The 48,777-nt window shown below is 70.7% G+C and carries 41 protein-coding genes and 1 pseudogene; 11 read left to right on the top strand and 31 right to left on the bottom strand.

The features are described from left to right. The first annotated feature begins 309 nt into the window (after positions 1 to 309). On the top strand, positions 310 to 1,041 hold the full coding sequence (locus H504_RS32725; protein ID WP_035302912.1) for a homocysteine S-methyltransferase family protein: 732 nt from the start codon (positions 310 to 312) through the stop codon (positions 1,039 to 1,041). Here the strand turns inward: H504_RS32725 and H504_RS32720 are convergent. The 7 genes from H504_RS32720 to H504_RS0101035 all read right to left on the bottom strand — a co-directional run bounded on the left by H504_RS32720 (position 1,016) and on the right by H504_RS0101035 (position 8,825). Further along, entirely contained in the window at positions 1,016 to 2,668 is a 1,653-nt protein-coding gene (locus H504_RS32720) for an ABC transporter substrate-binding protein (RefSeq protein ID WP_035302911.1), read from the bottom strand. The genes H504_RS32725 and H504_RS32720 overlap by 26 nt on opposite strands. Before the next feature lie 10 nt (positions 2,669 to 2,678). Then, positions 2,679 to 3,935: an ABC1 kinase family protein gene (locus H504_RS0101060; protein ID WP_084467264.1), complete on the bottom strand. Its 1,257-nt coding sequence runs from the start codon at positions 3,933 to 3,935 to the stop codon at positions 2,679 to 2,681. A 14-nt stretch (positions 3,936 to 3,949) separates the two neighbouring features. Further along, complete coding sequence (locus H504_RS0101055) at positions 3,950 to 4,588, bottom strand: NHL repeat-containing protein (protein ID WP_026421241.1); 639 nt, start codon at positions 4,586 to 4,588, stop codon at positions 3,950 to 3,952. Further along, a complete protein-coding gene (locus H504_RS0101050) occupies positions 4,585 to 5,475 on the bottom strand; it encodes a class I SAM-dependent methyltransferase (RefSeq protein WP_026421240.1) in 891 nt (296 codons plus the stop codon). The genes H504_RS0101055 and H504_RS0101050 overlap by 4 nt, the downstream gene beginning before the upstream one ends. A gap of 73 nt (positions 5,476 to 5,548) precedes the next feature. Further along, positions 5,549 to 6,745, bottom strand: a complete 1,197-nt coding sequence (locus H504_RS0101045) for a DUF6004 family protein (RefSeq protein ID WP_026421239.1) — start codon at positions 6,743 to 6,745, stop codon at positions 5,549 to 5,551. A gap of 144 nt (positions 6,746 to 6,889) precedes the next feature. Further along, positions 6,890 to 8,113 carry an ATP-grasp domain-containing protein gene (locus H504_RS32715; RefSeq protein WP_035302909.1) on the bottom strand — a complete coding sequence of 408 codons (1,224 nt, stop codon included), beginning with the start codon at positions 8,111 to 8,113 and terminating at the stop codon, positions 6,890 to 6,892. A gap of 73 nt (positions 8,114 to 8,186) precedes the next feature. Continuing rightward, complete coding sequence (locus tag H504_RS0101035) at positions 8,187 to 8,825, bottom strand: crotonobetainyl-CoA--carnitine CoA-transferase (RefSeq protein ID WP_026421238.1); 639 nt, start codon at positions 8,823 to 8,825, stop codon at positions 8,187 to 8,189. A gap of 143 nt (positions 8,826 to 8,968) precedes the next feature. On the opposite strand from H504_RS0101035, the gene H504_RS38245 reads away from it, so the two are divergent. Then, positions 8,969 to 9,829 (top strand): class I SAM-dependent methyltransferase, encoded by an 861-nt coding sequence (locus tag H504_RS38245; protein ID WP_051385361.1) that lies wholly within the window; start codon positions 8,969 to 8,971, stop codon positions 9,827 to 9,829. A gap of 85 nt (positions 9,830 to 9,914) precedes the next feature. On the opposite strand, the gene H504_RS0101025 is transcribed toward H504_RS38245, so the two are convergent. The 8 genes from H504_RS0101025 to H504_RS0100990 all read right to left on the bottom strand — a co-directional run bounded on the left by H504_RS0101025 (position 9,915) and on the right by H504_RS0100990 (position 18,381). Continuing rightward, positions 9,915 to 10,451: an EF-hand domain-containing protein gene (locus H504_RS0101025; protein ID WP_026421237.1), complete on the bottom strand. Its 537-nt coding sequence runs from the start codon at positions 10,449 to 10,451 to the stop codon at positions 9,915 to 9,917. 45 nt (positions 10,452 to 10,496) lie between these two features. Then, positions 10,497 to 11,042 carry an EF-hand domain-containing protein gene (locus H504_RS38240; protein WP_051385360.1) on the bottom strand — a complete coding sequence of 182 codons (546 nt, stop codon included), beginning with the start codon at positions 11,040 to 11,042 and terminating at the stop codon, positions 10,497 to 10,499. Further along, positions 11,039 to 11,956: a homocysteine S-methyltransferase family protein gene (locus tag H504_RS32700; RefSeq protein WP_035302907.1), complete on the bottom strand. Its 918-nt coding sequence runs from the start codon at positions 11,954 to 11,956 to the stop codon at positions 11,039 to 11,041. Before H504_RS32700 ends, H504_RS38240 begins: the two co-directional genes overlap by 4 nt. A gap of 3 nt (positions 11,957 to 11,959) precedes the next feature. Further along, positions 11,960 to 12,856, bottom strand: coding sequence for a class I SAM-dependent methyltransferase (locus tag H504_RS0101010; RefSeq protein WP_026421236.1), 897 nt, complete (start codon positions 12,854 to 12,856; stop codon positions 11,960 to 11,962). Between the two features lie 281 nt (positions 12,857 to 13,137). Beyond that, a complete protein-coding gene (locus tag H504_RS0101005; protein WP_026421235.1) occupies positions 13,138 to 14,874 on the bottom strand; it encodes an ABC transporter substrate-binding protein in 1,737 nt (578 codons plus the stop codon). Beyond that, positions 14,871 to 16,400 carry an ABC transporter substrate-binding protein gene (locus H504_RS32695; protein WP_051385359.1) on the bottom strand — a complete coding sequence of 510 codons (1,530 nt, stop codon included), beginning with the start codon at positions 16,398 to 16,400 and terminating at the stop codon, positions 14,871 to 14,873. The genes H504_RS0101005 and H504_RS32695 overlap by 4 nt, the downstream gene beginning before the upstream one ends. Before the next feature lie 8 nt (positions 16,401 to 16,408). Next, the gene (locus tag H504_RS0100995; RefSeq protein ID WP_245614019.1) at positions 16,409 to 17,689 is read right to left on the bottom strand and encodes an aminotransferase class V-fold PLP-dependent enzyme; all 1,281 of its coding nucleotides are present in this window, start codon (positions 17,687 to 17,689) and stop codon (positions 16,409 to 16,411) included. A gap of 38 nt (positions 17,690 to 17,727) precedes the next feature. Next, the gene (locus tag H504_RS0100990) at positions 17,728 to 18,381 is read right to left on the bottom strand and encodes an NHL repeat-containing protein (RefSeq protein WP_026421233.1); all 654 of its coding nucleotides are present in this window, start codon (positions 18,379 to 18,381) and stop codon (positions 17,728 to 17,730) included. Between the two features lie 130 nt (positions 18,382 to 18,511). On the opposite strand from H504_RS0100990, the gene H504_RS0100985 reads away from it, so the two are divergent. After that, complete coding sequence (locus H504_RS0100985; RefSeq protein WP_157440136.1) at positions 18,512 to 19,330, top strand: SAM-dependent methyltransferase; 819 nt, start codon at positions 18,512 to 18,514, stop codon at positions 19,328 to 19,330. A 3-nt stretch (positions 19,331 to 19,333) separates the two neighbouring features. Here the strand turns inward: H504_RS0100985 and H504_RS0100980 are convergent, their stop codons facing one another. From H504_RS0100980 to H504_RS32690, 3 genes are all read right to left on the bottom strand, one after another. Next, positions 19,334 to 20,323 (bottom strand): YdcF family protein, encoded by a 990-nt coding sequence (locus H504_RS0100980; protein ID WP_026421231.1) that lies wholly within the window; start codon positions 20,321 to 20,323, stop codon positions 19,334 to 19,336. A 123-nt stretch (positions 20,324 to 20,446) separates the two neighbouring features. Next, positions 20,447 to 22,087 carry a thiamine pyrophosphate-binding protein gene (locus tag H504_RS0100975; protein WP_026421230.1) on the bottom strand — a complete coding sequence of 547 codons (1,641 nt, stop codon included), beginning with the start codon at positions 22,085 to 22,087 and terminating at the stop codon, positions 20,447 to 20,449. Between the two features lie 574 nt (positions 22,088 to 22,661). Continuing rightward, positions 22,662 to 23,060, bottom strand: a complete 399-nt coding sequence (locus H504_RS32690; RefSeq protein ID WP_051385358.1) for a MarR family winged helix-turn-helix transcriptional regulator — start codon at positions 23,058 to 23,060, stop codon at positions 22,662 to 22,664. A 173-nt stretch (positions 23,061 to 23,233) separates the two neighbouring features. Here H504_RS32690 and H504_RS0100965 point away from each other — a divergent pair, with 173 nt between their 5' ends. After that, on the top strand, positions 23,234 to 24,610 hold the full coding sequence (locus tag H504_RS0100965; RefSeq protein WP_157440140.1) for an MFS transporter: 1,377 nt from the start codon (positions 23,234 to 23,236) through the stop codon (positions 24,608 to 24,610). A gap of 56 nt (positions 24,611 to 24,666) precedes the next feature. Here the strand turns inward: H504_RS0100965 and H504_RS0100960 are convergent, their stop codons facing one another. Then, the gene (locus H504_RS0100960; RefSeq protein ID WP_211239226.1) at positions 24,667 to 26,010 is read right to left on the bottom strand and encodes a cytochrome P450; all 1,344 of its coding nucleotides are present in this window, start codon (positions 26,008 to 26,010) and stop codon (positions 24,667 to 24,669) included. Positions 26,011 to 26,212: 202 nt separating this feature from the next. Between H504_RS0100960 and H504_RS0100955 the strand changes: the two genes are divergently transcribed. From H504_RS0100955 to H504_RS32680, 3 genes are all read left to right on the top strand, one after another. Next, positions 26,213 to 26,869 (top strand): crotonobetainyl-CoA--carnitine CoA-transferase, encoded by a 657-nt coding sequence (locus tag H504_RS0100955; RefSeq protein WP_026421227.1) that lies wholly within the window; start codon positions 26,213 to 26,215, stop codon positions 26,867 to 26,869. Positions 26,870 to 26,947: 78 nt separating this feature from the next. Next, positions 26,948 to 27,640, top strand: coding sequence for a hypothetical protein (locus tag H504_RS32685; protein ID WP_051385357.1), 693 nt, complete (start codon positions 26,948 to 26,950; stop codon positions 27,638 to 27,640). 97 nt (positions 27,641 to 27,737) lie between these two features. After that, positions 27,738 to 28,457, top strand: coding sequence for a DUF899 family protein (locus H504_RS32680; protein WP_211239225.1), 720 nt, complete (start codon positions 27,738 to 27,740; stop codon positions 28,455 to 28,457). Between the two features lie 20 nt (positions 28,458 to 28,477). Here H504_RS32680 and H504_RS0100940 read toward each other — a convergent pair whose 3' ends face one another. From H504_RS0100940 to H504_RS32670, 5 genes are read right to left on the bottom strand one after another with little or no spacing between them, the layout of a single operon-like run. After that, positions 28,478 to 28,888 carry an acyl-CoA thioesterase gene (locus H504_RS0100940; RefSeq protein WP_026421226.1) on the bottom strand — a complete coding sequence of 137 codons (411 nt, stop codon included), beginning with the start codon at positions 28,886 to 28,888 and terminating at the stop codon, positions 28,478 to 28,480. A 1-nt stretch (position 28,889) separates the two neighbouring features. Beyond that, positions 28,890 to 34,145 (bottom strand): type I polyketide synthase, encoded by a 5,256-nt coding sequence (locus tag H504_RS32675; RefSeq protein WP_051385356.1) that lies wholly within the window; start codon positions 34,143 to 34,145, stop codon positions 28,890 to 28,892. Further along, complete coding sequence (locus tag H504_RS40735) at positions 34,142 to 35,104, bottom strand: enediyne biosynthesis protein UnbU (RefSeq protein WP_211239224.1); 963 nt, start codon at positions 35,102 to 35,104, stop codon at positions 34,142 to 34,144. The genes H504_RS32675 and H504_RS40735 overlap by 4 nt, the downstream gene beginning before the upstream one ends. Then, on the bottom strand, positions 35,101 to 37,011 hold the full coding sequence (locus tag H504_RS0100925; RefSeq protein ID WP_035302904.1) for an FG-GAP repeat domain-containing protein: 1,911 nt from the start codon (positions 37,009 to 37,011) through the stop codon (positions 35,101 to 35,103). The genes H504_RS40735 and H504_RS0100925 overlap by 4 nt, the downstream gene beginning before the upstream one ends. A gap of 38 nt (positions 37,012 to 37,049) precedes the next feature. Then, positions 37,050 to 38,042 (bottom strand): DUF1702 family protein, encoded by a 993-nt coding sequence (locus H504_RS32670; RefSeq protein WP_051385355.1) that lies wholly within the window; start codon positions 38,040 to 38,042, stop codon positions 37,050 to 37,052. A gap of 297 nt (positions 38,043 to 38,339) precedes the next feature. Here H504_RS32670 and H504_RS0100915 point away from each other — a divergent pair, with 297 nt between their 5' ends. Genes H504_RS0100915 through H504_RS0100905 form a run of 3 tightly spaced genes read left to right on the top strand, consistent with a single transcriptional unit; the run spans position 38,340 to position 41,929 of the window. After that, positions 38,340 to 39,698, top strand: coding sequence for an aminotransferase class V-fold PLP-dependent enzyme (locus H504_RS0100915; RefSeq protein WP_245614018.1), 1,359 nt, complete (start codon positions 38,340 to 38,342; stop codon positions 39,696 to 39,698). Beyond that, entirely contained in the window at positions 39,698 to 40,828 is a 1,131-nt protein-coding gene (locus H504_RS0100910; protein WP_026421222.1) for a trans-sulfuration enzyme family protein, read from the top strand. The genes H504_RS0100915 and H504_RS0100910 overlap by 1 nt, the downstream gene beginning before the upstream one ends. Before the next feature lie 39 nt (positions 40,829 to 40,867). Then, complete coding sequence (locus H504_RS0100905) at positions 40,868 to 41,929, top strand: uroporphyrinogen decarboxylase/cobalamine-independent methonine synthase family protein (RefSeq protein WP_026421221.1); 1,062 nt, start codon at positions 40,868 to 40,870, stop codon at positions 41,927 to 41,929. Between the two features lie 48 nt (positions 41,930 to 41,977). Here the strand turns inward: H504_RS0100905 and H504_RS0100900 are convergent, their stop codons facing one another. The 7 genes and pseudogenes from H504_RS0100900 to H504_RS0100870 all read right to left on the bottom strand — a co-directional run bounded on the left by H504_RS0100900 (position 41,978) and on the right by H504_RS0100870 (position 47,194). Then, positions 41,978 to 42,532, bottom strand: coding sequence for a carboxymuconolactone decarboxylase family protein (locus H504_RS0100900; protein WP_026421220.1), 555 nt, complete (start codon positions 42,530 to 42,532; stop codon positions 41,978 to 41,980). A 20-nt stretch (positions 42,533 to 42,552) separates the two neighbouring features. After that, positions 42,553 to 42,828: pseudogene (locus H504_RS32665) on the bottom strand (helix-turn-helix domain-containing protein); the annotation flags it as partial. A 204-nt stretch (positions 42,829 to 43,032) separates the two neighbouring features. Next, positions 43,033 to 44,328 (bottom strand): copper resistance CopC/CopD family protein, encoded by a 1,296-nt coding sequence (locus H504_RS0100890; RefSeq protein ID WP_026421219.1) that lies wholly within the window; start codon positions 44,326 to 44,328, stop codon positions 43,033 to 43,035. Further along, positions 44,325 to 44,840: a hypothetical protein gene (locus H504_RS32660; protein ID WP_051385353.1), complete on the bottom strand. Its 516-nt coding sequence runs from the start codon at positions 44,838 to 44,840 to the stop codon at positions 44,325 to 44,327. Before H504_RS32660 ends, H504_RS0100890 begins: the two co-directional genes overlap by 4 nt. 83 nt (positions 44,841 to 44,923) lie before the next feature. Then, entirely contained in the window at positions 44,924 to 45,784 is an 861-nt protein-coding gene (locus H504_RS0100880) for an SDR family oxidoreductase (RefSeq protein ID WP_084467260.1), read from the bottom strand. 39 nt (positions 45,785 to 45,823) lie between these two features. Further along, positions 45,824 to 46,264: an adenylyl-sulfate kinase gene (locus H504_RS0100875; RefSeq protein ID WP_035302899.1), complete on the bottom strand. Its 441-nt coding sequence runs from the start codon at positions 46,262 to 46,264 to the stop codon at positions 45,824 to 45,826. Positions 46,265 to 46,357: 93 nt separating this feature from the next. Then, positions 46,358 to 47,194, bottom strand: coding sequence for a class I SAM-dependent methyltransferase (locus H504_RS0100870; protein WP_157440134.1), 837 nt, complete (start codon positions 47,192 to 47,194; stop codon positions 46,358 to 46,360). 290 nt (positions 47,195 to 47,484) lie between these two features. On the opposite strand from H504_RS0100870, the gene H504_RS0100865 reads away from it, so the two are divergent. Next, the gene (locus H504_RS0100865; protein ID WP_026421215.1) at positions 47,485 to 48,636 is read left to right on the top strand and encodes a chymotrypsin family serine protease; all 1,152 of its coding nucleotides are present in this window, start codon (positions 47,485 to 47,487) and stop codon (positions 48,634 to 48,636) included. Positions 48,637 to 48,777 lie beyond the last annotated feature (141 nt).

The following is a 48,777-nucleotide window of genomic DNA, read 5'->3' as shown; positions in this document are numbered from 1 at the left end:
GCTTTAATCTGGCGCCCGAGCGCCGGCGTCGCCGAAGGCGACCAGGCCGACCCCCGAGGCGAAGCTGAGGCCCAGAGACCCCTCACACCAAGATCAACCCGAACAAAAGCCCCCGAATACACACCCTAACCGGACCCACCGACAAGATCGCCAGCCGTCCACAAGCAAGATCAACCGAGAACAAAGCCCCCCAATTCACAGCCTACCCAACCCCACCGACAAGATCGGCCAGTCGCCGACCGGCCAGGCGTTGCCGCCCTGACCCTCGACCACCGCAATGCTTCACTTTCCTGTGGTAACTTCGGTCTCGTGCTCCTAGACGCCAGCTTGCCCGCCGGACTCCAGGCCGCCGGGATCGTGGTCGAGTCGCCGTGGTGGACGAACAAGCCGATGTTGACCGGGGTGGGGCGGGCGGCCATTCGGGCTGTGCACGAAGGTCATGTGGCGGCGGGGGCGGATGTCGTGCGGGCTGCGACGTTCCATTGTTCGGAGGCCGAACTGCTGGATCTGGGGTTGGCGCCGGGGTCGGGGACGGCCTGGATGGTGCACGCCGCGGTCGGGGTGGCGAGGACGGCGGGGGCGCGGACCGTGGTCGGTTCGATCGGTCCGTCGCCGCATCCGCATGACTGGTTGGTCACGGAGCTGACCCGGTGCGGTGTCGATGCGATTCTCGCTGAGTCGATGCCGTCGATCGCGGAGGCGGTGGGCGTCGTCGAGCAGGCTCAGGTAAGAACCTGGGTGAGTTTCCAGGTGCGGCAAGGAAAACTGCTCTCGGGTGAGTCTGTTGTGGACGCTGTCCAGCAGGCCAGGCGTGGTGGTGCCGAGTTGGTGGCGGTGAACTGCGGCACCCCGGACGACCTCGAACCCGTCCTGGCGCAGATCCGCGAGTCCTACGACGGCCCCCTCGGCGCCTACCCGGATGCCACGGATGAGCTGATGCCGACGCTTCGCCGGTGGGAGGCCACCTATGGGCTTCAGCTCGTCGGCGGGTGTTGTGGCACCACCGCCGCTCATCTCAAGGTGCCAGCCACAAGTTCGTGAGGTCTCCGTTCAGCACCGGGTACGGTTCCCACCCCCGCACCCGTGGCGAGTGGAACCAGTACTGGTGCGCGAACAACACCGGTATCACCGCCATGTCCCGCAGTACCTCCACCTCCACCGCCCGGTACGCCGCGTTCGCCGCTGAGCGGTCCTGGGCCTCGCGTCCGGCGGCGAGGAGGCGGTCTACCCGGGGGTTGGTGTAGAAGCCGAGGTTCCACGTGCCCTCTGGGCGGCTCTCGAACAGTGGTTGCAGGTAGGTGCGCGCGTTGTCGCCGTGCCAGTCGGGTTCCCAGCCGGTGAAGGCGAGGTCCCAGTCGCCGCGGACGGCGGGTTCGGCGGAGGCGAAGTAGGTGGTGAAGAGGTCGTTGAGGGAGACGGGGACGGGGACCACCCGGATTCCGGCGCGGGCGAGCGCGGTGGCGATCTCCTGGACGGATTCGGGGTGGATGTCGCGGTCGCGGTGGACGATGCGCAGGGTCAGGCCGTCCGGGTAGCCCGCCGACGCCAGCAGGGAACGGGCCAACAATGGGTCACCAGATGGGGCGCCCTCGGGTACTGGGGGAGTGGGGGTGTGCGCCGAGCAGAGCGGGGGCAGGATCCGCCAGGCCAGGTCGCTGAGCCGGGGGCCGCCCCACACCCGGGACACGGCGGAGCGGTCGAGGGCGGCGGAGACGGCCTGGCGGACCGCGACCTTGCTGGTGGCGCGTTCCGCGTTGGGGCTCAACATGTTCACCGCGAGGTACGGGCTGAACAGGCCCGCCGGGTGGATCTCCAGCCGGGGGTCGCCGAACAGGCGTGGTAGTTCCGCCGTCATCGGTTGGATGTCCCACAGCATGTCGACCTCGCCCGTGTCGACGAGTCGGAACGACTCGGCCTCGTCAACTCCCACGCGCACCGACACCTGGTCGATGTAAGCGGCTCGCACGGGGTCTGAGTGAGTGTCCCACGCGGGGTTGCGTCCGAGCAGGATCTCCTTGCCCGACACGTAGTTCTCCACGCGGTAAGGCCCGTTGGAGCGCAACCGGCGCACGATGTCGTCGCTGCCGGGCAGGAACCCCGAGTACTCGATGGGCGCGGGTGTCGCGCTCGGTAGGGCCAAGATGTTGAGGAAGTCGACAGAGTGACCGATCGTGCGCAGCACAACGGTGTCGGTGCCAACGACTTCGATCCCCTCCACGGTCGAGGTCTCCAGAGCCCGCGCGACGTCGGTCGGGTCAACCGTGTCCAGGTAGTCGCGCAGTTCCGCCATCCCCCGGATGGTGCGCACGAAGTAGCTCAACGCCGGACCGGGCGCGTCGGGGTGTGCTAACCGCTTGAGCCCTCGGGCGAGGTCGGCGGCGGTGACGGGGCGGTAGTCGTCCCAGCGGATACCCGGCCGGAGCGTGAACACGTACTCCTGCCCGGACTCGTCCAGTCGCCCGTTCTCCCGGGTCGGCACCTCGATGGCCATGTCCGCGACGACCGCGCCCGCGGTGCCCTGGTCCCGCCCGGCCCGGTAGGTGACCAACTGCCGGGTGTACGCCCGCAGGACGCCCCGGGCGGCGGTGTGCACCGACAGCGCGGGGTCGAGGTTGTCGGCGTCAGCGGCGCCGACCATGGTGAGCGTGCCGCCGTACCGGGGGTCCATGGGTGTCCTCTCAGCCGGACCGCCGCGCGCCGAACAGGCCGCGGTTGAGCACGGGCTTGGCCGTTTCCTGGAAGTCGACGTCCGGGTCGAGGTCGCGGATGGTGCCCTCGATGACCAGCAGCGACAGCAGCGGGAAGATCAGTTCGGGGGCGGCGTGCACGCCGTGCCGCCGTTGCAGGTCGAACATCTCGGTGGCGAACGCGATGAGGCTGAACTCTCGTGCCGACAATCCGTGACACCGTACCACCAGTTCGGCCATCCTGGTCAGGAACCCGGGCAGGTCCGCGTCCGGCCGCAGCCCGGCCGAGCTCGCCACCACGATCTCCGCGCACCGGTCGCCGCGGCCGACCGCCATGTTCATGAAGAACTCGGCGAACAGCAGCCGCAGCCGGTCCGACAGTTGCACGCTGAACCCGGCGTCGAGGACGACCACGTCGCCGCCGCGGGTGAAGTACAGGTTGCCCGGGTGCAGGTCGCAGTGCACGAACCCGTTGACGAACAGCATGTGGTAGATCGCGCCGAGCGCGGACTCGGCGAACCTGCGCCGCAACGCCACCGGGCAGCGCGCGGCGGTGCGCAGGTCCAGGTCCGGGATGAACTCCATCGCCACGCAGGTCGGCTCGCACAACTCCGGGTACACCTGGGGCACCCACACCCGCCGCACCGCGCTCAGGTCGCGCCGCAGCCGGGCCAGGTTCGCCGCCTCCCGGGGGAAGTCCAACTGGGCCAGCACCGCGTCGCGCATCGACCCGACGACCTCGTTCACCGGTACCCCGCGCAGTATCGGCAGCCTGGCGGCGAGCGCCGCCCCGCGCCGCATGATCCGCAGGTCCGCCTCCAGGATCGGCCGGATCTCCGGCCGCAGGACCTTCAACGCGACCTGCCGCCCCTCGGCGTCCTTCGCGCGATAGACGCAAGCCACGCTGCCGCCCGCTATGGGCTCGAAATCGACCGACAGCGTCGACAGTCGCGCGCCATAGATCGCGGTAAGAACTTCCTCACTGCGCGCGGCGTCCAACGGCGGTACCGAGTCCTGCAGCACTTCCAACTCACGGCACAGCGAGGGCGGCAAGATGTCCCGACGCGTTCCCAGTACCTGCCCGGCCTTGACGAACGCCGGGCCTAACACCATCAGCAACCGCGCGAGCTTCCGGTACAGGACAGGCAAACCGCGCTCGCGTCCCCGTACGAGCAGACTGAGCAAGGATGGCACCAGCGTCACGACGGCGGTGACCACGACCCGCAGCACGCGCAGGACATCACGCATCGAGCACTCCTCGCTCAGAACCGCTGGAAACCGGGTAGCTCCACCGCGCGCAGTTGCAGCGTGGCGTGGTCGCAGTACCAGATGAGGCTGCCGTCCCAGGTCAGCCCGGTCGGGTTCCCCCACACCCGCACCGACACCTGTTCCCGGTGGTCGTCGGGGTTGACGAGCGTGATCATCGACCCGCGGTGGTCGGAGTAGACGACGAACCCGTCCGACACCGTCACCCCGGACGGTGGCCGCCGCACCGGCACGCAGTCGATGAGGTGGAAGTCGCTCGGGTCGCGCAGGTCGAGCACCTTCAGGTCCTGGTAGCCCAGCCACAGCCCGTCCCGGCCCGCCTCCAGCCCGGTCAGCGTGTGCCCGGGGCGCGGGTTGGCGAACTCGGCGACCACGTGCCCGTCGTCGGGGTCGAGCATCCGCAGGTCCCGTCCGGCGCCGACGACCTGCAGCAGCGATCCGTCCAGGGTGGTCAGGTCGGCGCGGATGTCGGCGCAGGCGATCTCCCCGGCCTGGTCGCCGGTGAGCGAGTCGATCGCCGCGATCCGGCCGGTGAACGACTCCGAGTACCACAGGAACTCGCCCGACCAGGTCACCCCGCACAGCTCCAGGGCCTGCAGCGGCAGGTCCCGGACGATCCCGGCGAGGATGGTCACGACAGCTCCCGCCGCGCGATCCCGCAGTCCAGCCGCCAGTCGGTCGCCACCCGTACTCCTTCGGGCAGGTGGACCTGGGCGCGCAGCACGTCACCCACGTCGACCCGGGTGTGCTGCAGGGGCCAGATCCACACGCCCCAGTTGCTGCCGGGGTAAGAGGGGAAGTTCGACAGGGTGATGCCCGGTGCCAGGGTCGCGGTGAACGACCCCATCACCGCGTGCAGCGTGCCCGGCCGGGTGATCCGCAGCTTGCGCGGCGACGTGGACACCCCGTGCGGGGTGACGCCGAGCAGGCTGTCGCCGATCGGGACGGCCGCGCTCAGCTTGGTCGGCAGCCGCTGGAAGAAGTGCAGGTGCGCGGTCGGCTCGGCGTGCTCTTGGACCACGTCGAGCCGGTAGCCGAGGGAGTCGCCGCTCCAGATGCCCCAGCCCTCGTCGTCGAACTCGATCGCGGTCAGCGTCGTGGTCAGCCGCTCCGGCACCACCCGGCCGCCCGGCGCCAGCACCCGCTTGGCGACCGCGGCCAGGATCTCCGGCATCTCCTCCTCGGGGCCGATGTTGCCCATCAGCTCGGCCACGATCACGTTGGCCTGCTCCGGCAGGTCGACCGCGCGGGCGTCGCCCCTGATCACGGTGAGCTTGCCGCTGAGGCCGTTGTCGTCGGCGATGCGGGCGGCCACGGCGGCGGTGACCGGGTCGCCCTCGATCGCGTAGACGTGCCCGGCGCCGTGCCGCAGCGCCATCATCCCCAGCACGAGCAGCCCGGCGCCGACATCCACGACGACGTCCCCTGGCCGCACGACCTTGGCCAGCGCGTCGTCGTAAGCCCGCAACCGGGTCCGGTCGGCGAGCATCGCCTGGTGCATGACGAGCGAGCGACTGTCCATAACAGACTCCACATGCGCCGAACCTCGCCCGGACCGTGGTGGTCCGGGCGAGGTTGGTCGGTTGGGGCTTCGGTCACACGTTGACGGCGGCGTGCTCGCCGACGATGGCCTCGCGCATCGCCAGGGTCAGGCCGGTGATCCGGGCCTTGACCTCGTCGCCGGTGGTGACCAGGGCCGCGTCGGTGCCGGACATGGTCAGCGTGGTGCCATTCGGGTCCAGGTCGCTCAGCTTGCCCGCGAGGTGCACGGAGTTGGTCGAGTAGAGCACCTCGTGCGGCGTGACCAGGTCGAACTCGGCGTCGAAGTGCAGGTCGCCGGGGAACTTGACCCGGGACAGCGAGTCCTCGCCGCCCTCGCCGAGCGAGCCGCCGGACGGCTTCGGCCAGCTCGCCCGCAGCATCACCCGGCCGCCGAGCTCGGCGCACTCGCCGACCAGGGCCACCCGGGCGAGCTGCGCGAGCACGCCGACGCCCTCGTCGTGCTTCTCCGGGCCGAACAGCAGGATCTCCATGCCCGCGGCCAGGTTGTGGCTGCCGGACAGCTCGACCTTGACGGTGCGGCCGCCGACCTCCAGGACCAGCGTCGCCTCGGTGGAGGTCTGGATGATCATCGACGGGTCGACCAGCATGGACATGCAGGCCGCCGGGCTGTCGGCGAAGAACACCGTCGGGACGATCCCGATCGGCTCGTTGCCGTCGGTCGAGGGGTACCAGGCCTCGGGCAGCGTGGTGCCGCGCACCACGTTCGGGGCCTGCACCAGCTCGATCGGCTGGTCGCCGCGCGGCACGCCGAGGTAACCGCCGGTCAGCGGCTTCTTGAACGGCGGGATCGCGTCCACCACGCCGTAGATGTCGATGACGTTGCGGTGCACCAGGCGCAGCGTGCTGGTCTCCAGGATGCCGAACCGCTGGATGTGGAACTCGGCCGGGAAGTTCTTGCCCGGCGCGATCTGCCGCACGTGCCCGGTGTTGGGCAGCAGCGGGTTGGACAGGATCTGGATGCGGTCGTTGAGCTCGTAGCTGAAGCCCTTGATGCCGACCTCGGGGGCGCTGATCAGCTCGGTGTCGAACACCGAACGGCCGCGCTCGTCGACCCGGTGCTCGAAGCCGGGCATCGGCCACTTGTTCATCTGCACGAAGCCGGAGAGGTTGATCGTCTCGCGCCTGCCGTTGTAGTAGTCGTCGCCGTAGACGATGGTGGCGGCGGCCAGGATGTGCGGGCGGATCGGCTTCGGGGCGAGGTTGAGCGACTCGTAGGTTTCCCGTGCCATGGAAGGCCTCCAGTGGGCGGACGGATTCGGGTCATCACCGGTGAGCTGCGCCTGGCGTGCGTGTGGAGAGAGTCTCGAGAAGGACACTATATATTTCAGTAGTAAGAGTCAATGGCCTGGTCGCGCGGTCATCGGACGGCAACGCTATTGGGCGATCAGCCGCACGGCCAGCGCCGCCTTGTCCACTGCGGACAGACAGTCGACCGGGGTCGGCGCGGTCACCGCGACCATCGCGTACCGGCCCCACACGTGCCCGACCGGCGGTGGCTCGACCGCGGTGCCCGGCTCCGCCAACGGACCCGCCAGCAGCGTCCCCGGCGGCAACGCGGACCGCTCCACCTTGACCTCGCCGACGACCACCGCCTCCTCCGGGTACAGGAACCGGATCGCCGCGCAGGTCGACCGGTCGCCGCCGAAGTCCGGGGTCCGCCCGCACGCCACCGCCGCCGCGATCTTCCCCGCGTCCACCCCGGTCGCCCGCAGCCCCAGGTAGGGGATGAGGTCGCCGCCCAGGCGGCAGTTGACCTCGATGACCGACCAGCCGGACCGGGTCAACCGCAACTCGACGTGCGTCATCCCCGAGTCGAACGCCAGGGCCCGGTGCGCGTCGGCGATCACCCGGCGCAGCTCGGGATCGGCGAACAACGGGTCCGCCGCGTCGACGATGTGCCCGATCTCCTCGAAGTACGGCGCGAACCCACTCCGCTTGCGCGCCAAGAACAACGGGGTGGTGACACCGTCCACAACGGCGGAGTCCACACTGAACTCCGGGCCGTCGGCGTACTCCTCGACCAGGACGCCGAGGTCGTAGTAGTGCGCCTGGTCGACGTGCTGGGCCCTGGTGTGCGCGTACGCCTCGGCGAGGTCGGCCGGGTTGTCCACCCTGGTCACGCCCATGCTCGCGCCCAGCGCCCGGGGTTTCAGGATCACCGGGTACCCGATGTCGGCGGCCACCTCGGCGGCTTGCTCCGCCGACGCCACCGCCACCGACCGGGGCTGCGGGACGCCCGCCGCCGCGAGCGCCGTGCGGGTGCGGTGCTTGTCCCGACACCGGTCGATCACGTCCGGCGACACGCCGGGCAGCCCGAGCCGCTCGGCGACCCGGGCCGTGTTCTCCATCTTCAGCTCGTCCCAGCACAGGACGCCGTCCACGGTGCGGCCGCTGGCGACCTCCTCGGCGGCCGCGAGCAGGGCGTCCCCCTTGCGGATGTCGACGGCCGTGCCGCCCACCACGTACGGGGTCTCCCAACTCGGCGGCTCGTGGTCGAGCAGCCACACGTCGGTGGTCTCCGCGATCGACCGCAGCAGGTACCCCCGGTGCGGCTCGTACCCGATTCCCACCAGGATCAGCAGTGGCCGTTCGCCCATGCCGCCGCCCCTCACCGCCCCGCGACCATCCCGACAGCAGCGACTATATAAACCAGTAGCAAGCTTGGGAAGCTCAGCCGAGGCCGAGCATCCGGATGCACCGGCCCGCCGCGGCCGGGTCACCGCTGACCCGCACCGAGCCCGCGGCGATCGCGTCGCCCGGGGTGGCCAGCCGGGCGCCGACCCGGATGAAGGTGTCCGCGTCGCACTCGACGGTCATGTCCGGTTCGGCCGCCGAGCCGCGGGCGAACCGGACGTCGCCCTCGCGGACCTCGATGGTGAACGGCTGCCCGCTCACCTGGAACTCGTAGGTGTCGTCGACCTCCGGGATGGCCTCGCGCACCACCATGGACTGCACGGCGAGGAACCCCCACTCGGCGCGGGTGGTCCCGCAGCGGTCCTCGTCGCGCAGGAAACCCAGGCCCCACTTGGCCAACGCCAGCAGCGGTTGGCGCAACTGCTCGCCGACCTCGGTGAGCCGGTAGCGCGTCCCGCGGCCGTCACCGGGGACCGGGACCTGTTCGACCACGCCGTGTTCGCCGAGCGTGCGCAGCCGGTCGGACAGCAGGTTCGGCCCCATGCCGGGCATGTTCTCCAGCAGCGCGGTGAACCTGGCGGGCCCGATGAGCAACTCCCGGACGATCAGCATGGTCCACCGCTCGCCGACCACCCCGAGTCCCACCGCCAGCCCGCAGCCCCGCCTGGTGGCCATCCGCTCCTCATTCGGTCGCGCTGTTCCCGCCGGACACAACGGTGTAGCTTTCTGAAGTCTATAAGGGCGATCACACCCCCGTCGAGGCGGTGCGCCCCGATTCGACCTCGTCGCGGACCTGACACCCCATATGGAGGACACGGATGAGCGTGGCCACGCTGCGTGCGGAGAAACATCGGGAGTGGGAGCTTTCCGCGGTCGGCTGGGTGCGCTACCGGGCCAACTTCGCCGACGCGGGCGTGCCCAGCGCGCTGCGGATGGTCGAGCTCGCCGAGCCCGCGCCGGGGGAGCGCGCGTTGGACCTCGCCTGCGGTGTCGGTGTTCCCGCACACCAACTGTCCGACGCGCTAGGGCCGAACGGCTACGTGCTCGGGCTCGACATCTCCGCCGACATGGTCGCGGGCGCCCGCGCGTGGGCCGACCGCGAACGTGTGTCCACAGTGGAGTTCCGGGTGATCGCGAGCGAGCGGGACCTGGGGGTCGCGCCGGGCAGTTTCGACATCGGGACCTGCCGCGCGGGGTTGCAGTACATGGTCGAGCCGGGCGCGGCGCTCGCGGCGATGCACGAGGCGCTGCGGCCGGGCGGGCGCATGGTGGCGATGACGGTGGGCTCGCCACACCGGTGCGCCTCCCTGCGCATCCTCGAAGACGTGGTGGCCCGGCACATCGATGTGCCCGCCCTGATCCCCGACCCCGACCCGGAGGTGCCCGGAACGGTCGCGTTGTCCGATCCGGCCGAACTGGAAGCCCTCTTCACCGGCGCGGGCTTCACCCGCGTCGGCACCGAGATCGCCGATCACCCCATCGTGCGAGCCGACAGCGCCGAGGAGTACTGGGACGTGTGCGAGCAGAGCGCGGGCCCGTTCATCCTGCTGCTGCGCGCCATCGACCCCGCTCTGCGCGCCGAGATCCGCGCCGACGCGATCGCCACCCTGCGCGCCGAGTTCCCCGACGGCAAGGTCGTGATGACCGGGGAAACCCTGATCACCCGCGGCGTCCGCTGACTTCGCTGGGGCAGCCGACGCCAGCACCGTCCCCGGTGGACTCCCGGGGCGTCTCGGGAGTCCACCGACGGGCGGCGCCGTCTCCTCAGTCGAGGTTGCCGACCATGAGGTTGCCGACCGCGTTCGGGTCGTCGCTGAGGTAGAACTCGCGGATGGCGTTCGCGTACTCGTCTCGGGAGACCGAGCCGTCGTGGTCGGCGTCGAGGGCCTCGAACATGCGGCGGGTCTCGGCCTCGCTGATGCCGGAGCGGGCCTGCCCGGCGATCATCTCCTCGACGCTGAGGGAGCCGCTGCTGTCCTTGTCGGCCAGGTCGAACACGGCCAGCGCGAACGGCAGGGCCACCTTGTCGATGAACTCCGGGCGCTCCATCGCCGTGGTCCACTCGGCCTTGGAGATGGTGCCGTCCGCGTCCGTGTCGGTGGCGCTGGTGATGTCCTGCCAGAGCTGCGCGGCCAGCGAGTGGATCCGGTTCGCCTCCTCGGTGCCCGAGGACACCGCGAAGGTCTCCTGCCAGATCTTGGCCATGGCGGTGATGTCGTTCTGCTGGAGCACGCCGTCCCGGTCGACGTCGAACCGCTCGAATGCCTTCTCGAACTTGCGCTGCTGGAGCTGGGTGGCCATGTCTTGCACTCCTATCAGGTGGTTGTTGCCGGTCGCCCCGACGCCTCAGTCGGGGCGGACGCCGAAGAACCAGGCTCCGGGGGAGTCCGGGTCGTCGGCGGTGAACGCGTCGCGCACGACCGCGACGAACTCGCCGCGGTCGATGCGGCCGTCGCCGTCGGTGTCGATCTGGTGGAACGCGTCCACCGCGATCTCCCTGGTCAGTCCGGACGCCAGGTAGACCGCCACGTACTCGTCGGTGCTGATCTCGTGGTCGCCGTCGGCGTCCAACACCGAGAACACGGTCTCCGCGATCGGGCCGACGGTGGCGCCGAAGAAGGCGTCGTCGTCGACCAGCTTGTCCGCCATGATCGTCACGCAGTCGGTGGTGGGGATGCGGTTCTCGGCGGCGGTGTGCCGCAGCAGGTGCTCCCACCAGGAGTCGAGCGCGGTGTGGATCGTGGTCCAGTGCGGTGACCCGTCCGCCAACTGGAGCGCGCCGCAGGTCGTCTTGGCGTGCGCGGCGAAGTCATCGGCGGACAGGTAGCCGTCGCCGCCGACGTCGAAGATCTCGAACATGGCCGCGAGGTTGCGGTGCTGTTGGCTGGTCAAGGGCGGACCTCCGTGTCCTCGGCGGTGGCCACCGCCTGGGTGAGCGGGCGGGCGGCGGCGAGGTGGGCGGCGGCGACATGAGCAGGAGTGCTGCCGCAGCACCCGCCGAGGATGGTGGCGCCCTGGTCGGCGTGCCAACGGGCGAGCAGCGCACCGAAGTCCACAGTCGACACATCGGTTGGCACGTGCCGGTCGACGTGGCTCACCAGGCCGGTGCGGTTCTCGATGTTCGGGTACGCGCCGAACGGTCCCGAGCACACCGACCGCAGCACCGCCAGGCACGTCTCGGTGTCCTCCGGTGTCGTGCAGTTGACCAGAACCGCCTGGGCGCCCGCGATTTCGACCGCCTTGGCCGCGGTCGCCAGCGGTTCCCCGGACAACAGCCGCGCGTGGTCGCGGCAGGCGAACGACACCCAGGCGGGACCGGGCACCGACTCGACCGCGATCACGGCCTCGCGCACCGTGTTCATGGTTTCCACCAGCACCAGGTCGACCCCGGCGCGGACCAGCGCGGCGGCCAGGCGGCTGTGTTCGGCGCGCAGCACGTCGTCGGCGGGCACCAGGTCGGGCCGGTAGCAGTCGGCGACCGGCGCGAGCGATCCGGCGATCCGGGCCGGGCGGCCCGCGTCGTCGATCGCCGCCCTGGCCAGCCGGACCGCGGTGTCGACCGCGGTGGCCTGGTCGACGCCGAGGCCGCGCAGCACCCGATCGTGGCACCGGAAGGTGTTGGCGGTGATGACCGCCGCACCCGCCCGGAGGTAGTCCGCGTGGATCCGCCGCAGCACGTGCCCGCCGTGCTCGTCGAGCAGGGCGCCGGTCGTCCAGGCCGGTGCGCGGACCGGGATGCCTGCACGCTGCAGTTCGGTGGCGACGGCCCCGTCGAGCAGGACCGGACCGGTGCGGGGGGCCTGCACGGCTCAGCCCGGCACGACCGCGCGGAGGACCCGGGTGCGGCTCGGCAATCGGATCACGCCGTCGGCCTCGCGGAACGGTTCCACCGAGGCGGCGATGGCGTCCCAGGTGCCCGGGTCGTCCTGGCTGCCGAACTTCTGCTCGATCATGGTCAGCAGTCCCGGCGGCGAGCAGGTGCGGTAGAACTCGACGTACTCGCCAGGGTCGGCCAGCCAGAACGGGGCGACGAAGTCGGTGATCTCGACCTCGGCGAACCCGGCCGCGCGCAGCTCGGCCTCGGTCTTGGTGTTGTCGGCCATGCTGTACGGGCTGGGCTCGCCCGCGGGCGGCTTGGGCAGGTCCAGCCGCTCGGCGAGCACCCGGAACCCGGTGGACACCATCGGCGCGTCCTGCGGCTCGCCCCACACCGAGGCGGCCAGGACACCGCCGGGGCGCAGTGCGCGGGCGATGGCGCCGAACGCGGCCACGTGGTCGACCGCGAACATCAGCCCCCACCGGCTCAGCGCCGCGTCGAACGAGTTCTCCGGCAGTTCCAGGGTCTCCACATCGCCCTGCAGCGCCTCGAGCCCGCCTGCCGACTCGGGCAGCTCGCCCGCACGCCTGCGCACGATCCGGACCATCTCCTCGGACAGGTCGACCGCGGTGACCGCGCCGTCGGCGCCGACCAGCTCGGCGACGCCGAGCGCGGGTTCGCCGACCCCGGTGCCGATGTCCAGGACGCGCTGACCGGGGCGGATCCCGGCGGCGGCGATCAGCCGTTCGCTGACCGGGGTGGCGCCGCGTTCGAACTTCTCCTGCCAGGTCAGCCAGCCGCCGCTCATGGCGTCCCAATTGGCCCGTTGGGTGGCCTTGAACCGGGTGGGGGAGAACTCGCCCGGGGAGGACGACTTGGTGGTGGTCACGCCTGTTCACCAGCTCCTGGATCGGTTGTCGGGTTCGGGCGCACAGCGTGCCAAGGCACGCTGAGAAGCGGAGAAAGGCGAGAAACCGCCGACCCCGCTGAAACCGCACCGGGTTGTCTCGGGTGCGGAAAAAGATGAACTGGTTTTGCCTGCGAGCGGTGTGAAATCGCCGGTCCCCGACCCGTCGAAAGGGATGTTACCGCACGATGAATCGGTGGCAAGTCACCAGATCAAGGAAGACCACTACCCGATCAGTCGAATGCGGCGCTACGCACGGTGGGTCAACCCCGGGTATCCGCGTGGTCCGTTCCGGCCGTCTCCAGCCACAGGTTCGACAGGTCGAACCAGCGGTCGACGGTCGGCATGGCCACCGCGTCGCGGACCCGGGAGCCGCGCAGGTGCGGGATGGTCGGCGCGTGCACCAGGACCGGGACCAGCGCGGCGTCCTGCATGATCAGCTTGTCCACCTCGTGCCAGGCGGCGCTCGCCGCCTCCGGTTCGGCCAGCGACAGCGCGTGGTCGATGCGCCGGTCCACCTCGGGGTTGCTGTAGCAGCCGTAGTTGCCGGTGCCGTGCACGGCGTTGGTCTGGAACATCGGTTGCAGGAACGCGCGGCCGTTGTCGCCGAACCAGTCCGGGGTCCACGCCGCGATCGCGATGTCCCAGGTGCCCGCGCGGGCGTTGGCCGGGTTCTGCAGGTGCGGGTAGTGCTCGGCGTGGCCGAGGCCGACCAGCTTGAGGCTGATGCCGATCTTGCCGAGGTCGATCTCCAGTTGCTGGGCGACCTCGGGGTTGGCGTCCATGTCCCGGTGCGCGACGATCAGTTCCAGCCCGTCGCCGTACCCCGCCTCGACCAGCAGGGCTCTGGCGCGTTCCGGATCGCCCGCGTCGCCCGGGGTGGGGTAGGGGTCGTAGTCGCGGTAGCCGTAGTTGCCCGGCGGGATGGCGGTGTGCGCGGTCCACATGACGGTCCCGGCGGCGAGGTCGTCGAAGATCTTGATCATGGCGGTCTTGTTGACCGCGTAGGCGATGGCCCGGCGCACCCCCAGCTTGGTGACCGCGCCGCCCGCGTTGGGGCTGACCATGTTGAACGCCAGGTACGGGTTGACCGCGTAGCCGAGGTTGTCCGCCGGGTCGTCCGGGTTGGTCTCGTAGGGCTCGGTGACCGGTGACGCCCAGGACAGGTCGGCCTCCCCGGAGCGGATCGCGCGGCCCACGTCGGCGGGGGTGGCGGTGCGGTCCATGGTGACGTGCACGCCGTCGAGGTGTTGGCACCGGACCGGGTCGGTGCTCTTGGACCAGCTCTCGTTGGGTTCCAGGTGCAGCATCTCGCCGTGGACGTACTCGGTGAGCCGGTACGGGCCGCAGGAGCGCACGCCGCGGCGGAACTCGTCGCTGTCGGGCAGGTACGCGTCGTACTCCACCGGCGCCGGTGAGGTGAACGCGGTCGCGAGGATGTGGATGAAGTCGGTCGCCGGGCGCAGCAGTCGGAATTCGAGTGTTCGATCGTCCACCGCGCGCAGGCCCGCGATCTCGTGCGCGTTCTGGAAGCCCGCGAGATCGGCCGGGGTCGGATTCTCGGTGGGGACGGCCGCGGTGTAGTCGGCGCAGAATTCCCGCATCCCGACAATGGTGCTGGTGAAATAGTGGATCGCGCCACTACGCAGTATCGGATTGCACATTCTCTTGAAACCCCGCACGAAATCCGCCGCGGTCACCTCGCGTTCCGGTGTGGTGTCCCACCGCACCCCCGGCCGCAGCCGCACGGTGTAGGTGAGCCGGTCGGCGCTGATCCCGCCGTTCTCCCGCGTCGGGATCACGGTGGCGACGTCGGCGATCGGGTTGAGGTCGCGCCAGTCGCGCAGGCCCTTGATCGGTGGGTAGGCGAACAGTTGCCGGGTGTAGAGCCGGATGATCTGCCCGGAGAGCGCGAAGAACGAACTGGCCGGGTCGACGTGGTCCATGCTGCCGGGTCCGTAGAGCCGCAGCACACCGCCGCGACGCGGGTGGTCGTTCATCGGCTGACCTCGCTGATCTCGCGCGGAGCGGGCAGGGGGGTTGGTTCGGCCCCGGGTTCGGGGCGCAGGTTGGACAGGTCGGCTACGCCGCCCAGTGCGCTGAGCACCGCTACCGGTCGCGATGGCGCGGGCGGCTGTCGGTAGCTGAGCGGGACAACCATCGCCGATGCCAGCGCTCGTCTCTCCGCCTCTTGCAGCGCAGGGATCGATCGTGCCGGGGTGTCTTGTTCGGCGAGGGCCGTGTCGATGAGTTCGTCGATGCGCGGGTCGTCGTGGCCGCCGGGAGCGTGGGCCGAGTGGCACAGCGGCAGCAGGAACGCGCGGGCGTTGCCGTGCGCCCAGTCCGGGAACCACGTGTTGACCAGGATGTCCCACTCGCCCGCCTCGGCCTTGCCGCAGTCGGTCAGCAGGGCGGCGTGCTCGGCGTGCGTCAACGGTCGCAAGTGGACGGTGAGGCCAACCGTGATGAGGTCGGCGGCGACGCTGAGCGCCGTGGTGCGCGCGTCCGGGGAGTCCAGGTGCGCGAGGGTGAGCGGCACCGGTAGCGGCAACGGCGTCGAGACCGGCTCGTCGGCCTGGTCCTGGTGGCCCTCGTTGCCCGGCGGGATGATCGACCGGGCCGACCGGCTGGTCGCCGCCGCCACCGCGAGCCGTGCCGCGCGGTCCCGCAACCGACCGCGGGTGTTGAGGGCCAGGTACTCCAGCCCGAGCAGCGGCGACCGCGGCTCGTCGTCGGTCCGCAGGTCAAGGTCGGCCTGACCGGCCTGATCAGCCTGGTCGGAGGTGATCGTGATCCGGTCCAGGTGCCTGCTGCGGATCGGGTCGGACGCGGGCACCCACGCGGGGTTGGGTTCCAGCACGACCCCGGTACCAGAGATCCCCGTGGGCCGGTACGGGCCGTTGCTGCGCAGGTTCCGACGCGTTTCGGGGCTTTCCGGCAGGAAGGCGTCGTACTCCACGGGCGCGGGGGAGGCGCACGGCAGCGCGAGGAGGTCGATGATGTCCGCCGCCGGGTGCGTCACCTCGACCACCACCGTGTGGTCGTCGAGCGCGAACACCCCGTCGATGTCGTGTGTGTTGGCGTGGTCGGCGAGGTCGGCCGCCGTGCGCATAGACGCCGGGTGGCCGTCGCGGTAGTCGGCCATGCCCCGCACGGCGGTCAGGAAGTACGGCAGGGCCGTGGACCGGTAGAACTGTGTGCACAGCCGTTTCAGACCGCGTACGACGTCATGCGCGGTGACCGGGCGGGCCGGGGTGGTGTCGGAAGCCGTGTCCCAAGCGGCGCCCCGGCGCAGGTGGATCACGTACGACCGGCCGCTCGCGCCCAGTCCCCCGTTGTAGATCGACGGGACCGCCGCCGCCAAGTCCGGTACCGGCGCCACCGCCTGCCAAGAGCCGGGCACCGGGTCCGACCGGTAGCTGAACAGTTGCCGCGCGTGCAGCCGGGTCACCGCCAGCGCGGGGTGCCGGTGCGCCGCCACCGGCTCGGGCAGGTCGGTGCTCGCCCGCAGGCGCGTCTGGTTCATCCGCTCCCTCATGACAACTGCTCCGCCAGCTTGCCCATGACCTCGACCGCGCGGTCGATCTCGTCGTGGTCGTTGAAGATGTGCGTGCACAGCCGCGCCGCGTAGTGCTGGTGCGGCGAGCCCGGCACGTCGAACTCGGTCCACCGCACCCAGATCCGGTGCTCGGTCTCCAGCCGGGACACGAACGCGGCGACCTTCTTGACGTTCCACGCGTCCGCCCGGTCGCGGAACGGGTGGAACGCGATCAGCGGCGACCGCAGCCGCGGGTCGTCGCCGGGGGAGTACATCGCGGCCGTGCCGAACCGCTCGGCCACCCGGGACCGGGCGTGCTCGGCGAGTTCGAAGATCCGCCGCTCGATCCGGTCCCGGCCGATCTCGTCCCACAGCTCGCACGCCGCGGCCAGCGCCGCGCCCCGGGCGATGCTCGCGCTGCCCGCGCTCTGCACGAAGTCGCCGATGTTGCAGCTCTCCACCGACGTCGTGGTGCGCGGCGGCGGCGTCCCCTGCATCGGGTACCAGGTGGAGATGATCGGCCAGAACTCCGGCAGCGGCAGCGGGTTGTGCTCGGGGTGGACCTTGTTGCGGATGTAGAGCAGCCCGGTGCCCAGCGGCCCGCACTGGAACTTCGAGCCCGAGCAGGAGATGAAGTCCGCGCCGGTGGCCCGGAAGTCGCAGTCGAGCATGCCCGCCATCAGCGCGCCGTCGATCACCGTGGTCAGCCCGTGCCGGTGCGCGAGCTCGCACAACGCCCGGATCGGCAGCATCGTCCCGGTGAACAGGGTGATGCCCGCGAACGCGAGCACCTTGGTGCGCGGCGTGATCGCGGCGGCGAACGACTCGACGATGTCCTCGGCCCGCACGTCGTAGCCGGTGGGCAGGGTGATCGTGTTGACCACGATCCCGTGCCGGTGCCGCAGCAGGTTCAGGTTGGACAGCACCGAGTAGCACTCGTGGCTGGTGGTCACCACCTCGTCGCCCGCGCGCAGGTCGAGGCCGTGGATCACCCGGGCCATGCCCTCGGTCGCGTTGTGCGAGATGACCATCTCGTCCTGGTCGACCCCGTAGGCCTTGGCGATCGCGGCCCGGTGCTCGGGGTAGAGGCCGGGCGGGTAGATGTCGACCAGGCTGCCGCTCCACTGTCGGGTCGCCTGGTCGACGACCTCGAGCACCCGGTGCGGCAGCGCGCCCATCGTGCCGGTGTTCAGGTGCACGGTGTCGGGGTCGAGCGCGAACAGCGTCCGCACCTTCTCCCACGACTGCCCGCGCAGCCCTGCCTCGATGACGTCCACGAAGGCGCCCTCTCTCGTGGGTGTGTTCAGGAGTTGGGTCAGGAATCGAGGATGTCGGCGAGGTCGAGCGCGCAGGCTCTCTTGCCGGGGAAGTCGCAGTACCAGACGTGCTGCCCGTCCCAGGCCATCCCGGTCGGGTTGCCGTCCACGAGCACGGAACCCAGTTCCTCGCCGGTAGCGGCGTCGGTCGCCCTGACGCGGCGCTCCACGTAGTCACCGTGCACGACAACGCCATCGGCGTAGGTGAGGCCGGACGGTTCGCTGCCGCCGGTGGGGAACTCGCGCAGGACGGCCATCGTCTCGTAGTCGCGCAGTTGCAGCACCGTGGGACCGCGCAGCACCATCCAGATGCCGTCCGCGCAGTGCTCGACTCCGGTGAGCCTGCCGCTGGCCGGTGGGACTTCCCGGCGGTCGATCTGCTTGCCGCTGTCGCGGTCGATGAGGATCAGCCGCTTCGGGCGGAAACCGACCTGGCACAACAGGTCGCCGTCGAACGTCAGGTCCGCGCGCACCGCCCGGCACGGCACGGTCCGCAGCACGGTGCCGGACTCGGCCAACTCGTAGATCTCCCCGGCGGGCTGGTCGGAGTGCCACAGCCGGGACCCGTCCCAGGTGAGCCCGCAGGGGTAGCTGCCGGGCAGCGGGACGATCCGCCGGATCGCGGCCGTCGCCGGAGACGGGTGCAGTGTCACGTCCGGACCTCCACCTGGGGTGCTTGCTTCAGGAACATAGCATGGTCATCCCGATCCTTGGCCAAGCCGGTCGAGACTGCTATACAAGTTCGCAGTAAAACTGGGTTGTGCTGCCGGAGGGGTGCGCGCGGTGTCGGAACAGGTCATCGATCAGGTTGGCGACTACTACGACGACATCGGCGAACTCGTCGAACTGGTCGGCGGCAACCTGCACGTCGGCTACTGGGATTCCGACGCCGACCAGACGCCGTTCCTGGAGGCCATGCACCGGCTCACCCACGAGGTCGGCTCCCGGCTGGCGCTGCGCCGCGGCGAACGCGTCCTGGACGTCGGGTGCGGGGTCGGCGAGCCCGCGGTCCGGCTGGCGCAGCGGTACGGCGTCTCGGTCACCGGGATCACCGTGAGCCGCTGGCAGGTCGCCGAGGCGAACCGCCGCGTCGTCTCCGCCGGGCTGCGCGGCCGGGTCACCGTCGAGTACGCCGACGCCGCCGAGCAACCGTTCCCCGACGACACCTTCGACGCCGCGCTCGTCTTCGACGCGTTGCCCAGCGCCGAGGACAAACCCCGCTGGCTGCGCGAGGTGCACCGGGTGCTGCGGCCCGGCGGCAGGCTCGTGTTCACCGAATACCCCCGCGTCGCCGACCTGACCGACGACGAACGCGGGGTGCTGGCGATGAACACCATCCACACCCCGCCCGCCGCGTTGGACGACTCGGTCGACCTGGCCCGCGCGACCGGGTTCGAGGTCGTCGCCGCCGAGGACCTGACCCGCCAGGTCCGCCGCACCTACGACGAGTTCTTCGTCGCCCTGGCCGACCAGCGCGACGCGCTCGCGGCGGAGTACGGCGAGGAACGCATCGCCATGTTCACCACCGGCATCACCGCGATGTTCTCCCTCTGCCGCGACAAGATCGGCTACCATGTCCTCACCTGCGTGGTGCCGGACTAGTGGCTAGGCGAGCGCGGCAAACACCAGCGGCGCGACGGCCAAGACCAGCACGATCACCGCGTTCGCGCGGCGGTACTGCACGAACAGGGCGACGAACTCGCGCAGGAACGCGCTCGGCACGAAGTAAGACGCCGCCTTCGCTCCCACGACGCGCAACGGCAACTTGAGCCTGCGGGACAGCACGGCGGTGCGGAACACGTGGTAGTGGTTCGTCACCGCGACCGTGGTGCCGTCGTGCCCGCGTTCGGCCAACACCGCCATGCTGTACCGCAGGTTCTGCTCGGTGGTGGTCGCCTGGTCCTCCAACACGATCCGGTCCGACCGCACCCCGTGCTCCCGCAGGTAGCCGCCCATCGCCTCGGCCTCGGACACCAACTCGCCGGCGCCCCGCCCGCCGGAGACGACCAGCACGGGGTCCGCGTCGCCCGCCTGCTCCCGGCACGCGATCGCCCGGTCCAACCGGCTCGCCAACAGCGGCGGCACCCGGTCGCCGCGCAGGCCCGCGCCCAGCACGATGATCGCGTCCCCCGTGATCCCGCGGTTCAGGCGGCCGTAGACCACCGTGTACCCGACCAGGGCGGCGAACAGGAACGCGAAGTAGCCCGTGACCAACCACACCGACACCGCGCCCGCGACCACCCACCGTGACCGGGTCAACGCCACCGCCGCCCCGGTCACCGCCAAGATCGCGAGCGCCCCCACCCCGGCCAGCAGGGACAACAGGTTCGCCAGCCTGCGCCCCTCGCGTCGCCACATCACCACGCCGTTCGCGACCAACGCGACCGGCAGCACGAGCAGCACGAACACCGCGACCGCGCCCAACGCCCAGTACACCGCGGGCCGCACCACGGCGGCGAGGGTGAACAGCAGCCACAACCCAGCCAACCCGGCCGCGACCCCCAGCCACACGGCGTTCCCCACCCGCCGCGGCTCCCGGTACACCCGGTACCCGAACACACCGAGCGCGACCAGGGCGAGACCTCCGAAAACCATGACCCTCCGTCCAGACACCCCGGCATCGCCAAGGCGCAATCCCACCTATACCCCGCCGCGTCACCGACGTACCCACGCGCTCAACGATGGACAGGCGGAACAGGATGCCCTGGGATTCGGGGGTCAGTGCGAGGGGTGGCCGGTCACCGGGATGTCGACCAGGAGCGGGCCGGGGGAGTGGGTGGCCTTGGCGATGATCTCGGTGAGGGCGGCCAGGTCGGTGGGGCGGACGGCGGGGACGCCGAAGAAGTCGGCCGCCTTGGTGAAGTCCAGGCGGGTGTCGGTGAGGTCGAGGCCGTGGTAGGTGCCGGTCTGGGTGGATCGGCTCCGGTGGTTGTCCAGGGTGTCCTTCAGCGTCCGGTACTCGCCGTTGTTCATGACCAGGAAGGTGACCGGCACCTGGTCCCGGCCCGCGTTCCACAGGCCCTGCAACCCGAACATCGTGCAGCCGTCGCCGAGTAGCGCGACCACCGGGCGGGTCGTGCCCAGCGCGGTGCCGACGGCGGCGCCGATGCCCCAGCCGAGGCCGCCGCCGACGGTGTGGACGAGCGAGTCGGGGCGGTCCAGGCGCAGGACGCGGCGCATGAGGACACCGCTGGTGATGGCCTCCTCGACCATGACGAAGTCGTTCGGCAGGCCTGCGGCGATGGCGTGGACGGCGGCCAGCGGGTCGAACGGCGGCGGCCCGTACGCGGCGCGCGCGGCCTGGTCGGCCTCGACCCAGCGGTTCTCGTGGCGCTCGCGCACGGCCTCGACCCGGGCGCTTGTGTCGGGGATACGGCCGGTCACCAGTTCGGTGAGCCGGGCGACGGTCGGTTTGACGCCACCGACCAGGCCGACGTCGACCGGGAAGTTGCGACCCGGCTCGGCGGCGTCGGGGTCCAGTTGGATGACCTTCGCGCCCGCCGGGATGGGCGGCGTCGGGGTGTAGTGGTGCGGGTTGAAGGCGTGCGCGCCGACCACGAAGACCAGGTCGTACCCGGTCAGAGCGTTGTTCACGGCCGCGTTCACCGGCGGCAGCGACCCCGCGTACAGCGGGTGGCTCCCCGGGAAGTCGACCGCGTCGTGCATCGGCTGGTGGAACACCGTCGCACCCACCGCCTCGGCGAGCGCCACCAGTTCGGCGACCGCCTTCTCCCGCCCGACCCCGTCCCCGGCGACGATCACCGGCCGCTGGGCCGACACCAACAGCTCCGCCGCGAGCTCGACCCCACCGGCTACCCCGAGCGGCGCGATCACCGACCGGGCGGGAAGGTCTACGTCTGTGTCCTCGGCGAGCAAGTCCATCGGGATCGACAACAGCACCGGCCCGGCGGGAGCCCTTGTCGCGGCGGCGAAAGCCCGCCGCAGCACCACGGGGAGATCGTGCGCGTGCTGCACGTCGAACGTCTGCTTCACCGCCGCCTGAGCCAAACCCACCAGGTCCCCGGACAGCATCGGGTCTTCCAGCAGGTGCCGCCGGTCCTGCTGCCCCGCCGTCACCACCATCGGCGTGCGCGACCGCGACGCGTTCAGCAGCCCGATCAACCCGTTCGCCAATCCCGCCGCCACATGGAGACTCACGAACGCGGTGCGCCCGGTCGCCCGCGCGTACCCGTCGGCCATCGCCACGACCGACCCCTCGTGCACACCCAGCACGTACTCGATGTCGGGGTTGTCGACCAGCGCGTCCAGGAACGGCAACTCGGTGGTACCGGGGTTCCCGAAGACCTTCCGGACCCCTTCTTCCCGCAACACGGCGAACAACGCGTCGATCGGCTTCACCGCGTCACGGTAACTCCCGATCCGCCGTTCGCGGGACATCCCGTTCACCCTTTGAGACGCGCCGGTGACGTCTACAGAGGTAGACAATCAGGGCTGCCGTCGGTGGTGAACGGTCGTTAACCCGTTGGCGGGCGGATCGACGCCTGAACGCCCGGTGGGGCGACCAGGTCGGTGCCCTGGTCGTGTCCGGGCTGGTTCGATGGGTGTTGTAGTCGGTGGGTTGTCCACAAGGCGCTGAGCAGTGCACAGCCTGCGGTCGCCTGCCCTTGACAAGCTCCTGGTCGCGCTACCGTCAGGAATGGGCCCCCGGCCCCCGGGTGGGTGGGCCCCTGCCTGGACCCGGATCGAGCCGGAGTCAAGCGCGGGATCGGGTGGAGAATGGGGTCGTGCGTCTGGCGTGGGGCGGGCCGCGTGTCGGGAGCAGGCTCTGGCCAAGCCGTCCCGTTGCGGCGCGAGCCCGTAGCAGGCAAGGGCAGGCTCTGGCCAACTCACGCGGCCGTCCACTGTGATCGGTTCCGCATCGTGATCTGTCTCGCTGGGACGATCAACGGTCGGGCTGGACCCGCGCCAGGCGTCAGTGCTGGGCGACCCTGAGGTCGTCCGCCGGGTCGGTGGCGAGGAGTTCGGCCAGGATGGCGAGTCGGGTGTTGGCGGCGGCATGGTGGCGGGCGCGGCCCTCGGCGGTGACGCACACGAACACGCCGCGGCGGTCGGACTGGCAGAGGCTGCGTTCGACCATGCCCGCGCGTTCGAGGCGGGCGACGGTGCGGGAGAGGGCGCTCTGGCTCAGGTACATGCTCGCGGCCAGGTCCTGCATGCGCAGCGAGTCGCCGCCTGGGCCGATGAGGCGGTCGAGGGTCTCGAACTCGTTCATGCTCAGGTCGTGGGCCTCGTCGAGCGCGCGGTCGAGTCTGCAGGCGATCTCGTTGTAGCGCAGCGTGAGCAACCGCCACTGGTCGACGAGGCTGGACATGCCGCACCCTAGCATGCCGCCGCATATTATGTCAAAGCATCTTATGTTTCCACAAAATATGTTGCGGCATTAGATGCGATCGCATGTAGTTTGGCCTCGTGTCAATCACCGATACGACCTTCTCGTCGCCCGCCACCACGCGGGCCCCCGTCTGGACCGGCCGGCTCTGGGGGGTGCTGGCCGTGCTGTGCGTCGTGCTGTTCCTCGACGGCATGGACGTCTCGATGGTCGGTGTCGCGCTCCCGTCCATCGGCACCGAACTGGGGATGCCGGAGTCAACGCTGCAGTGGCTGGTCAACGGGTACGTGCTGGGCTACGGCGGCCTGCTGCTGCTCGGCGGCCGCACCGCCGACCTGCTCGGCCGGCGCCGCGTGTTCCTGATCGCCCTCGGCGCCTTCGCCGCCGCCTCGTTCGTCGGCGGCCTGGTCGACGACGGCACCCTGCTCGTGCTCACCCGGTTCATCAAGGGGCTGGCCGCCGCGTTCACCGCGCCGACGGCCATGTCCATCCTCACCACGACCTTCCCCGAGGGGCCTGCCCGCAACCGAGCCCTGTCGATCTTCACCGTGTTCGGCGCCAGCGGGTACTCCTCTGGCCTGATCCTCGGTGGCGTGCTCACCAGCGTCGGCTGGCGCTGGACGTTCCTCACCCCGGTCCCGCTCGCGCTCGGCGCCCTGCTGTTCGGCCTGCGGCTCATCCCGCGCGAGCACACCCGCGCCGAGGGCGGCCACGACCTGTGGGGCGCGGTCACCCTGACCACCGGCATGCTGCTGGCGGTCTACACCGTGGTCACCGCGCCGGAGCGCGGCTGGCTGTCCCCGCTCACCCTGGCCTCGGCCGTCGTGGTCGTCGGCCTGCTCACCGCGTTCGTCTACATCGAGAACCACATCGCCCACCCGCTCATCCGGCTCGGCATCCTGCGCATCCCGACCGTGGTGCGGGCCAACCTCAGCCTGATCGCGCTGATGGGCTCCTACGTCAGCTTCCAGTTCATCATGACGATCTACCTGCAGAACGTGCTGCACTGGCTGCCGATGGCGATGGCGCTGGCCATGCTCCCGGCGGGCATCGTCGTGGTCGTCGGCTCGCCACTGGTCGGCAAGCTCATCGACCGCTACGGCACCGCCCGGCTGATCCTGCTCTCGATGATCTCGCTGAGCCTGGGCTACGTCTGGTTCCTGGTCGCCGCGGGCACCACCCCGGACTACCCGGTCGCCATCCTGCCGACCATGTTGCTGCTCGGCGGCGGTTTCGGGTTCGGCTTCAGCGCCATCATGGCCCAGGGCACCGACGGCATCGAGGACGCGGAACAGGGGCTGGCCGCCGGTCTGCTGCAGACCTCCGGCCAGGTCGGCTCGGCGCTCGTCCTCGCCGTGGTCACCGCGGTGCTGGCGGGCAACTCCCACCCCACCAACCTGACGGCGTTCCGCCCCGGCCTCAACTTCGTCACCGCGGTGGCCGTGGTCGGACTCCTGCTCAACATCGTCCCGTTGCTGCGCAGGGGCAGGTCCGCGGTGACGCGGGGTGAACCCGCGCGTTCGACCGTTTAGTTCGGGGGCGGGTGGTCGAGCCGTGGGGTCCAGGGGGCTCCACGGCTCGACTGCCGTCAGTGCCTGCGGTGCGCGACCATCGGCAGGGAGTCGACCGGCATGGTCAGCGCCGTCTTGGGTTTGGGGGTGTGACCGGGAACCGGGGTGAGCCGCCAGCGCGACGCGACGGAGGCCAGGGTGAGGGTCATCTCGGTCAGCGCGAACGGCTCGCCGATGCAGGTGTGGTTGCCGGTGCCGAACGGGATGTAGGCGCCCCGCGGTGCCGCCGTCCTCGTGTTCGGCGACCAGCGGTCCGGGTCGAACCGCTCGGGGGAGCGGTGGAAGGCCGGGTTGTGGTTGAGGGCGTGCGGGCTGTACATGATCGCGGCGCCCCGGGGGATCTGGTAGCCGCCGATGCTGGTGGCGCGGGTGGTGGTGCGGCTCAGCGCCCAGCCCTGGGTGCGGTAGCGCAGGGTCTCGCTGATGACCTGCTTGGTGTAGGTGAGGCTCGCCAGGTCCACGTACTCGGCGACCCGGCCGGACAACACCTGGTCGGCCTCGGCGAGCAGCCGGGACTCGACCTCGGGGTGCGCGGCGACCTCGTGGCAGGCCCAGGTCAGCGTGTTGGCGATGCTCTCGGCGCCCGCGATGAAGATGGTCATGACCTCGTCGTGCAGTTGCTGGTCCGACATCGCCGACCGGCCGTCGTCGTCCCGGGACAGCAGGAGCATGGACAGCAGGTCGCCGTGGTCGGCCGGGGCGGCGCGGTGCCGGGCGATGACGCTGTCGATCGTGTCGCGCAGGTGGGCCTCGGCCTCCTGGTAGCGGCGGTTCGCGGGGGTGGGCAGCCGCGAGAGCAGGCCGGTGGGGTCCATGACGCGGCGGTAGAGGCCGTTGAGGACGGTGGCGGTGGCCCGGCGGAACCGGTCGCCGTCGACGTTGGTGTCGGCGGAGAACATGGCGCGGGTCAGGTTGGTCAGGGCCAGGTCGGCCATCTCCCGGTGCACGGCCAGGACCTCGCCGTCGTGCCAGGACGAGAGCCGGGACTCGGCCTCGGCGGTCATCAGGGCCGCGTAGCCGACGATGCGGGTGTGGCTGAACGCGGGCTGCATGAGGGCGCGCTGGCGGCGGTGCAGTTCCCCGTCGGAGATGCCCAGGCCGTTGCCGAACATGGCGCGGAACCGCTCGGTGATGATCCCGCCCTTGCCGAAGGTCTCCGGGTCGCGCAGCGCGGAGCGGATCAGGTCGGGGTCGTTGATGACGTAGACGACCTGCCTGCCCAACCGGATCGCGACCACCGGGTCGGTGTCCTGCAGCGACAGCAGGAACTCGCGGGGGGCGCGCTTCATCGCCAGGGCGTGGCCGAGCAGCGGGAGCGCGCCGGGGGCGGTGGCCGGGGTCAGGACATCCGTCACAGTCACCGGGAAACCTCCGGGGATGAGGAGTTGACTACGATAATACATAGCGGACTGGTCAACCCGGCGGGCTGGCGGACGGTCGCGAAACGCACGCGCCCACGTCCTTCCAATGGGGCAGCTATTACTACCAACGGGTGTTTCTCGGTGTTACTATCTGGATCGAGTTGCCGGAATGGACGGCCTCGCTGAGCCGGCAGGGGACGAGATGGCGGGAAAGCGCGACTACGGGCAGTTCTGCGGCCTCGCCGCGGGGCTGAACATCATCGGTGAGCGGTGGACCCTGCTGCTGGTGCGCGAACTCCTGGTCAGCGCGCTGCGGTTCAACGAGCTGCTGGACAACCTGCCCGGCATCGGCCCGAACCTGCTCGCCGAGCGGCTGCGCACGCTGGGCGAGCACGGCCTGGTCGAGCAGCTCCCGGTGCCCGGCGACGGTCGCGCCAAGCTGTACCGGCTCACCGACCGCGGGCAGCAGTTACGCGGTCCCGTGCTGGGGCTCGCGCGGTGGGGCATGCAGTTCCTGTCCGCCGACGACCGCGACGGCGGCGAGATCCGCGCCGAGTGGGGCATCATCGCCGTCCAGGCCATGGTGGACGGCGACCGCGTGCCCGACACCGACGAGACCTACGAGTTCCGCGTCGGCGAGGAGGTCTTCGCCGTGTCGGTGACCGGTGGCGCCGCGCGGTTCCTGCCCGGCCAGTCGGAGTCCGCGGTCGCGGTCGTGGTCAGCAGCGACCCGGACACCTTCATCCAGATCGGCGCGGGCATGGTGAGCCCGTTCGACGCCCTGGCCGCGGGCCAGATCAAGCTGGAGGGCCAGCCGGAGGCGATCCGCCGCTGCACCCGGTTGCTCGGCCTGACCTGATCGCCCGCCGCACCCGATCCGACCGAGATCACTTCCACAAGTGATAGCCTGGCCACCGGACTCGATCACGGGGGCACGATGGCGGTCGACCTGCGGGCGCTGGCGGCGGGCTACCGCCGGGACCGCTTCCCGGACCGCCCGCCCGACTACCGGCGGCCGACAATCCGCCTCGACCCGGAGTTCTGCCGTGCTGTCGCGCGGTTCCACGACCGGGCGCCCGCGTGGTCGCCCGCGGCCGAGGATTCGTACCGGGTGCTGCGGGACGAGGGCCTGCGGCAGTACCGGGTGATCCGGTCGGCGGGGGTGGTGGTCCGACCGTGGCGCGAGGCCGGGCAGCCGTACCCGGACTCGCGGTCGTTGATCGATCAGGTAACCCGCACCGGGGTGCTGTGGGTGTACCTCACCCGATCCGGGCACGGGTCGACCGAGGTGGCGAACCACCCGCTGCGTGCACCGTCCGGCGTGGTGGTCGACGGGGAACCGTTCTGCCACAACGACATCCTGCGCGCGGTGCACGACCTGTTCGGCCACGTGGCGCTGGGGACGGGCTTCGGGCCGCGGGGGGAGTTCGCGGCGACCGGGGGGCACCTGGGGCTGTACCCGCGGGCGGCGTGGCCCGCGTTGTTCACCGAGCAGATCGGGCAGATCTGCTGGTACTTCTACGGTGACCACCTCCCGGCGGCGCCGAGGCCGTACCCGGAGCAGAAGGTCTTTCTTTACCCGCAACGGTTTCTCGACGAGTTCCTGGCCGGGGTTCACCCCGCGCGGTGATCGGCGTGGTCGATGCGGTGGCTATACACTCGCGGCGATCACGGGCGAGCCGTGGGTGGCCGCCCGCACACGTGCGACAGGCGAGGGAGAAACCACGGTGAGCGACAGCAGCCCCGAGAACCCGATGTGGCCGACCGGGGCGAGCGACGAGTACATCGCCGCGCGGACCGAGCTGGACCGGGCCGAGCACGACCTGCACGCCGAGGTGCACCGACTGGCCGCGCTGCGCCGCGACCTGCCGCCCGGCCCGGTGCTCGACGACTACGTGTTCGAGGAGGGACCGCTCGACCTGGGGCTGACCGAGCCGATCGAGGAGGTCAGCCTGGTCGAGCTGTTCGGCGACCGGGACACCCTGGTCGTCTACCACATGATGTTCCACCCGGGTGAGCAGGAGGTGTGCCCGATGTGCTCGCTGTGGGTCGACGGCCTGCACGGCGTGTCCCGGCACATCCTGCGGCACGCCGCGTTCGCGGTGATCGCCAAGGCCCCGGTCGCCGAGATCCGCGGCTGGGCCCAGCGCCGCGGCTGGGACGGCCTGCGGTTCGCCTCCAGCTTCAAGAACACCTTCAACCTGGACGTCCACGCGGAAACCGAGAGTGGCGACCAGCTCCCCATGTTCAGCGTGTTCCGCCGCGAGGGCGACCAGGTGCGCCACTTCTACACCCAGCGCGCCAACTTCATGGACGACGCCGAAGGCGCCTTCGACATGCTCAACCCCATCTGGGGCATCCTCGACCTCACCCCCACCGGCCGCGGCGACTGGTACGCGGGCAACACCTACGCGGGCCGCCAGCGCGGTTACCTAGGCGAACTCTGACCCCTGGTCGGGGGCGGGGTTCAGGCGTATTCGGCGAGGGCGGCGCGTAGGTCGGGGGGTGGGTGGACGGGTTCCATGCCCTCGTTGTCGCGGCGCATGCAGGCCACGGTTTGGTTACCGGTGGCGATGACGAGGTCGTCGCGGGTGAAGTCGAAGGTCATGGTGATGCGGTTGCCGCCCTGCGCGCCCAACCGCATGGCGACGTCGATGATGTCGAAGGCGAAGCACTCGGTGTAGAAGTTCATCGCGCAGGACACGGTGACCAGGGCCAGGTCGCCGGTGCGGAGTTCTTTGAGCACCCCGGGGGCGTGGTCGGCGAGGAAGTGTTCGCGGCAGTGGCCCTGCCAGTGCAGGTAGTTCGTGAAGTACACGTTGCCCACCAGGTTGGTCTCGTCAAACGTGACCCGGTGTCGGTAGCGGTAGGCGCGCACGTCACACCCCGACCACGGTGCTGAGGGGGCTACCGGCGAGCTGACATCCGATCTCCCGGGACTCCTCGACACCGAGCACGACCCCGCGCTTGTCGCGGGTGACCTCGGCGTATCCGGCTTTCACCAGCACGTCGCGGAGGAAGTCGGCCGAGTCGGTGGCCAGGTGGAGGTGGTTGCCCGCCTGCGTGGACCGCACGTCGAGCCGGTCGGCGAGCTCGGCCTCGATCATCCGGCGGCTCAGCAGCGGGCCGACGAGCGGCGCGGGCAGTGGTATCGCCCACGGTCTGGAGCCAACGGCGCGTAGCCGCAAGCTCGACCACTGCGCGACAGCCGTACCGTCCGGGGCTACCACGTCCACGTCAAAGACGTACTCGTCCACGGTGTGTGTGAGTTCCCGGGCGCGCACATATGCCGGACCACGGTGTTTCCGCCACACGGTCACGGACCCAGCCCCGGTCGGTAGGACAGACCGGTGCGGTAGGCACGCCAGCAACACGTGGATGCTCGCGTCAAGCAGACCGGGATCACCGAGCAAGAGGCGTTGGGCGTGGATGTTGGCGAACCAGTCTGTGTCCGCCGAGTCGATCCACGCGCCGACCTCGAACGCCGACAGGTAGTCATACCGGCGAAGGCGGGCGAAACGGCCGGTGTGGAAGAACAGCGGACCGTAGTAGGTATGCGTGCTGGCCGCTTCCGGTATCAGCCCGGGTGAGGTAAGAACCGGGGCGTGTCCGACAGGTCTGACGGTGGTGGTAATCCGGGCAAGTGAGAATCGGTCACTGTCGTCGGTGACCACGGCGTGCACGAGGTCGCCTTCCGCGAGCGTCGACACCCGCACCTTCCGCCCCTCAGGGGACCCTGTTATCGGCGCGGCCAGGTCCAGGTCGGTAAAGGCCCACGCGTCTCGATCGCCCGTGGTGGCCTGCACGGTCTGCGCGATCGCCTCCAACCCGACGACGGCGGGCAGCACCGGAACCCCATCGATCCGGTGTTCCACCAGGTAAGGGTCGTCTCGTGTCGTCAGACCCGTATCGGCGACCACCTCGACGCCCGGGGTCACCGTACGTGTCTCTTCCAGGAACCGCAGCAGCGGCACGTCCGGGCGCGACAAGGCCAACGTGTCCGTGTCCGGGAACCTCCCGCTGATCATGACCGTGGTCGGCGCACCGCCACGACTGAGCACATCCAGCAACGCCGCCGCGCCCGCGCCGGGCGTGATCGGGACAACACCGCGCGCGGCGAGCCCGTCGATCACGCCCATCCGCGCGCCCATCCCGACCCCGGACCACAGCGACCACTCGACGCAATGCACCCGGCAGCCCGGGTGCGCGGCGGCCCACTCGGCGGTCGCGTGCCGGAGCCAGTCGTTGGCGACGCAGTACTCCGCCTGCCCGGCCAGTCCGACCCGACCGATGATCGACCCGTAGGTCACCACCAGCCGCCACTCGTCCTCGGCGGCCTCGACCAGGTTGCGGAACCCGTCGACCTTCGGCCCGACCGCCCGCCGCAGCGTCGATCCATCCACAGTGGACAACAGTCGCGGCTCGTTCACGGCGGCACCGTGCAGCAACCCGCGCACCGGTCCCAGTGCCCGCGCGGCCGCGATGATCCCCTCGGCGGCGCCGGGGTCGGTGATGTCGGCGGAGTGGTACTGGGCGTCAACCCGTTGCCGGACTTCGGTGAGTCCATTCGCGACAACGGCGTCCGTGTCGGGACGGCGGCCGGTGAACAGCAGCACGCACCCGGTCCGCTCGGCCAGCGCGACCGCCGTGTACGCGGTGATGCCGGTGACCCCGCCGGTCACCACGCACACCTCGCCCGCCCCGATGGGGATTTCGCCCGCCGCATCCGGTTTGTCCAGCCTGGACTCCAGGTGCTCGATCGTCCCGTCGCGCAGCCACAGCTCCTGGTGCCCGCTGCCCGCGATCAACTCCGGGTCCAGTGTCGACGCGTGGACGGGAACCCGGATGACCGTGGTCGCCGCGTCCGGGAGCTCCACGTGGGCGCTGCGCGCGACGGCGGCCGCCGCCGGGTGTCCGTGGTGGACGATCAACACCACGCTCGGCTGCTGCTCGCCGATGTCCCGCAACACCCCGGCCACCTCGTCCGGCCCCGCGTCGTCGGGCAGGTACGCGGCGAACCCGGAGCGCGTTCCGGTCGATCCGAGCGACCTGAGCCAGTGCGGCTTGGGCGCGTGGATCGACCAGTGGACGCCGGTGGCCGGGCGGCGTGGGACCCCGGGGACCCAGTGGTGGGCGAAGGGCCGCACCCACTCCCGGACCCCGCGCACGCCGGTCTCGGTGTGCGCGTCGGCGGGCGCCAACTCGGTCAGGATCGCGGCCGCCTCGCCCACGGTGGCGTCGGCGAACGCCGGGAACGCCTGCGGTGTCTTGCGGCCGAGGTCGGCGGCGACCCTGGCGATCAGCGTGACGACCCGCAGCGAGCTCAGGTGCAGGTCCCGCGACAGCGAGGTCGACTCGGTGATGCCGGTCAGGTCGAGCTCGCACTCGGCGGCCAGCCTGGTCCGCAGGGCGAGCAGGGGATCGCACTCGTCACCGGTGACCGGCGTGGCCGTCGCGGGTGCGAAGTCGGCCTCGACCTCGACCTCGCAGGGGTTCCGCAGGAAGGACATCGGTGTGCCGAGCGGCAGGTGCCGGTCGTCGCGACCGGTGAACCACGGTGTCACCGACCCGGCTCCGGACGCGACCAGGGCGGCGGTGGCGACCGCGTGCGCCCGGCCGGACCCACCGCAGTCCAGCGACACGACCGGCGTGTTCGGGGCGCAATCGACCGTTGGCCCGTTCAGCGTCCGTCCCGGGCCGACCTCGACCAGCAATCCGACGCGGGCGGCCAGCTCGGTGACCGCCTCCCGGAACCGCACCGGCTCGGTCAACTGGTCTACCAGCACCTCGCCCAGGTCCACGCCGTCCAGCAGCGAGCCGGTCACCGTCGACACCACCGGCCGGATCGGACGCGCGAACGCCACGCCCGCGACCAGCTCCCGCATCGGCTCCCGCGCGGGCAGCATCGCCGGGCTGTGGAAACCGTGCGATACGGCCAAACCGGCCCCGGCGATCCCCGCGGCGGCCGCCCGGACCAGCACGACATCGATCTCCCCGCGCGGGCCCGCGATCGACGTCCGCCGGGGGCCGTTGTCGCAGGCCACCACCACCGAGGTCCCGGCAAGCAACGACCCCAGCTCGGCGGCGCAGGCGTCCAGGCTCGCCATCGCCGTCCCAGCGAGCCCGTGCTCGGCCATCAACCGGCCACGAGCGGCCGCAAGGTCGAGCGCTGTGTCCGCGTTCAACGCTCCCGCCCACACGAGTGCCGTGATCTCGCCGAGACTGTGCCCGACCGCACCCACCGCCTCGCAGCCCAGGGCGCCCAGCCAGGCCAATCCGGCCAGGGACTGGCGCAGGATGGCCGGTTGCGCCGCCGCCGTGTCGGTGTCGCCGACCCGCACGGTGGCGGGCAGCGCCGGGACGTCGAACCGGTCGGCCCACGGCGGCAGGTCGGGGCGCACCGGCGCCGCCTGACCGGGGAAGATCAACCCGATGGACGGCGCCGCGCCCCGGGCCAGCACGAACCCGGCCGTCGTGGCCACGGTCAACGCGCCGTCCCAGTCGGCCAACCTGGCCGCCGCCGCGACCGCCGCCGCCGCCAACTCCGCCGGTCGGGACGCCACCAGCGCGCACCGCACGTCCGCGTCCCGCTCACCCTGGCTGGACGCGGCCACATCGTGCAGCTCCGCGTCGCTGAGCGCGGCGAACCACCCGGCCCGCTCCGCCAACAGCGCTCGCAACGCCTCGGGGTTGTTCGCGCCGACCAGCACGATGTCGTACCGGGGCGGCGCGACCACCGGGGCCACCACATCGGTGGACGTCCGCGTGCCGCCGACCAGGATGTGCGAGTTGATCCCGCCGAACCCCAGCGCCGACACCGACGCCAGCCTGCCGGGGCTCTCCCACGGCTCCGGCGCATCGAGGGTCCGCAACGGCGTTCCCGGCGACAGCAGCAGCGGGTGCGGGTCGACGCACCCGGTTGTCGGCGGCAGCACGCCCGCGCGCACCGCCAGCACGGCCTTGATCAACCCGGCCACCCCGGCCGCCGCCTTGGTGTGCCCGATGTTCGCCTTGACCGACCCGAGCGCGGCCCGGCGGCTCCCCGTGCCGCGCAGCCCGCTCAACGCCGTCAACTCGGCGAGGTCGCCGACCGCCGTCCCGGTGCCGTGCCCCTCCACCAGGTCCACAGTGGACGGATCGATGCCCGCCATCCGGTACGCGTGGTCCATCGCCCGCCGCTGCCCGGACACCGACGGGCGGGTCAGCCCGCCCGCGCCGTCCGCCGAGATCCCCCAACCCAGCAGCTCCGCGTACACCGGCAGCCCGCGCCGCGCCGCCTCGTCCGCCGTGGTCAGCAGCAGCACACCGCAGCCCTCACCGGGCAGGAACCCGGTCGGCGCGGCGTCGTACACCCGCATCTCGTCCACGCCGAGCACCCCGACCCGGGCGAACCCCACCAACTCCAACGGGTCGATGCTCAGATCGACCCCGCCCGCCAGCGCGAACCGCAGCTCACCGGCGGCGACCGCGCGGGCGGCCTGGATGACCGCGAGCAGGCTCGACGAGCAGGCGCCATCCACTGTGTAGCCGCCGCCGCGCAGGTCGAAGTGGTTGCCCACCCGGCCCGCGATCGTGTTGGCCAGCGCCCCGGCCAGGGTCTCGTCGGTCGGCTCCGGGAACCGGCCCTTGACCTCGGCCTCCAGCTCGGCGAGCACCACCGCGGCCACGTCGTCGTCGACCGCGCCGCGGCCGAGCGCCACCCGGGCGGCCCGAGCCAGGAACGGCCACCGGGTGCGGATCTGCGCGGCCCGGCTGAACTCACCGGCCAGCGAGTTGCCCAGCACCACGCCGACCTCGTCGCGCGGCAGCGTGTCGCCGTCCGGCACGCCCGCGTCGGCCAGCGCCTCGGCGGCGGTCTGCAACGCCAGCCAGTGCGTGTGGTCGACCGCGCGGTGCACCCCGACCGGCACCCGGAACGCCGACCGGTCGAACTCCCAGTCCCGCAGCACCCCGGCGTGGGTGACGTAGGTGCGGTCGGGGTCGTCGCGCTCGCCGAGGTAAGCGGCCGAGAGCCGCAGCGGCGGAATCCGCCGGAACGCCCGCCTGCCGGTCAGCACCGCCTGCCACAGGTCGTCCGGGTGGTGCGCGTCGGGGTAGTGGCAGGCCAGCCCGACGATCACCACACCGGGCGTCACGCCGGCACCCGACCCCGGGTGCGGGCCACCAGCAGCACACCGGCGCGCAGCAGGCAGGTGATCACCAGCGCGAAGAACAGGCCGAACACGATGCCCAGCGACACGAGGACCCCGTAGAGCACGGCCGTGGTGAGGCCGAAGACGACCTGACCGCGCCGCGACGACGGCGTCGACCCCGGGTCGGTGATCATGTAGTTGGTGAACAGGATGAACGCCACCCCGGTCATCGGCAGCAGCGCGGCGGCCAGCGCCTGGTCCAGCACCAGCCACCTGGCCAGCGCCTGCAACGCGAACCCGCCGCCCCACGCCAGGATCAGCGGGATCTTCTTGGTCAACCCGGCGTTGAGCATGGTGCCCGCCACCAGGATGCCGACCGGGATCGCCCACGACAGCGCGCCGTGCAGCCAGTTCGTGAAGTGGTACGGCGGGGAGATGCCGACCCAGGGGAACAGCACCAACGTCACCGCGATACCGGTGTTCGACGGGTTGAGCATGTGCCGCACCCGGCCCTTGACCCGCATCCGGAAGACGTACTTGCTGGCGTTGCTCACCACGACCGCGAACAGGTACGGCCACAGCGACGAGTTGGCGTAGAGCAGCATCCCGCAGGCCAGGGCGCCGATGTGGGCGGGCAGCAGGAACACCGCCACCGACTTCGCGCCGCCCGCGTAGTCCGGCGCGCGGTCGTGCGTCCAGGCGTCCACGGTCTCGAACAGCAGCGCGCTGGCGTAGCCGACGAGCAGGCAGACGATGGGGGTGATCGGGGCCTGCTCGAAGCCGAACCACAGGTGCCCGAGGATGTTGAACGCGGTGATCGACATCGCGAACCGCTGCAGCGCCAGCACCCGCGGGTCGCGTTGGCGCGGTTCGACCGCCTGGGTGGGCACCGGGACCGGCGTGCTGTCGACCCGGGGGGTGGGCAGCGCCGTTCCGGTGGACTTGCTGATCTCGGTCGTCATCGGGTGACCACCTCTCCGTTGGGGCGCAACACGATCCGGTGGTGACCGGGGCTCAGCACGACCGGCGCCCGGTGGCTGCCCGCCGCGTCGTGCCAGGTCACCGTGGCGGTCACCGAACCGGACCGCGGCAGCGCCAGGTGGGCCTCCGCGCCCGAGGCGCCCGCGTGCCCGTTGGCCGGGTAGAGCTGGGTCTTCTGCGCCGCGATCCCGGGCACGGCGGGCACCTCGACCTGCGCGCCGATCGCGGGCCGGTCGACGCCGGCGGCACCGGGCTGCAGCAGGGCGAGGTCGGCGGCGGGCGGGGCGCCGGTCGCGGTGTTGAGCAGCAGCGTCGAATCGGCCCACTGGTTGGCGACAACCATGTCGAGCAGGCCGTCGCCGTTCACGTCGCCCAGGGCGAAACCGCGGGACGGGGCGGCCTGGGCCATGCCGAGCTTCGCGGCCAGGTCGACGTAGCGGCTGTCCGGACCGTCCACCCAGAACTTGTTCGCGTCCCGTGCGCCGGACAGGTCGTCGCCGGGGCCGAAGTTCGGCCAGGAACCCGGGTACTTCAACAGTTCCGCGTTGCCCATGGCCAACTCCTGCAGCAGCGCCCACCGGTCGCGGTGGCCGAGGACGAACCCGGTCGCCTGGGTCAGCTCGTCGACGCCGCTGTTGTCGAAGTCGCCCGCCTTGATGTCCCACGACCAGCCGCTGCGCGCGACCCCCTGCCGCTGGCTCTGCTCGTCGTACGGGGCCACACCCGCGCGCAGGTCGTCGACCGTGCCGTCCGGGACGAACAGCATGTTGCTTTCCTGCAGGGCGAAGTCGTCGGTGATGTTGCTGACCGCGATGTCCGGAAGACCCGACCCGGTCGGGTAGGTGAAGGTGACGCCCATGCCCTTGAACGAGTCGCGCCCGAGCACCTCCGACTTGGGTGTGACCATGTCGCGCGTGCCCTTGGCGACGGTGAAGGACACCCGGCCCGGCCGGGACTTGTTGACCAGCAGCACATCCGGGCCGAAGTCGTTGGCGAGGTAGACCGACGGCAGCCCGTCGCCGGTCAGGTCCTGCAGCCCGATCGCCAGCACCCAACCGCGCAGCCCCTCGGCCGGGATGTCGGCGCTGACGTCGGTGAGTTCCGGTTTCGCGCCCGCCACCCCGCTCGGCCTGGACAGGAACACCCGGCTCGGCCCGGCGTTCCCGGCGTCGCCCATGCCGTCCTGCATCCGCATCCGCTCATCGCCCGCGGCCCGCGGGTCCAGGACCTTGGCGCCGTCCGGGAAGTAGTTGCCGACCACGATGTCGAGGTGGCCGTCGCCGTCGAGGTCGCCGACGTTGAGCGCGGTCGTGTTCCACACCGCCATCGGCTCCACCAGCTCGGTGGCCCGGAACACGGCGGCCGAGGGCCGCGTGCCCGCCTTGGCCTGGTTGAGGAACAGCACGGGGGATCGTCCCCAGTAGTAGACGATGATGTCCGTGGCGCCGTCCTCGTTGATGTCGGCGGGCACGCAGCCCATCGGCGCCATCGTCGAGTCGTAGCGGAGGCCGTCGGGGCGCAGCGGGAAGGCCGGGTACTGCTCGCCCCCGGCTTCCGGAACGGGTTTGACCGTCACCGAGTCGTCGCGCGGGTCGACCAGGCACAGGTCCGCCGGGCGACCCAGGCCGCGCAGGTCGGTCAGCGCGACGGCCGCGCCGACCGCGGAGATCCACGACTGGATGCCGACCAGGCCGGGTTCGACCTGGCGGACGAACCGGGCGTTCGCGGGTACCGAGTTCACCGGGACCTGGCGGAACCCGAACCGGCTCGCCATCTTGTCCTGCTCGGCCTGGCTGGTCTGCGGCAACGCGGTGACCACACCAACGGCCACGCAGAGCGCGACCGCGAAGACGGCGCTCAGCGAGCGCCGAAGAGATCCGGACGTCATGGACGACCTCTCGGGAGAACTGTGGCGAGCCAAGGGGTTCAGCGTTGACCGGCGAGCACGCGCACGCGCTGCTTCCAGGTCAGGTATGCCGCGATGTCGGTGCGGTCGGCCAGCTCGGCCGCGGCCCGGTCCGCCCACCCGGTGGCGGTGTCCGGGGTGGTGCCCGCGATCCGGTCGCAGGCCAGCCGGGTGTGCTCCGGGACGATCCCGGAGCGGGCGCGGGCGGTCGCGGCGAACACGACGCCCTGGACCAAGTGGCCCACGTGTTCACGGGCGTGCGACCGCAAGGTGTCCAGGTCGGTCGCGGGTACACCGCCCGCGTACGCGGTGGCCAGGCCGACCCCACTCCATAACCCCGGCCGCGCGGTCGCCGGGACCTCGTCGATGGTGGTGCGGATGTCGTCCGGGTCGCCCGCCGTCACGAACCACAGCGCCCGCCCCGCCCCGCCCAGCCGGGCGATCCGACGCGGGTCGGTGCCCGCCCGCTCGGCCCGGCGGCGCAACACCCGCCTGCCGCCGAAGAACACCTCGGCGAACCCCGCACCGTCCAACGCCAACCAGCGCAACAGCGGCGTACCGGTCAACCGGACCGGGAACGGCAGCCGGGTCACCGCCAGCGCCCAGCCCGCGCCGACCTCGATCAGGTGCGGGTAGTCCTGTCCGGACTCTTCCAGCAGCCGCGCGACCGCGCGCGACCGGCCGCCGGTGAACGCGTCCCGCTGCCCCGCGTACATTCCCGCACCTTCGTGCGCGAAGCCGCGTTCCTCGGCGGCCAACCGCTCGACCGCGGCCCGCACCCGCGGCCAGTGCGCGGCCGCCAGGTTGTAGCCGGTGAGGAACGACCGGGCGTGCCGCTCCAGGTGCGCTCGGACATCCGGGCGGTCCAGCCGGAACCCGCGCCTGCCGAAGTCGGCCAGGCCCATCGGCAGTCGCGGCGCGACCCGGCGGGCCGGGCTCGGGTTCCCGTCCGCCGCGGCGTCGCCCGCGCGCTGGACGCGGGGCGGATCGACCGAACCGTGGTGTGCGCTCATGGTGTTCTCATCTCGGAGGCGGAGAACAAACTTAGAGAATAGATAGCGATCCGCGCTCGATCTTGCCTCCGGGTTGCCGTCCTGTGTCAAGGGAGCGACCGCGCTGTTCCCCCGTTTGTAGCATGTTTGGCGCGGTGTCGAATTGCGCGGGCCGGTGCCGGGTGCCGGCTAGGTCGCTTCTGAGTTCGGTGGTAAGCTCCCGGACGGCGACCTGCCTGGTCGTCGTCTCCTTCTGTGCGCAGCGGGCTGGTGGGCAAGGGACCGGTCCGGTGGCCCCGGCCTGCCCGGGGACCGTCGATGGAATCGGGAGCACGCATGGTCGACCTGGTGGACATGACTTCCGCGCGGCGAAATCGGTCGAGCCGGGCGGAATCGTCTCCGGTGAGATCGGCGACCGGTGAATCGGCGCTCGGCGAAACCGTTCGCGCCGATTTCCCGATCCTGGCCCGGCGGTTCGGCGGACAACCATTGGTGTACCTGGACAACGCCGCCACCGCGCAGAAGCCGCAGCGGGTGCTCGACGCCATCGTCGACCACTACGCCGCCGCCAACTCCAACGTGGGCCGTGGCTACTACCGGCTCAGCCACCTGGCCACCGACGTCTACGAGCAGGCTCGGGAGACCGTGCGGCGCGCGATCGGCGCCGAGCACCCCGACGAAGTGGTGTTCGTGCCGGGCACGACGGCCGCGGTGAACCTGCTCGCGGACACCCTCGGCCGCGACCTGGTCGGCGGGGGCGACCAGGTCGCGGTCACGGGCATGGAGCACAACTCCAACCTGCTGCCGTGGCGCCGGTTGTGCGAGTCCGTCGGGGCGGAACTGGTCGTGGTTCCCGCTGATGAGCGCGGCCGGGTGTCGGCCGAGGACTTCGCCGCCGCGCTGGGGCCGCGGGTGAAGTTGGCCGCGATCACCCACGTGTCCAACGTGCTGGGCACGGTGAACCCGGTCCGGGACATGATCGCGCACGCGCACCGCCACGACGTCCCGGTGGTCGTCGACGGCGCACAGGCCGTGCCGCACCGGCCGGTCGACGTGCGGGACCTGGACGCCGACTTCTACGTGTTCTCCGGCCACAAGGTGTACGGCCCGATGGGCATCGGCGTCCTCTACGGCCGCCGCGACCTCCTGCACCGCCTGGAGCCGTACCAGGTGGGCGGTGGGACGGTGAAGGGCGTCAGCACCACCGAACCGGTCCGCTACGTGCCCGCCCCCGCCAGACTGGAAGCGGGCACCCCGCACATCGCGGGAGCGGTCGGGCTGGCCGCGGCGTTCGACTACCTCGACGAGCTCGGTTGGGACACGATCCGCGAGCACGACGAGACGCTGGTGCTGGCTGCGGTCGACGCGGTCGGCGCGGTGCCCGGGGTGCGGGTCGTCGGCGATCCGGCGGCGGATCCGAACGGCATCGTGTCCATCGTGGTCGACGGCATCCACCCGTACGACGTCGGCGGTCACCTGGACGCGCACGGTATCGCGGTGCGCAGTGGAGTGCACTGCGCCAACACGTTCGTCGACACCTTCGGCGTCGTGGGCACGGTCCGGTTGTCCTTCGGGATCTACAACACCCTGGCCGAGGTCGAACTGGTGCGCGACGCCCTGCGCACGGTCACACCGGGCACCTGGACCACCGAACACCCGACCGAGCGATTCCTCTGATGCGGTTCGACACCAAGCTGGTCCACAGTGGACAAGAAACGGTCGGGCCGTACGGCGACCTGGTCCCGCCGATCCACGTCGCGGCCACCTACGACCGGTTCGCCCAAGACCCGCCCCGGTACTTCTACGCGCGCGGCGAGAACCCGACCGTGGAGGCGTTGGAGACCTGCCTGGCCGACCTGGAGGACGCCGGGCACTGCGCGGTGTTCTCCTCCGGTCAGGCCGCGGCCACCACGGTGCTGTCGTTGCTGTCACCCGGGCAGCGGCTGCTCTGCTGCGACGACGTCTACGGCGGCACCCACGCCCTGATCACCGGGCTGCGGCGGTACGGCATCCAGGTCGACCAGGTGGACCTGTCCACTCCGGACCGAATCCGGGCCGCGCTCGCCCAGGACACCGCGCTGGTCTGGCTGGAGACACCGACCAACCCGCTGCTCAAGGTCATCGACATCGCCGAGGTCGCCCGGTGCGCACACGAGCGCGGGGCGGTGGTGGTCGTGGACAACACCTTCGCCAGCCCGGCCCTGCAGCGGCCGCTGCGCTGGGGCGCGGACGTCACCCTCTACAGCACGACCAAGTTCGTCGCAGGTCATTCCGACGTGCTCGGCGGCGCGCTGGTCTGCGACGATCCCGCGCTGCACCGGGCTTTCACCGCCCACCGGACGGTGGCGGGCACCATCCCCAGCGGGCTCGACTGCTTCCTGGTGCACCGAGGCGTGAAGACCCTGTCCGTCCGGGTGGAGCGGCAGGTGCGCACCGCCGGAAGGCTGGTCGACCTGCTCTCGCACACACCCGGCGTGACTTCCGTGTTGTACCCGGGGCTCGCGGATCACCCCGGCCACGAGGTCGCCGCGCGCCAGTTGAGCTCCTTCGGGGCGATCATCGGGTTCCGCTACGCCGGTGACGTCGAGAAGCTGCTGGCCTCGACCTCGCTGTTCGCCTGCGCCGTCAGCCTGGGCGGTGTCCGATCGCTCATCGAGTCGCCCGCGTTGATGACCCACCGCCCGGTCCCCGCCGCCGTACGCGCGGCCGCCGGGATCACCGACGACCTGGTCCGGCTGTCCGTCGGCATCGAGGACCCCGACGACCTCACCGAAGACCTCAGCACGGCCCTGGCCAACGGGCTCTGACTGACACCCCTGACCGAAATCACCCGGAGGACATCGCACATGCCCATCTTGACCGAGCCGATCGGCAGCATCCCGCGTTCACCGGAGCTGCAGGCCGCGCTCGCCCAGCACGCGGCCGGGCAGCTCGGCGACGACGCGCTCGCCGCGGCGGTCGAGGCCGCCGTCGCCGATACGGTCGCGCGGCTGGAGGCCACCGGCTCCCCGGTCATCACCGACGGCGAGCAGGCCAAGCCCAGCTTCGTCGGCTACCCGCTGCTGGGTCTCGACCTGGCCCCGGACGGCGCCGTCATCCCGTTCGCCGACGGCCACACCCGGACGCTGCCCCGCCTGGTCTCCGGGCCGTTCCAGTACGGCGCGCACGTCGGCGCCTACCTGAGCTCGGCGAAGAAGCACGCCACGGTCCCGGTCAAGCAGGCGGTGATCGCCCCGTCCGCGCTGAGCCTGATCTACCCCGCCGACGGCATCGACGGCTACCCGCGCGAGCAGTTCCTGGCGGACCTGGTCGACGCCGCCGAACGCGACATCCGCTCCGCGTTGGACGCGGGCGCCGACTCGGTCCAGCTCGACTTCACCGAGGGCAGGCTCTCGCTCAAGCTCGACCCGTCCGGCGGCGTGCTGGACTCCTTCATCGAGCTGAACAACCAGGTCCTCAACCGGTTCACCGCCGAGGAACGCGCCCGCATCGGCGTGCACACCTGCCCCGGTGGCGACCAGGACTCCGCGCACAGCCTGGACGTGGACTACGCGGGTCTGCTGCCGAAGTTGTTCCAGCTCAACGTTGGCCGCGTCTACATGCAACTCGCCAGCGAGCCGGACCCGGAGCGGGTGCTGACCGTGGTGGCCGAACACCGGCAGCCCGAGCAGACCGTGTTCGTCGGCGTGATCGACCCGATCGACCCGCGGGTGGAGACGGCGGAGGAGGTCCGCGACCGGGTACTCGCCGCCGCCCGGCACATCCCGGTGGACCACCTGGGCACCTGCGACGACTGCGGGTTCTCCCCGTTCGCCGACGACACGTCGACCTCGCGGGAGGTGGCGTTCGCCAAGGTCGCCGCCCGGGTCGAGGGCACCCGCCTCGCCTCCGAGGCCCTCGGCGCCTGACCGGCTACCGGCTCGGGGGCGGTGCCGCTCACCGCCCCCGGGGCCCGGTTAGCTCGCCGCCGGGGTGGGTGCCGCGAGGCCGAGCGTGCTGACCAGGCGGTTGATGAAGGCGAACAGGGCGGCGCAGAACACCGCCTCCAGGACCTGCTCCTCGGTCCAGTGCGCCGTGGCCGCCACCCACTCGGCGTCCACATCAGACACTCCTTCGGTGACCTTGGCGGTCAACCGCAGCAGGGCCGACTCGGCCGCGTCGATCGGGAGGTCGTCGATCCCGGCGGCGGTGGTGAGCGCGTCGGCGAGCGACTCCGGGCCGCCGAACTGGCGGAGGAACCAGTTGTGCGTGGTGGCGCAGTAGCCGCAGTCGTTGAGCCGGGACGTCCAGGCGGCCACGAGTTCCTTGGTGGCGCGGGGGAGCGCGCTGTCGGTGAACATGCCGGTGTAGCCGCTGACCACGACCTCCAGCAGGTTCGGCGAGGTCGACACGAGCCGGAAGATGTCCGGCACGAACGGCAGGCCGGTCGCGGCGCGGATCCTCGCGTAGAGCTGCGCGGTCGCCCCGGTGGCGTCGGTCTCGGCGACCAGCGGCACGCGGATCTCGGTCATCGGTCGCTCCCTCGGGCGGTTTTGCGGTACTGGGTGGGGGAAACCCCGACACAGGTCTTGAAGCGGGCGCTGAACGTGCCCGGACTGCGGTAGCCGACCCGGGCGCTGATGTCGGTCACCTTGAGCGTGGTGGTGGCCAGCAGCCGCTTGGCCTCGTCGAGCCGCAGACCGGACAGGAACCGGGCGGGCGAGACCCCGGTGTGCCGCTGGAAGACCCGGCTGAAGTGGAACTTGCTGAACAGCGCGACCCGGGCCATGTCGTCGATGGTGATCGGCTCCTCCAGCTTCCCGCGCATGTCCTCGATGGCGCGCTGCACCGCGCGCGCCGCGAACTCGTCCACCTTCGCCCCTTGCGAGAATTCCCTGTGCTCCCAGGGTAATCGGCCAACCACCACCTTCGAAGTTAGCACCGGCGGCGGCCGGGTGCGTTCGCCCTGAAAGGTGAATCTGGCACGGCGTTGCGGTGGTTACTGCTGATTGCCACTGGTTGTCGCTGATTGTCAGTGCGGCGGCCCCGTGGTGACGAGCACGGCGGCGACCGCGAGCACCGCGGCGGCGAGGGCGACCTCGATGACGAGGACCCGCCGCAGAGTCCCGATCTCCGTCTCGACCAGGGTTGTCCCGCTGGGAGCCGTGGCGTTGCGGCGAACGGCGAGCCTGCACTGGTCGGCCAGCACGAGCAGCAGACCGAACCCGATGACCTTTCCCAGCAGCAACAAGCCATACGTGCTGTCGACCAGAGCCGACACCGAACCCAGGTACGCCACCGACATCAACGCCCCGCTGAGCACGACGACGGCGACCGAGATCTTTGCGATGGGGGAGAACCGCGCCATGGCCGGACCCAGGTCTTTACCTTGGCGCGCACACAGCGCGAGCTGGACGACCCCACCCAGCCACACCGCGATGCCCGCGTAGTGCGCGAGATCGGCCAGCAGCGACAGGAACATCACCTGGGTGGAGATCGCGTGCCCGGCGGCGGCGGAGCTGAGCAGCACCAGGAACCCGGACACCATCGCGATGTTCTCGAACCGGCCCCGGTTGCGCGCTCCGTCGGACAGCCTGCGGGCGGCGATGAACAGCGCCAGTGCCGCGACGGTCCGCACGACGAGCAACTTCCCGTACGCGGCGGCCAAGGTCGTCGCCACCAGGTCCGGGGCGAACACCCGGGAGAGCCCAGCGCCTGCGACGTAGGCGCCTTCGAGGCCCAGCGACAAGATCGCGCTGCCGCCGATCAGCACGCAGCCACCGAGGACGAGCCTGCGGGCCACGGGGCCGTGAGTCGGTCTGCAGTAGAGGAGGAAGACCAGGCCACCGGCCAGCACGACACCGGCGTACCCCAGCCACCGCACCGCCCTGGTCGCCACGTCGACGGTCGGGTCGGTGCTGTCGGCGGCCGAGATGGCCCCGCTGGCGTTGATCAGCGGACCGGTGCCGACGACGAACCCGAACCCGCCGCGCACGGGATGTGAGTCTTCGGAGATGAAGGCGTACTGCACCAGGTAGGTGCCGTCGGGGAGGCCGGGTTTGACCCGGATGGCGACTTCCTCCGCGTCGTCGCCCGGTTGGAACACCGGACCGGTGCTGACCGTTGCGCCGCGCACGTCCACGACCTTGAGCGAGTTGGCCTGGATGCCGATGTTCTCCGACAACCGGACGCTGACCAGGCCGGGTGCGCTGGTCAACCGGGTGCCCTCGGCGGGGGTGGAGCCCAGGATCGCGACGTGCGCGACTGCGGGCGGGGCGGCCAGGACCGCCCAGCAGGCGAGCACGGAGAGGATCCCGGCCAGCCTCATGCCGGGACCGGTGACCGGTGCGCGCGCTGGTGGAGCGCCACGGCGACGATCATCGGGATGGTCACGATGGTGTTGTAGAACAGGTGCAGCTCGACCCGGGGGACCAGCAACTGCACGATGCTGGTCGGCACCGGCGAGCCCGCGAACCGCCAGCCGGTCTGCGCCTGCGCGAACAGCAGCAGGTGCTCGAAGTGGTGCCAGAACTGGATGGCCAGCGCCAGGTTCCACCACTGCCGCGCCCGGCCGCTGAACCCCTTGCGCAGCAGGAACAGGCCGATCAGCATGACCAGGGCGTAGCCGTAGTGCAGCCACTCGAACTTGATCAGTTCCGGGAACGGGATGCCGAGCAGGCCGCGCGCGTCGGCGCTCGCCCAGCCCAGCGCGTAGATCTGGATCGCCTGGGCGATGTGCTCGGCCCAGTGCGCCAGCACGACGACCATGAAGACCACCAGCCAGGTCTGGTGTGGACGTTCAGTGGCCCTGGCCGCCACCCGGTTCACCGCGATGCTCATGACCACCCCAATCGCTCGCCATCGTTTCGACGATAACGGCGGTCGGGGTGGCCGGGCTTATTCCATCGTGCTCGTTCGCGGCCTCAGGCCAGCAGGTGCGCGTAGCTGTCCGGGTTGGTTCGGAGGAATTCCGCGACGCTCTGCGCCGGGTGTCCGGTCAGCCGCGGCACGGTGTCCGAGACGACGCCCAGTTCCCCGGCGGCGATCGCGGTGTACGAGGTCACCCACCCGGCGACCTCGAACTCGGGTGCGCCGTAGTGGGCGCGGGACTCGTAAGCCTCGGCCTCGGTCTCCGCGTGGTACGTGATCTCCCGACCGGTGACCTCGCTGAGCAACCGCGCGGCCTCCGCCACCGTGATCGCCTCGGGCCCGGTCACGTCGAGCACCTGCCCGTCGAACGCGTTGTCCCGCAACACCCGCGCCGCCACCTCCGCGATGTCGTCCAGCGAGACCGCGCTGACCGCACCGTCGCCTGCCGGGCCGCGCAGCACGCCGTCCTGACCGGTCATCGCCGGGAAGCCGGAGTTGTACATGCTGTCCCGCAACGCGACGAACGGGACACCGGTGGACCGGAGGTACTGCTCGGTGTGCCAGTGGTCCCGTCCAAAGGTGAACGTGCACTCCGGCGCCGCCCCCAGGAACGACAGGTACACGATCCGCGACACGCCTGCCGCGATGGCCGCGTCGATGGCGGTTGTGTGTTCCTGCACGCGGTTGGCGGATTCGCGCGCCGACACCAGCAACAGCGTGTCCGCGCCCGTCAGGGCGGACTGCACCCCGGCCTTGTCCGAGTAGTCCGCGCCCCGCACCTTGGTGGCGTTGGGCAGGTCCGGGAGCTTGCCCGGGTCGCGCGCCACCAGGAGTTGGGTGACGCCCTCGTCGGCCAGCAGCCGGGCGACCCTGCCGCCGACATTGCCCGTGGCCCCGGTGACGGCGATGCTCATCAGACCTCCCAGCCCGTAGATGCCGACAAGCGTAGACGCTCACCGTCCCAGGTCGGCCAGCACCCGCGCCAACACCACCCCGGCCGCGACCCCGACTTCACCCGACGTGATGACCACATCCGCCTGCACGGGCGGTTCGTAGCCATCTTCCGCCTCCCGCTGTAGACCTTTGGCGTTGTCCACGAACACCTCGACGAACGGCACCCCGGCCGCCTGGTGGCGAACCCGAACCACCTCCCGTTCCGCCCGCCGTGGACTGCCCACCGCCACCACCGCGACCACCCCGGCGCCCGCGAAGAGGCACGCGACCTCACCCGCCCGCCGCACGTCCTCCGTGTCCGGGTCGGCGCTCAGACCGCACCGCAGCACGTCCCGGTCCACGACCGCCGCCATCACACCGGCGTCGAACAGTTGCCGCCGCACCTCCCGGGCCAACTCCACGGTGCCCGCGCCGCCTCGCCCGGTGATCCAGATCGTCATCTCCCGATCATGACCCGCGCTCACGGTGTGTCGCTTGATGCCCACGGTGGGTGCGAGCGAAGTTCACCCGGCTCGTCCCGGCCACCCATCGGGTCAACGGCGGGCGTGCACGAGGTAAGAGAGCCGCACGGGTCGCAACGCATCGGTTCGCTCCCATAGGTGGGGTTCGAGACAATCCCGGTGAGCGATGGCGGTGACATCCGCGAAACCGTTCCTGCGAAACAGTTCCACGGCGTTGTCGGTGGACAGGAAGGTGCGCCAAGGTTCCCCTTCGTGCGCCGCGACCTCGCCGACCACACGTGCGTAAAGACTCCCGATTTCGTCTCTATCTCGTTCGGGCAAAAGAAACTCCGTGACGACTTCGGAGCCCGGCGCAAGCCTTGCCAGATCAGCGACCATGGCTTCAACAGTGGTGGGTGCGAGGTACGTGCTCACCCCGAGACAACCGACCACAGCGGGCGCGGCGGGCAAGAAACCCGCTGTGGCGAGGTGATCGAGGACATCACCAGTGCCGAGGTCGAACGGGACGTAGGTGACGGCGGGGGAGAGGTTTTCGTCGGTCAGCCGCTCGCGCTTCCACGACTGGGTGGCGGGGTGGTCGACCTCGAAGACGCGCAGGGTTGCCGGGGCGCGCAGGGAGAACGTGTCCAGGCCCGCGCCGAGGAGAACGTACTGGTCGACACCGGCACCATGGGCGGCCGCGACGACGGACTCGGTGTAGCGGGACCGGCTCAGCACCTCGGCGCGGGCAGCCGCCAGGATCGGGTTGTCGCCGTGTTCCCGGTGGTACGACAACAGTTCGGCCGCCTGGTCACCGAGCAACCGCACCGCGTGGGCGTCGACGAACACCACGGGCGGCTGGTCCACAACGAGGTGCGCGGCCCGCGCGGCGGCCGCCGTCAACGCGGTTCTACTGGGGGACGAAGTCACCCCGGAACGGTACCTGCAATTGCATGCATCATATCATGTTCAGGGAAATTTCGGAAGAGCGCAACGGTCACGAATGCGGTGGACAATTGCCGCCCACAAGGCGGCCCTTTCACGGCGAATATTACCTGACCGAAAACCGCTGATCGTGAATTCGGGTAGCCGAACCGGGTGATCTTCATGGTATAAAAAGCTGCCCGGGGATTTGCGACAATCGGGTACCGTGCGGAATTAGGGGCGTGTATATGAAAAGTGCCTTACGGCGAACCCTCGCCATTGCGGGGGTTCTCGTTGTGCTGCCACTCATGGGGGTATCGGCGCGGGCGGCGGCGCCGCGGGCGCTCTCGGCGGACGTGCTGGCGGCCATGACGCCGGAGCAGCAGGGGGTGGTGTTGGAGCCGCTGCGGCTGGCGGCGGACGCGGTGGCCCGGGTGGGGCAGGGGGCCAGGTCGGACATCTACACGCAGGTCGAGATGGCGGCCGACTACCGGTCGATCAACGTGTACCTGACCGATGTGCGGCAGGGGCGCGACTTCGTCGCGGCGGTGGGCAGGCTCGATCCCAAGGTTGACCTGCGGCTGATCAACGTGGTGGCGGGGAAGCGGACCTGGCGGCAGGTTCGGCAGGAGATCACGGACCTCGGCCGTGCTGATCTGCCGTTCAAGGTCATCTCGGCGGGGAGCTCGGTGGACGGTGGGGTCATCTCGCTCGCGGTGGACGATCCGGATGCGGCTCGGGCACACTTCGCGGGGTTTGCGGCGGGGGAGGTTCGGGTCGGTAAGGCGCCGTCGACGCGGCTGTTGACGCGGTGGAATGACAGTGCGCCGTTTTATGCGGGGGCGGCGCTTGGGCCTGCTTCTGGGGGGCAGTCGTATTGCACCAGTGGGATTCCTGCGGTGAGCACGTGGGATGGGCGGCAGTGGTTGGTGACCGCTGCGCACTGCTACAACGTTGGGGACAACGTGTATACGGCGGGTGGTTCTCTGATCGGGCAGGTCAAGTATGAGCGGCCCGCGATTGACTCGGCGTTCATTGAGGCTCGGACGAATCGGTACACGTGGGATGGCGTTGATGCTACTGGGTATACGCGCTATCTGAATGGTGTGCGCAATATCGCGGTGGGTGACTTTACCTGTCAGCTTGGGTACAACTCGAAGGTTGTTTGTAATATTCGGACGACACAGGCGGGGACTGCTGGGTGGTCGGCCAATGGGACTACTGTGTTGGGGAGTTGGGGTGTGCCTAATGGGGGTGGTGTGGTTGGGCGTGGGGGTGATAGCGGGGGGCCGGTGATTACGATCAATGATCCGAACTCTCGGCAGCTCAATGGGATCATCAGTGTGGGGTCGGGGTGTGATGCCAATAAGGTCTGCTCCAGTGGGCTTGGGTGGGTTGATGTGTGGTCGATCTTCAATGACTTTGCGATCAAGTTGAATCCGTCCTGAGGGGTCACTGGGCCTCGGCTGCGCCTCGGGGGTCGGCCTGGTCGCCTTCGGCGACGCCGGCTGCGGGCGCCAGATTAGAGCTTGGGGTGCCCGTTGTGGTGAAGTTGTTTTGTTTGGGGCCCCTAGCGGTGGCCTGGGTAA

The organism is Actinokineospora inagensis DSM 44258 (genome assembly GCF_000482865.1).
In the GTDB taxonomy this organism is placed as follows: Bacteria; Actinomycetota; Actinomycetes; order Mycobacteriales; family Pseudonocardiaceae; genus Actinokineospora; species Actinokineospora inagensis.
The sequence above is the reverse complement of the archived record's forward strand: the minus strand, read 5'-3'. Positions and strand labels throughout refer to the sequence as shown.

Excerpts from the sequence above, each read along its gene's own strand:
- H504_RS0100905 (WP_026421221.1), top strand. The coding sequence starts at position 40,868 with ATGCCCATCTTGACCGAGCCGATCGGCAGCATCCCGCGTTCACCGGAG.
- H504_RS32690 (WP_051385358.1), bottom strand. The coding sequence starts at position 23,060 with ATGTCCAGCCTCGTCGACCAGTGGCGGTTGCTCACGCTGCGCTACAAC.
- H504_RS38245 (WP_051385361.1), top strand. The coding sequence starts at position 8,969 with ATGAGCGTGGCCACGCTGCGTGCGGAGAAACATCGGGAGTGGGAGCTT.
- H504_RS0100875 (WP_035302899.1), bottom strand. The coding sequence starts at position 46,264 with ATGACGATCTGGATCACCGGGCGAGGCGGCGCGGGCACCGTGGAGTTG.
- H504_RS0100955 (WP_026421227.1), top strand. The coding sequence starts at position 26,213 with ATGGCGGGAAAGCGCGACTACGGGCAGTTCTGCGGCCTCGCCGCGGGG.
- H504_RS32660 (WP_051385353.1), bottom strand. The coding sequence starts at position 44,840 with ATGAGCATCGCGGTGAACCGGGTGGCGGCCAGGGCCACTGAACGTCCA.
- H504_RS0100925 (WP_035302904.1), bottom strand. The coding sequence starts at position 37,011 with ATGACGTCCGGATCTCTTCGGCGCTCGCTGAGCGCCGTCTTCGCGGTC.
- H504_RS0101025 (WP_026421237.1), bottom strand. The coding sequence starts at position 10,451 with ATGGCCACCCAGCTCCAGCAGCGCAAGTTCGAGAAGGCATTCGAGCGG.
- H504_RS32695 (WP_051385359.1), bottom strand. The coding sequence starts at position 16,400 with ATGAACCAGACGCGCCTGCGGGCGAGCACCGACCTGCCCGAGCCGGTG.
- H504_RS32720 (WP_035302911.1), bottom strand. The coding sequence starts at position 2,668 with ATGGACCCCCGGTACGGCGGCACGCTCACCATGGTCGGCGCCGCTGAC.
- H504_RS0100910 (WP_026421222.1), top strand. The coding sequence starts at position 39,698 with ATGCGGTTCGACACCAAGCTGGTCCACAGTGGACAAGAAACGGTCGGG.
- H504_RS0101035 (WP_026421238.1), bottom strand. The coding sequence starts at position 8,825 with ATGGCCACCAGGCGGGGCTGCGGGCTGGCGGTGGGACTCGGGGTGGTC.
- H504_RS0100890 (WP_026421219.1), bottom strand. The coding sequence starts at position 44,328 with ATGAGGCTGGCCGGGATCCTCTCCGTGCTCGCCTGCTGGGCGGTCCTG.
- H504_RS0100900 (WP_026421220.1), bottom strand. The coding sequence starts at position 42,532 with ATGACCGAGATCCGCGTGCCGCTGGTCGCCGAGACCGACGCCACCGGG.
- H504_RS0100980 (WP_026421231.1), bottom strand. The coding sequence starts at position 20,323 with ATGGTTTTCGGAGGTCTCGCCCTGGTCGCGCTCGGTGTGTTCGGGTAC.
- H504_RS0100915 (WP_245614018.1), top strand. The coding sequence starts at position 38,340 with ATGGAATCGGGAGCACGCATGGTCGACCTGGTGGACATGACTTCCGCG.
- H504_RS40735 (WP_211239224.1), bottom strand. The coding sequence starts at position 35,104 with ATGACGACCGAGATCAGCAAGTCCACCGGAACGGCGCTGCCCACCCCC.
- H504_RS32685 (WP_051385357.1), top strand. The coding sequence starts at position 26,948 with ATGGCGGTCGACCTGCGGGCGCTGGCGGCGGGCTACCGCCGGGACCGC.
- H504_RS0101060 (WP_084467264.1), bottom strand. The coding sequence starts at position 3,935 with ATGCGTGATGTCCTGCGCGTGCTGCGGGTCGTGGTCACCGCCGTCGTG.
- H504_RS0101045 (WP_026421239.1), bottom strand. The coding sequence starts at position 6,745 with ATGGCACGGGAAACCTACGAGTCGCTCAACCTCGCCCCGAAGCCGATC.
- H504_RS0101050 (WP_026421240.1), bottom strand. The coding sequence starts at position 5,475 with ATGGACAGTCGCTCGCTCGTCATGCACCAGGCGATGCTCGCCGACCGG.
- H504_RS0100880 (WP_084467260.1), bottom strand. The coding sequence starts at position 45,784 with ATGAGCATCGCCGTCACCGGGGCCACGGGCAATGTCGGCGGCAGGGTC.
- H504_RS0101005 (WP_026421235.1), bottom strand. The coding sequence starts at position 14,874 with ATGAACGACCACCCGCGTCGCGGCGGTGTGCTGCGGCTCTACGGACCC.
- H504_RS32670 (WP_051385355.1), bottom strand. The coding sequence starts at position 38,042 with ATGAGCGCACACCACGGTTCGGTCGATCCGCCCCGCGTCCAGCGCGCG.
- H504_RS32715 (WP_035302909.1), bottom strand. The coding sequence starts at position 8,113 with ATGGGCGAACGGCCACTGCTGATCCTGGTGGGAATCGGGTACGAGCCG.